The sequence below is a fragment of the Sphingomonas sp. UYAg733 genome, from assembly GCF_054057355.1.
In genome coordinates this window covers 1-53803 of record NZ_JBSRZE010000016.1, presented here as the reverse complement: position 1 = coordinate 53803, position 53803 = coordinate 1, and the positions used below count along the sequence as shown (strand labels likewise).

The 53803-nt window shown below is 63.2% G+C and carries 68 protein-coding genes and 2 riboswitches (1 of these 70 cut by a window edge); of the genes, 15 read left to right on the top strand and 53 right to left on the bottom strand.

The genetic code is table 11. The features are described 5' to 3' along the window. From rpsK to rpsL, 33 genes are all read right to left on the bottom strand, one after another. Positions 1 to 205, bottom strand: partial view of a 30S ribosomal protein S11 gene (rpsK, locus tag ACVWZA_RS18640; protein WP_031395237.1) — the 5' portion only. Its footprint begins 185 nt before the window's first position; 205 of the gene's 390 nt are visible here — the first part of the coding sequence; it begins with the start codon at positions 203 to 205; the stop codon falls past the left edge of the window. Between the two features lie 56 nt (positions 206 to 261). Then, positions 262 to 630 (bottom strand): 30S ribosomal protein S13, encoded by a 369-nt coding sequence (gene rpsM, locus ACVWZA_RS18635; protein ID WP_183108967.1) that lies wholly within the window; start codon positions 628 to 630, stop codon positions 262 to 264. Between the two features lie 155 nt (positions 631 to 785). After that, on the bottom strand, positions 786 to 1019 hold the full coding sequence (locus ACVWZA_RS18630; protein WP_457312853.1) for a hypothetical protein: 234 nt from the start codon (positions 1017 to 1019) through the stop codon (positions 786 to 788). A 99-nt stretch (positions 1020 to 1118) separates the two neighbouring features. After that, positions 1119 to 2465, bottom strand: a complete 1347-nt coding sequence (locus ACVWZA_RS18625) for an ATP-binding protein (protein ID WP_457312852.1) — start codon at positions 2463 to 2465, stop codon at positions 1119 to 1121. Then, the gene (locus tag ACVWZA_RS18620) at positions 2462 to 3154 is read right to left on the bottom strand and encodes a response regulator transcription factor (RefSeq protein WP_457312851.1); all 693 of its coding nucleotides are present in this window, start codon (positions 3152 to 3154) and stop codon (positions 2462 to 2464) included. Before ACVWZA_RS18620 ends, ACVWZA_RS18625 begins: the two co-directional genes overlap by 4 nt. Positions 3155 to 3431: 277 nt before the next feature. Further along, a complete protein-coding gene (locus tag ACVWZA_RS18615) occupies positions 3432 to 3986 on the bottom strand; it encodes an ATPase (RefSeq protein ID WP_457312850.1) in 555 nt (184 codons plus the stop codon). Positions 3987 to 4076: 90 nt separating this feature from the next. Further along, positions 4077 to 4727 carry an adenylate kinase gene (locus ACVWZA_RS18610; protein ID WP_457312849.1) on the bottom strand — a complete coding sequence of 217 codons (651 nt, stop codon included), beginning with the start codon at positions 4725 to 4727 and terminating at the stop codon, positions 4077 to 4079. Positions 4728 to 4760: 33 nt separating this feature from the next. Next, on the bottom strand, positions 4761 to 6107 hold the full coding sequence (secY, locus tag ACVWZA_RS18605) for a preprotein translocase subunit SecY (protein WP_457312848.1): 1347 nt from the start codon (positions 6105 to 6107) through the stop codon (positions 4761 to 4763). A 133-nt stretch (positions 6108 to 6240) separates the two neighbouring features. Beyond that, positions 6241 to 6783 carry a 50S ribosomal protein L15 gene (gene rplO / locus ACVWZA_RS18600; protein WP_457312847.1) on the bottom strand — a complete coding sequence of 181 codons (543 nt, stop codon included), beginning with the start codon at positions 6781 to 6783 and terminating at the stop codon, positions 6241 to 6243. A gap of 126 nt (positions 6784 to 6909) precedes the next feature. Continuing rightward, entirely contained in the window at positions 6910 to 7113 is a 204-nt protein-coding gene (rpmD, locus tag ACVWZA_RS18595) for a 50S ribosomal protein L30 (protein ID WP_457312846.1), read from the bottom strand. Positions 7114 to 7118: 5 nt separating this feature from the next. Then, the gene (gene rpsE, locus ACVWZA_RS18590) at positions 7119 to 7847 is read right to left on the bottom strand and encodes a 30S ribosomal protein S5 (RefSeq protein ID WP_457312845.1); all 729 of its coding nucleotides are present in this window, start codon (positions 7845 to 7847) and stop codon (positions 7119 to 7121) included. 2 nt (positions 7848 to 7849) lie between these two features. After that, positions 7850 to 8209 (bottom strand): 50S ribosomal protein L18, encoded by a 360-nt coding sequence (gene rplR / locus ACVWZA_RS18585; RefSeq protein ID WP_183108974.1) that lies wholly within the window; start codon positions 8207 to 8209, stop codon positions 7850 to 7852. After that, on the bottom strand, positions 8209 to 8742 hold the full coding sequence (gene rplF, locus ACVWZA_RS18580) for a 50S ribosomal protein L6 (protein ID WP_457312844.1): 534 nt from the start codon (positions 8740 to 8742) through the stop codon (positions 8209 to 8211). The genes rplR and rplF overlap by 1 nt, the downstream gene beginning before the upstream one ends. Further along, entirely contained in the window at positions 8742 to 9137 is a 396-nt protein-coding gene (gene rpsH / locus ACVWZA_RS18575; RefSeq protein ID WP_034161656.1) for a 30S ribosomal protein S8, read from the bottom strand. Before rpsH ends, rplF begins: the two co-directional genes overlap by 1 nt. Before the next feature lie 10 nt (positions 9138 to 9147). Further along, entirely contained in the window at positions 9148 to 9453 is a 306-nt protein-coding gene (gene rpsN / locus ACVWZA_RS18570) for a 30S ribosomal protein S14 (RefSeq protein WP_034161655.1), read from the bottom strand. A 1-nt stretch (position 9454) separates the two neighbouring features. Next, positions 9455 to 10027, bottom strand: coding sequence for a 50S ribosomal protein L5 (rplE, locus tag ACVWZA_RS18565; protein WP_457312886.1), 573 nt, complete (start codon positions 10025 to 10027; stop codon positions 9455 to 9457). Between the two features lie 22 nt (positions 10028 to 10049). Beyond that, on the bottom strand, positions 10050 to 10367 hold the full coding sequence (rplX, locus tag ACVWZA_RS18560; RefSeq protein ID WP_457312843.1) for a 50S ribosomal protein L24: 318 nt from the start codon (positions 10365 to 10367) through the stop codon (positions 10050 to 10052). Continuing rightward, the gene (gene rplN, locus ACVWZA_RS18555) at positions 10367 to 10735 is read right to left on the bottom strand and encodes a 50S ribosomal protein L14 (RefSeq protein ID WP_183108978.1); all 369 of its coding nucleotides are present in this window, start codon (positions 10733 to 10735) and stop codon (positions 10367 to 10369) included. The genes rplX and rplN overlap by 1 nt, the downstream gene beginning before the upstream one ends. Positions 10736 to 10801: 66 nt before the next feature. Beyond that, entirely contained in the window at positions 10802 to 11074 is a 273-nt protein-coding gene (gene rpsQ / locus ACVWZA_RS18550) for a 30S ribosomal protein S17 (protein ID WP_034161651.1), read from the bottom strand. Positions 11075 to 11085: 11 nt separating this feature from the next. Beyond that, entirely contained in the window at positions 11086 to 11325 is a 240-nt protein-coding gene (rpmC, locus tag ACVWZA_RS18545; RefSeq protein WP_457312842.1) for a 50S ribosomal protein L29, read from the bottom strand. A gap of 1 nt (position 11326) precedes the next feature. Next, positions 11327 to 11761 carry a 50S ribosomal protein L16 gene (gene rplP / locus ACVWZA_RS18540; RefSeq protein WP_457312841.1) on the bottom strand — a complete coding sequence of 145 codons (435 nt, stop codon included), beginning with the start codon at positions 11759 to 11761 and terminating at the stop codon, positions 11327 to 11329. A 26-nt stretch (positions 11762 to 11787) separates the two neighbouring features. Next, on the bottom strand, positions 11788 to 12483 hold the full coding sequence (rpsC, locus tag ACVWZA_RS18535) for a 30S ribosomal protein S3 (protein WP_457312840.1): 696 nt from the start codon (positions 12481 to 12483) through the stop codon (positions 11788 to 11790). After that, the gene (rplV, locus tag ACVWZA_RS18530) at positions 12483 to 12866 is read right to left on the bottom strand and encodes a 50S ribosomal protein L22 (protein ID WP_457312839.1); all 384 of its coding nucleotides are present in this window, start codon (positions 12864 to 12866) and stop codon (positions 12483 to 12485) included. The genes rpsC and rplV overlap by 1 nt, the downstream gene beginning before the upstream one ends. Next, on the bottom strand, positions 12866 to 13141 hold the full coding sequence (gene rpsS, locus ACVWZA_RS18525; RefSeq protein ID WP_034161646.1) for a 30S ribosomal protein S19: 276 nt from the start codon (positions 13139 to 13141) through the stop codon (positions 12866 to 12868). Before rpsS ends, rplV begins: the two co-directional genes overlap by 1 nt. Before the next feature lies 1 nt (position 13142). Beyond that, entirely contained in the window at positions 13143 to 13997 is an 855-nt protein-coding gene (gene rplB / locus ACVWZA_RS18520; RefSeq protein WP_183108982.1) for a 50S ribosomal protein L2, read from the bottom strand. Continuing rightward, positions 13997 to 14317, bottom strand: coding sequence for a 50S ribosomal protein L23 (locus ACVWZA_RS18515; protein WP_457312838.1), 321 nt, complete (start codon positions 14315 to 14317; stop codon positions 13997 to 13999). The genes rplB and ACVWZA_RS18515 overlap by 1 nt, the downstream gene beginning before the upstream one ends. After that, on the bottom strand, positions 14310 to 14939 hold the full coding sequence (rplD, locus tag ACVWZA_RS18510; RefSeq protein ID WP_457312837.1) for a 50S ribosomal protein L4: 630 nt from the start codon (positions 14937 to 14939) through the stop codon (positions 14310 to 14312). The genes ACVWZA_RS18515 and rplD overlap by 8 nt, the downstream gene beginning before the upstream one ends. 2 nt (positions 14940 to 14941) lie before the next feature. Further along, positions 14942 to 15697, bottom strand: a complete 756-nt coding sequence (rplC, locus tag ACVWZA_RS18505; protein WP_457312836.1) for a 50S ribosomal protein L3 — start codon at positions 15695 to 15697, stop codon at positions 14942 to 14944. Between the two features lie 198 nt (positions 15698 to 15895). Beyond that, the gene (gene rpsJ, locus ACVWZA_RS18500; protein WP_034161642.1) at positions 15896 to 16207 is read right to left on the bottom strand and encodes a 30S ribosomal protein S10; all 312 of its coding nucleotides are present in this window, start codon (positions 16205 to 16207) and stop codon (positions 15896 to 15898) included. Positions 16208 to 16350: 143 nt separating this feature from the next. Then, positions 16351 to 17544, bottom strand: a complete 1194-nt coding sequence (tuf, locus tag ACVWZA_RS18495; RefSeq protein WP_457312835.1) for an elongation factor Tu — start codon at positions 17542 to 17544, stop codon at positions 16351 to 16353. Positions 17545 to 17805: 261 nt separating this feature from the next. Next, positions 17806 to 19881 carry an elongation factor G gene (gene fusA, locus ACVWZA_RS18490; RefSeq protein WP_457312834.1) on the bottom strand — a complete coding sequence of 692 codons (2076 nt, stop codon included), beginning with the start codon at positions 19879 to 19881 and terminating at the stop codon, positions 17806 to 17808. A 98-nt stretch (positions 19882 to 19979) separates the two neighbouring features. After that, the gene (rpsG, locus tag ACVWZA_RS18485) at positions 19980 to 20450 is read right to left on the bottom strand and encodes a 30S ribosomal protein S7 (protein WP_183108987.1); all 471 of its coding nucleotides are present in this window, start codon (positions 20448 to 20450) and stop codon (positions 19980 to 19982) included. A gap of 79 nt (positions 20451 to 20529) precedes the next feature. Beyond that, a complete protein-coding gene (gene rpsL / locus ACVWZA_RS18480; RefSeq protein WP_019516007.1) occupies positions 20530 to 20901 on the bottom strand; it encodes a 30S ribosomal protein S12 in 372 nt (123 codons plus the stop codon). A gap of 345 nt (positions 20902 to 21246) precedes the next feature. Here rpsL and ACVWZA_RS18475 point away from each other — a divergent pair, with 345 nt between their 5' ends. The 3 genes from ACVWZA_RS18475 to trhO all read left to right on the top strand — a co-directional run bounded on the left by ACVWZA_RS18475 (position 21247) and on the right by trhO (position 24262). Continuing rightward, positions 21247 to 21717 carry a hypothetical protein gene (locus tag ACVWZA_RS18475; protein WP_457312833.1) on the top strand — a complete coding sequence of 157 codons (471 nt, stop codon included), beginning with the start codon at positions 21247 to 21249 and terminating at the stop codon, positions 21715 to 21717. A 141-nt stretch (positions 21718 to 21858) separates the two neighbouring features. Further along, on the top strand, positions 21859 to 23319 hold the full coding sequence (gene glpD, locus ACVWZA_RS18470; RefSeq protein WP_457312885.1) for a glycerol-3-phosphate dehydrogenase: 1461 nt from the start codon (positions 21859 to 21861) through the stop codon (positions 23317 to 23319). 10 nt (positions 23320 to 23329) lie between these two features. Continuing rightward, the gene (gene trhO / locus ACVWZA_RS18465) at positions 23330 to 24262 is read left to right on the top strand and encodes an oxygen-dependent tRNA uridine(34) hydroxylase TrhO (protein ID WP_457312832.1); all 933 of its coding nucleotides are present in this window, start codon (positions 23330 to 23332) and stop codon (positions 24260 to 24262) included. Here the strand turns inward: trhO and ACVWZA_RS18460 are convergent. The 3 genes from ACVWZA_RS18460 to ACVWZA_RS18450 all read right to left on the bottom strand — a co-directional run bounded on the left by ACVWZA_RS18460 (position 24259) and on the right by ACVWZA_RS18450 (position 27161). Continuing rightward, positions 24259 to 25239 carry a hypothetical protein gene (locus ACVWZA_RS18460; RefSeq protein ID WP_457312831.1) on the bottom strand — a complete coding sequence of 327 codons (981 nt, stop codon included), beginning with the start codon at positions 25237 to 25239 and terminating at the stop codon, positions 24259 to 24261. The genes trhO and ACVWZA_RS18460 overlap by 4 nt on opposite strands. Before the next feature lie 52 nt (positions 25240 to 25291). Further along, on the bottom strand, positions 25292 to 25531 hold the full coding sequence (locus ACVWZA_RS18455) for a hypothetical protein (RefSeq protein ID WP_457312830.1): 240 nt from the start codon (positions 25529 to 25531) through the stop codon (positions 25292 to 25294). A 94-nt stretch (positions 25532 to 25625) separates the two neighbouring features. Further along, entirely contained in the window at positions 25626 to 27161 is a 1536-nt protein-coding gene (locus ACVWZA_RS18450) for an aminoacyl--tRNA ligase-related protein (RefSeq protein WP_457312828.1), read from the bottom strand. 410 nt (positions 27162 to 27571) lie between these two features. Between ACVWZA_RS18450 and ACVWZA_RS18445 the strand changes: the two genes are divergently transcribed. Continuing rightward, the gene (locus tag ACVWZA_RS18445) at positions 27572 to 28477 is read left to right on the top strand and encodes a DMT family transporter (protein ID WP_457312827.1); all 906 of its coding nucleotides are present in this window, start codon (positions 27572 to 27574) and stop codon (positions 28475 to 28477) included. Positions 28478 to 28492: 15 nt separating this feature from the next. Here the strand turns inward: ACVWZA_RS18445 and ACVWZA_RS18440 are convergent, their stop codons facing one another. The 13 genes from ACVWZA_RS18440 to ACVWZA_RS18380 all read right to left on the bottom strand — a co-directional run bounded on the left by ACVWZA_RS18440 (position 28493) and on the right by ACVWZA_RS18380 (position 40020). After that, positions 28493 to 28891 (bottom strand): DUF1801 domain-containing protein, encoded by a 399-nt coding sequence (locus ACVWZA_RS18440; RefSeq protein ID WP_457312825.1) that lies wholly within the window; start codon positions 28889 to 28891, stop codon positions 28493 to 28495. A gap of 5 nt (positions 28892 to 28896) precedes the next feature. Beyond that, the gene (locus ACVWZA_RS18435) at positions 28897 to 29124 is read right to left on the bottom strand and encodes a hypothetical protein (protein WP_457312824.1); all 228 of its coding nucleotides are present in this window, start codon (positions 29122 to 29124) and stop codon (positions 28897 to 28899) included. A 48-nt stretch (positions 29125 to 29172) separates the two neighbouring features. Further along, positions 29173 to 29583 (bottom strand): SRPBCC family protein, encoded by a 411-nt coding sequence (locus ACVWZA_RS18430; protein WP_457312823.1) that lies wholly within the window; start codon positions 29581 to 29583, stop codon positions 29173 to 29175. Further along, the gene (locus ACVWZA_RS18425; protein WP_457312884.1) at positions 29580 to 29903 is read right to left on the bottom strand and encodes an ArsR/SmtB family transcription factor; all 324 of its coding nucleotides are present in this window, start codon (positions 29901 to 29903) and stop codon (positions 29580 to 29582) included. Before ACVWZA_RS18425 ends, ACVWZA_RS18430 begins: the two co-directional genes overlap by 4 nt. Positions 29904 to 30269: 366 nt before the next feature. Continuing rightward, positions 30270 to 30902, bottom strand: a complete 633-nt coding sequence (locus ACVWZA_RS18420) for a DUF938 domain-containing protein (protein WP_457312822.1) — start codon at positions 30900 to 30902, stop codon at positions 30270 to 30272. A gap of 10 nt (positions 30903 to 30912) precedes the next feature. Continuing rightward, a complete protein-coding gene (locus ACVWZA_RS18415) occupies positions 30913 to 31434 on the bottom strand; it encodes a CcdC protein domain-containing protein (protein WP_457312821.1) in 522 nt (173 codons plus the stop codon). A gap of 65 nt (positions 31435 to 31499) precedes the next feature. Beyond that, the gene (gcvPB, locus tag ACVWZA_RS18410) at positions 31500 to 33083 is read right to left on the bottom strand and encodes an aminomethyl-transferring glycine dehydrogenase subunit GcvPB (protein ID WP_457312820.1); all 1584 of its coding nucleotides are present in this window, start codon (positions 33081 to 33083) and stop codon (positions 31500 to 31502) included. Beyond that, entirely contained in the window at positions 33080 to 34438 is a 1359-nt protein-coding gene (gene gcvPA, locus ACVWZA_RS18405) for an aminomethyl-transferring glycine dehydrogenase subunit GcvPA (protein WP_457312818.1), read from the bottom strand. Before gcvPA ends, gcvPB begins: the two co-directional genes overlap by 4 nt. A 13-nt stretch (positions 34439 to 34451) precedes the next feature. Then, positions 34452 to 34925, bottom strand: coding sequence for a hypothetical protein (locus tag ACVWZA_RS18400; protein WP_457312817.1), 474 nt, complete (start codon positions 34923 to 34925; stop codon positions 34452 to 34454). Between the two features lie 14 nt (positions 34926 to 34939). Further along, positions 34940 to 35311, bottom strand: coding sequence for a glycine cleavage system protein GcvH (gene gcvH / locus ACVWZA_RS18395; protein WP_457312816.1), 372 nt, complete (start codon positions 35309 to 35311; stop codon positions 34940 to 34942). 1 nt (position 35312) lies between these two features. Then, positions 35313 to 36458, bottom strand: a complete 1146-nt coding sequence (gene gcvT / locus ACVWZA_RS18390; protein ID WP_457312815.1) for a glycine cleavage system aminomethyltransferase GcvT — start codon at positions 36456 to 36458, stop codon at positions 35313 to 35315. A gap of 55 nt (positions 36459 to 36513) precedes the next feature. Next, a riboswitch (glycine riboswitch) is annotated at positions 36514 to 36627 on the bottom strand. Next, positions 36628 to 36716: riboswitch (glycine riboswitch) on the bottom strand. Between the two features lie 92 nt (positions 36717 to 36808). Beyond that, entirely contained in the window at positions 36809 to 37741 is a 933-nt protein-coding gene (locus tag ACVWZA_RS18385) for a S1/P1 nuclease (RefSeq protein WP_457312814.1), read from the bottom strand. Between the two features lie 11 nt (positions 37742 to 37752). Beyond that, the gene (locus ACVWZA_RS18380; RefSeq protein WP_457312813.1) at positions 37753 to 40020 is read right to left on the bottom strand and encodes a TonB-dependent receptor plug domain-containing protein; all 2268 of its coding nucleotides are present in this window, start codon (positions 40018 to 40020) and stop codon (positions 37753 to 37755) included. 127 nt (positions 40021 to 40147) lie between these two features. Between ACVWZA_RS18380 and ACVWZA_RS18375 the strand changes: the two genes are divergently transcribed. Beyond that, a complete protein-coding gene (locus ACVWZA_RS18375) occupies positions 40148 to 41080 on the top strand; it encodes a LysR substrate-binding domain-containing protein (protein WP_457312883.1) in 933 nt (310 codons plus the stop codon). Positions 41081 to 41102: 22 nt separating this feature from the next. Here the strand turns inward: ACVWZA_RS18375 and ACVWZA_RS18370 are convergent, their stop codons facing one another. Continuing rightward, positions 41103 to 41756, bottom strand: a complete 654-nt coding sequence (locus ACVWZA_RS18370; RefSeq protein WP_457312812.1) for a hypothetical protein — start codon at positions 41754 to 41756, stop codon at positions 41103 to 41105. A 112-nt stretch (positions 41757 to 41868) separates the two neighbouring features. On the opposite strand from ACVWZA_RS18370, the gene ispH reads away from it, so the two are divergent. Genes ispH through rnhA form a run of 3 tightly spaced genes read left to right on the top strand, consistent with a single transcriptional unit; the run spans position 41869 to position 44244 of the window. Further along, the gene (ispH, locus tag ACVWZA_RS18365; protein ID WP_457312811.1) at positions 41869 to 42825 is read left to right on the top strand and encodes a 4-hydroxy-3-methylbut-2-enyl diphosphate reductase; all 957 of its coding nucleotides are present in this window, start codon (positions 41869 to 41871) and stop codon (positions 42823 to 42825) included. 4 nt (positions 42826 to 42829) lie between these two features. Then, a complete protein-coding gene (gene thrB, locus ACVWZA_RS18360; protein WP_457312810.1) occupies positions 42830 to 43786 on the top strand; it encodes a homoserine kinase in 957 nt (318 codons plus the stop codon). After that, positions 43783 to 44244: a ribonuclease HI gene (gene rnhA / locus ACVWZA_RS18355; RefSeq protein ID WP_457312809.1), complete on the top strand. Its 462-nt coding sequence runs from the start codon at positions 43783 to 43785 to the stop codon at positions 44242 to 44244. The genes thrB and rnhA overlap by 4 nt, the downstream gene beginning before the upstream one ends. Before the next feature lie 3 nt (positions 44245 to 44247). Here the strand turns inward: rnhA and ACVWZA_RS18350 are convergent, their stop codons facing one another. Genes ACVWZA_RS18350 through ACVWZA_RS18340 form a run of 3 tightly spaced genes read right to left on the bottom strand, consistent with a single transcriptional unit; the run spans position 44248 to position 46540 of the window. Then, positions 44248 to 44424 (bottom strand): YegP family protein, encoded by a 177-nt coding sequence (locus ACVWZA_RS18350; RefSeq protein WP_457312808.1) that lies wholly within the window; start codon positions 44422 to 44424, stop codon positions 44248 to 44250. A gap of 48 nt (positions 44425 to 44472) precedes the next feature. After that, positions 44473 to 45567, bottom strand: a complete 1095-nt coding sequence (locus ACVWZA_RS18345) for an NAD(P)/FAD-dependent oxidoreductase (RefSeq protein ID WP_457312807.1) — start codon at positions 45565 to 45567, stop codon at positions 44473 to 44475. Between the two features lie 28 nt (positions 45568 to 45595). Further along, the gene (locus ACVWZA_RS18340; RefSeq protein WP_457312806.1) at positions 45596 to 46540 is read right to left on the bottom strand and encodes an alpha/beta fold hydrolase; all 945 of its coding nucleotides are present in this window, start codon (positions 46538 to 46540) and stop codon (positions 45596 to 45598) included. 48 nt (positions 46541 to 46588) lie between these two features. Between ACVWZA_RS18340 and ACVWZA_RS18335 the strand changes: the two genes are divergently transcribed. The 7 genes from ACVWZA_RS18335 to ACVWZA_RS18305 are packed head-to-tail and all read left to right on the top strand — an operon-like array spanning position 46589 to position 53713. Beyond that, complete coding sequence (locus ACVWZA_RS18335) at positions 46589 to 47062, top strand: A24 family peptidase (RefSeq protein ID WP_457312805.1); 474 nt, start codon at positions 46589 to 46591, stop codon at positions 47060 to 47062. Between the two features lie 51 nt (positions 47063 to 47113). Next, positions 47114 to 48145 carry a Flp pilus assembly protein CpaB gene (gene cpaB / locus ACVWZA_RS18330; protein WP_457312804.1) on the top strand — a complete coding sequence of 344 codons (1032 nt, stop codon included), beginning with the start codon at positions 47114 to 47116 and terminating at the stop codon, positions 48143 to 48145. Position 48146: 1 nt separating this feature from the next. Next, positions 48147 to 49682 (top strand): type II and III secretion system protein family protein, encoded by a 1536-nt coding sequence (locus ACVWZA_RS18325; RefSeq protein ID WP_457312803.1) that lies wholly within the window; start codon positions 48147 to 48149, stop codon positions 49680 to 49682. A 38-nt stretch (positions 49683 to 49720) separates the two neighbouring features. Then, positions 49721 to 50383, top strand: a complete 663-nt coding sequence (locus ACVWZA_RS18320; protein WP_457312802.1) for a CpaD family pilus assembly protein — start codon at positions 49721 to 49723, stop codon at positions 50381 to 50383. 3 nt (positions 50384 to 50386) lie between these two features. Beyond that, positions 50387 to 51667, top strand: coding sequence for a pilus assembly protein CpaE (locus ACVWZA_RS18315; protein ID WP_457312801.1), 1281 nt, complete (start codon positions 50387 to 50389; stop codon positions 51665 to 51667). A gap of 58 nt (positions 51668 to 51725) precedes the next feature. After that, complete coding sequence (locus tag ACVWZA_RS18310) at positions 51726 to 52700, top strand: type II secretion system F family protein (RefSeq protein WP_457312800.1); 975 nt, start codon at positions 51726 to 51728, stop codon at positions 52698 to 52700. A 17-nt stretch (positions 52701 to 52717) separates the two neighbouring features. Continuing rightward, complete coding sequence (locus ACVWZA_RS18305) at positions 52718 to 53713, top strand: type II secretion system F family protein (protein WP_457312799.1); 996 nt, start codon at positions 52718 to 52720, stop codon at positions 53711 to 53713. Positions 53714 to 53803: the final 90 nt, after the last annotated feature.

Below are 53803 nucleotides of genomic sequence, written 5' to 3'. Positions count from 1 at the left end.
CTTCCGCCGCGACCTGCGCCGCGTATGGAGTCGACTTGCGTGAGCCTTTGAAGCCCATCGCGCCGGCCGACGACCACGAAATCGCGTTGCCCTGGGCATCGGTGATCGTGATCATCGTGTTGTTGAAACTTGCATTCACATGGGCGACGCCAGAGGTGATGTTCTTGCGCTCGCGCCGCTTAATGCGCTGAGGTTCGCGTGCCATATCGTATTCCTAACCCTGATAGCTGAGGGAGCGAGCCGCCTCTCGACGGCTCAAGCTCACTTCTTCTTGCCGGCGATCGGCTTGGCCTTGCCCTTGCGGGTGCGCGCATTGGTATGCGTACGCTGACCACGGACCGGAAGGCCCTTACGATGGCGAAGACCGCGATAGCAGGCCAGATCCATCAGGCGCTTGATGTTCATCGCGACTTCGCGACGGAGATCACCCTCAACGGTGTGATCGGCGTCGATCGTCTCGCGAATCTGCAGCACTTCCTGATCGGTCAGGTCCTGGACGCGACGCTCGGAAGCGATGCCCAGCTTTGCGACGATTGCCTTGGCCTTGGTGTTGCCAATGCCGTGGATGTAGGTGAGCGCGATAACAACGCGCTTGTTGGTCGGGATGTTGACCCCGGCGATACGAGCCATGAACTAAATTCTCCTGCTCCACAGGGCGACATGGCAGTCACCCCATCTCATAGCGTTAAACATTCCGAAACGCACGATAGCGGCGAGCGCAGACAAGCGCCGCCGGGACCCGGTGGTTCGGAATAACCGCCAGATAAGCGCGCGCAGGCACGGAGTCAACCAGCCGGTTCCCGCCGGCTACGGATCGACCACCATTTCTTTAGCGCGACTGCGGCCCAGGCGATTTCGACCAACCCGAACGGCCAGGCGCCCAGCAGGACACCATATGCCGATCCCATCGAGCAGCCTGCGGCGAATCCCAGCGTCCACCAATGACTGCCCGCCTCCATCATATAGCAGATGAGTATTGAGGTGACCGCGAACAGGCCGAACAAAGTGAGGGCGTCCATCGCCGGCCCCTGCCCTTTTTTGGCCTGAAGCGCCAGCAGGCGGGCGATGCCTAGCGCAACTCGCTGGTCGACCAAACGGGCATGGCTATGGCATCGAATTCAGGCCGGCAGCACGATCGTCGCGATCAGGCCCGGCGCATTGTCACCAAGCTCCAATCGTCCGCCATGCAACCGCGCGACAGCCTCGACCAGAGTCATGCCGAGCCCCGCGCCGGGTGTCGTGCGCGCGGTATCGAGCCGCCCGAACCGGCGCAGCGCCTGGACGCGATCGGCGGCGGCGATCCCCGGGCCGTGATCCTCGACCTGCAACCTGACTTCGTGCGCGTCGCCGGCCAGGCGAAGCGTGACTGATGCGCCGTTCGCCCCGTGGCGCAGCGCATTGTCGACCAGATTGGTTATCGCTTGCGACATCAACTCACGGTGCAGCGGCAAAGCGGACAGCTTGGCATCGATCGCAACAACGAAACGCAGCCCCGCATCCTCCACCACCGGCGCGTAGAGATCGGCAATCTCCTCAATCAGCGCGGCCGGGTCGACCAGGGTGAAACGATCGCGCGAGATCGATTCGGACCGGCTGATCTCGATCAACGTGGTCAACATGCGCATCACCAGATCGGTCTCGACGATCAGTCCGCCGAGCGCGGCTTCGCGCTGCGCCGGATCGTCCATCAACAATGCGCCCTCGGTCTTGCTGCGCAGCCGGGCGAGCGGCGAGCGCAGATCATGCGCCAGGCTGTCGGTGACGATGCGCAATTCGCCCATCAGCCGTTCGACCTTGTCGAGCATCGCATTGAGCCGGATCGCCAGCCGGTCGAACGCATCGCCGCTGTCGGAGAGCATCACCACACGGCGCGACAGGTCGCCGTCCGCGACACCCTCGATCACGCCGGCGATGCCGTTCAACCGCCGCCCGACATAGCGCGCGATCACCAATCCGCCACCGATGCCCAGCGCCAGCGACAACAGCACGGCAAGCGCCAGCGCGGATTCGAGGTCGCGCTGTTCGCGTTCCCAATCGTCCAGCAACCGTCCACTGATCAGCCGATTGGGGCCGATCGCGCGTACCGCATACCCCGCATCGCGATCCGACCAGGGCGACGTCGTCCCTGCCCGGCCGATCCGGAAGATCGTCGCATCGCCGTTGAGCGTCAGACGATCAGGGCCCGTCCCGCCAATGCGCCGCCCGGATGCGTCGATTACCGCCAGGATCAGCGAATCGTCGCCCGGCGCACGCGCATCCTCGATCGCCTCGTTGAGCGCCTTCATCCCGCCGTTGCGCCATACCGCGACCAATGCGTCGGATTGTTCGATCGTGTCGCGCCGCAGCGTGCCGACCGCGTCGTCATGGATCTGCTGCCAGACGAAACCGACCAGAGCGAGATTGGACACCAATGCCAGCGCGATCGCCAACAGCGCGATGCGCGCGGTGACCGATGGTCCCCTCACCCGTCGGCCGAGAGCCGGTATCCGGCGCCGCGCACCGTGTGCAGGATCGGTGCGGCAAAACCCTCTTCGAGCTTGCGCCGGAGCCGGCCGATATGGACATCGACGACATTCGATCCCGGATCGAAATGATAGTTCCAGATCTTCTCCAGCATCATCGTGCGGGTGACGACCTGCCCGGCATGGCGCGCGAGATATTCGAGCAAGTTGAACTCCCGCGCGCCGAGCAGGATCGGCCGGCCCTGGCGCGACACGCTGCGCGCGAGCAGGTCGATCTCGAGATCGCCGACATTGAGCTTAATCACCTGCTGGTCGGATGCGACCCGGTCGCTCCGCCGCAACAACGCCTCGATCCGCGCATGGAGTTCGGCAAAGGAATAGGGTTTGACCAGATAATCGTCCGCCCCGGCATGCAGCCCATCGATACGGTCGTCGACACTGGCCAGCGCGGACAGGATCAGCGCCGGCGTCTTGATCCCGGCCGCCCGGATCGCCGCGAGCATAGCAAGCCCGTCAAGGCCCGGCATCATGCGATCGGCGATGATGACGTCGAAAATGCCCTCGCTGGCGAGGAACAGGCCGTCGCGGCCGTCATGACATGTCTCGACCGAATAACCGGCCTCGGCCAATCCCTTGGCCAGGTAGCTGGCGGTCGTATGATCGTCTTCAACGACAAGGATCTTGCGGGTCATTGGATCTTGATCATGGGCGAGCGTCCGATGGCTGCTGGCTTGGCTTTAGACGAACGAAATGGGTTTGTACGAACGAACTGGGCCGACGGAAAGCCTCGCTTCCCGTCGGCCCCCGGCACCACCGGGAACATGGTACCGGATCGAGGTATCGCTTTGTGATCGCCGTTCAGGGGAGGACGACAGCATCATGGCGACATCCGCCATATTAATGCGCGGCGGGGGCTTCATCCGATGACACCGGCATGAAAAAAGCGTCATGCGGGGCATTAGGTCGCGTCTATTTTTTCGGATTTGCTTCGGGCTCGGATGCAGCCTCGGCCGCGGACTTCAGGCCGAGCATCTGCACCGCCAGCACCTCGTCGACCTTGGGCGCGAGTGTATCGGCGCCGCCGCGAACATAACCGCCGACGACATATGTCAGGGTGACGCGTGTCGCGTTCGCCCCTTCAGGGTCGAGGCGGAAGGTCAGCGTTCCCGTTACCGCCTCGGCCTGGAGCGGGCCGAGCGCGCCGACCAGCCGGATCATCCGGCCCGGCGCGATATAGACGATCCGGGCATGCTCGACGGACCCCTTGTCCTTCATCCGCTCGCAAAAACATCCAGTTGCCTGCGCATCGAGATAGAGATTGGCCGAATCGTCCGAATAGGTGTGCTCCTTGCTCCACCATTTCTGCGGCGCGCGTAGCGTATCCCAGGTATGCGCGATCGGAACGTCGATGGTAACGACCTGCTTGATCTCGAACCCGGCGGGCGTCGCCTGGACGACATCCGCGCCGGCCGGCACGGCGAGCGGCAGCAGGACCAGGGCGGTGAATAAAGCGAAGCGGTTCATATGGCGGCCCCCGGTGGAACGCCGTATCATATGCGCCCGGGGACGATGCGCAACCTTGCTCGTCCGCACAGCAGGAATGAACGGCGGCGTTTATTTCCCGCCGAGGATCGCCTCGATCGCTTCGCTCACATGATCGATATCGGCCATGCCGTCGACCCGCCGTACCAGGCCCCGCGCGTCATAGATCGGCAGGATCGGCGCGGTCTTGGCGCGGTACTCGGCCATGCGCGTACGCACCGATTCCTCATTATCGTCAGCGCGGCGCTTGAACTCGGTCGAGCCGCACACGTCGCACACGCCCGGCACCTTGGTCTGCTTGAATTTGTCGTGATACCCGGTGCCGCATTTGGCGCAGGTGAAACGGCCGGTGATGCGCTCGACCAGCGCGTCTTCGTCGACCTCGAGCTCGATCACATGGTCAAGCGTGCGACCGTGATTGGCGAGGATATCGTCAAGCGAATGCGCCTGCGCCGCGGTCCGCGGGTAACCGTCGAAGATCGCGCCCTGCCCGGCCGGCATGGTCGAGAGCTTCTCGTCGATCAACGCGGAGACGATGTCGTCGGAAACGAGTTCGCCCGCCGCCATGATCGCGGCGACCTTCAGGCCGACCGGCGTGCCGGCGTCACGCGCAGCACGCAACATGTCACCGGTGGAAAGCTGCACCATGCCGCGATCCGTCATCAAACGGCTCGCTTGCGTGCCCTTCCCCGCCCCCGGGGGCCCGAGCAGGATAATATTCACAGCCGCACTCCCCTAGACTTCACTTCACCCGTCTTAACGGAGGCGTCCGCCCTTCAGCTTAGCCTTTTTGATCAGGTCGCCATATTGATGCGCAAGCAGATGGCTCTGAATCTGCGTCACCGTATCCATCGTTACGTTGACCACGATCAGCAAGCTAGTCCCACCAAGGTAGAACGGGATTGACAGCGCCGACACCAGATATTCCGGCAACAGGCAGATGATCGTCAGATAGGCCGCACCGATCACCGTGATACGCGTCAGCACATAATCGAAATAGGTCTCGGTGTTCTTGCCGGGGCGGATGCCGGGAATGAAGCCGCCATAGCGCTTCAGATTGTCCGCCGTCTCCTCGGGGTTGAACACCACCGCGGTATAGAAGAACGAGAAGAAGATGATCCCCGCACCGTACAGCAGCATGTAGACTGGGCTGCCGTGCTGGAGATACTGGTTGAGCCCGATGACGACATCGCCCCATGCGCTCTCGCCCGCGACGCGCTGACCCGCGAACTGCGAGATCGTCAACGGCATGAGCAGCAGCGACGAGGCGAAGATCGGCGGGATGACGCCGGCGGTGTTGATCTTGAGCGGCAAATGGCTGCGATCGGCCTGCATGCCGCGCTGCGTCTGGCGCTTGGGATATTGGATCAGAATCCGCCGCTGTGCTCGCTCCATGAAACAGATGAACAGCACAAGCAGTACGACCGCAACGACGATGCCGATGAACTTGACCGGATCGAGCGAACCCGAACGGCCGCCTTCGAACAGGTTGACCAGGGTGCGCGGCAGGCTGGCGACGATACCGGCCATGATGATCAGCGACATGCCATTGCCAATGCCGCGGCTGGTGATCTGCTCACCCAGCCACATCAGGAACATGGTGCCGCCGACCAGGCTCAACACCGCTGCCACGCGGAACAGCATTCCGGGATCGACCACGACACTCTGGCTCTCGAAGCCGATCGCGAGGAAATAACCCTGAACTGCGGTCAGGCCGACCGTCCCGTAACGCGTGTATTGGTTGAGCCGCTTGCGCCCGCTCTCGCCATCCTTCTTGATCGCCGCCAGCGTCGGCGACAGCGAAGTCGCGAGCTGCACCACGATCGAGGCGGTGATGTAGGGCATCACGCCAAGCGCGATGATGCTCGCGCGCGACAGCGAGCCGCCGGAAAAGGCGTTGAAGAAATCAAGCACGCCGCCGCTGGTCTTCTGCACCAGCAGGTTGAGCGCGGTCGGGTCGATCCCCGGCAACGGCACATAACTGAGCATCCGGAAAACGATCAGCACGCCGATCGTGAACCACAACCTTTTCTTGAGGTCGGTCGCCTGCGCGAACTTCGACAGGCTGAGGCCTTGGGCCATCTGATCGGCTGCGGATGCCATTATGATTATCGTCCCTGGAACTTAGGGGGGAAACAAAAGCGGCGGGAAACGTTTCACCGCCCCGCCGCTCATATAGTCACGCAAGCGGGCTTGCCTAGCGTCTTCCCCGGCACAACGGCCGGGGACGCCGGGATTATGCCTTGAACGAAGCCTTGTGAGCCTGGCGCTCCTTGTACTTCACGCCCTTCTTGGCGGCGGCCTTTTCGGCTGCCGGTACGACATGGATCACATCGACCTTGCCGCCGGCCTTTTCGACCGCTTCGATCGCGCCCTTCGACGCGCCATGCACCGAGAAGCTCAGCTTGGCCGAGAACTCGCCCTTGCCGAGCAAGCGGACGCCGTCCTTGCCACCGCGCGCCAGGCCGGCGGCCTTCAGGGCAGCGTGGTCGAGCGTCGCACCGTCTTCGATCTTGCCGGCGTCGAGCGCCTTCTGGATCGAACCGAGGTTCACTTCGGCATAATCCTTGGCGAAGATGTTGTTGAAGCCGCGCTTTGGCAGACGCATGTGCAGCGGCATCTGGCCGCCTTCGAACCCTGCGATCGACACGCCTTCACGGCTCGTCTGGCCCTTGATGCCGCGGCCGGCGGTCTTGCCCTTGCCGGAACCGATGCCACGGCCGACCCGCATGCGGGATTTACGGGCGCCTTGATTGTCGCGGAGATCGTTCAATTTCATGTCGTGCACTCGCTTTCGCTTTTGTCGCGCTGGATATCTAAAGCCCCTCCCCTTCTTCGGGGGAGGGGTCGGGGTGGAGTAGTACCGAGCATAACGCCCGGATACGCCGCCCCTACCCTAAGTCGTTCAACCCTCGACCGAGAGCATGTGCGCGACCTTGCGGATCATGCCACGAACTTCGGGCGTGTCCTGCAACTCACGGGTCTTGTGCATCTTGTTGAGGCCAAGACCGATCAGGGTCGCGCGTTGATCGCGCTCACGACGGATCGGCGAGCCGGTCTGCGTGATCTTGATCGTGCCACCTGCGGCAGCTTCTTTTTTCTTCGCCATCTGTCTTACTCCGCGATCGCTGCGGCTTCGGCCTCGGCGGCTTGCGAGCCACCACGGCCGAGCAGGTCGGCGATCTTCTTGCCGCGACGCTGCGCGACCGACTTGGGCGAAACCTGCGAGGTCAGTGCCTCGAAGGTCGCGCGGATCATGTTGTACGGGTTCGATGTACCGATCGACTTGGTCACCACGTCAGCAACGCCGAGCGATTCGAACACGGCGCGCATCGGGCCGCCGGCGATGATGCCGGTACCCTGCGGTGCCGAACGCACCGTGACGAGACCGGCACCGAAGTGACCCTTGCCGTCATGATGCAGCGTACGACCGTCACGCAGCGGAACACGGACCATGGCCTTCTTCGCGGCCGCAGTGGCCTTGGAGATGGCTTCCGGCACTTCGCGTGCCTTGCCGTGACCGAAGCCGACCCGGCCCTTGCCGTCACCGACGACGACCAGTGCCGCGAAGCCGAAGCGCTTGCCGCCCTTGACCGTCTTCGAGACGCGGTTGATGTGAACCAGCTTCTCGATCAGCTCTTCGCCGCCATCGTCGCTGCCGGGACCGCCACGGCCGCGATTGTCGCGTCCGCCACGATTGTCACGACCGCCGCGGTTCTGACCGCCGCCGCCGGGACCGCCACGACCACGGCCGCCACGCGGACCACGACCAGGGGCTTCCTGCGGAACGGCTGCGCCATCGGGCGCTGCAGCTGCTTCCGTCGGGATGATTTCGTCAGCCATTCTTAGAACTCCAATCCGGCTTCACGCGCGGCCTGTGCCAGCGCCTTGACACGACCGTGGAACAGGAAGCCTCCGCGATCGAACACGACCTTGGTCACGCCCGCTGCCTTGGCTGCTTCCGCCACTCGCGTGCCGACCGAGGTCGCCGCGTCGATGTTCGCGCCGGTCGTGCCGCGCACGTCCTTTTCCAGCGTCGATGCCGAAGCGAGCGTGGTGCCTGCCGCGTCGTCGATGATCTGGGCATAGATATGCTTGCCCGAACGATGCACCGACAAACGGGGACGGCCAGCGGCACGACCACGGAGCGCGGTACGGTTGCGAAGACGGCGCTTCGCAAAAAGGGAAAGACCTTTGGTGCTCATTACTTCTTTTTCCCTTCCTTGCGGAAGATGAACTCGCCGTCGTACTTGATGCCCTTGCCCTTGTACGGCTCAGGTTTGCGCCACTGGCGAATTTCGGCGGCCAGCTGGCCGACCTTCTGCTTGTCCGAACCCGATATCTCGATCGTCGTGTTGTCCGGCGTCTTGACCTCGATGCCTTCCGGCACGTTGATGTTGACGTCGTGGCTGTAGCCGAGCTTCAAGTTCAGCGTGCGGCCCGAAGCGGCGGCGCGATAGCCGACGCCGTTGATCAGCAGCTTCTTGGTGAAACCGTCCGACACACCGGTCACAAGGTTCTGGACCAGCGTACGCTGCATGCCCCAGAACGCGCGAGCGCGCTTGGTGTCGTTGGCCGGCTGCACCGAAATGCCGCCGTCCTCCAGCGTGTAGCTGATCTCGTCGCGCAGCGGCATCGCGAGACTGCCCTTGGGGCCCTTCACGCTGAGCTGCTGACCCTCGATCGTCGCGGTGGTACCGCTCGGGATCGTGATCGGCTTTTTACCGATGCGGCTCATCAGAATACCTCCGCAAGCACTTCGCCACCGACATTCTGTTCACGCGCTTCGGCGTCGGACAGAACGCCACGCGGCGTCGAGACGATGGTGATGCCCAGGCCGTTCATCACGCGGGGCAGATCCTGCGAACCCGAATAGACGCGACGGCCAGGCTTGGAGACGCGTGCAACGTGCTTGATCGCGGGCTGACCCTCGAAATACTTAAGCTCGATGCGGATACCCTTTGCAGGGCCCATCTCTTCTTCGGAATATCCGCGGATATAACCTTCGCGCTGAAGCACGTCGAGTACGCGAGCGCGCAGCTTCGACGCCGGCGAAAGGACAGAGTCCTTGCGCGCGCGCTGGCCATTACGGATGCGGGTGAGCATATCACCCAGGGGATCGGTCAATGCCATCTCGTGATCCTTACCAGCTCGACTTCGTAACGCCGGGGATGAGGCCCTTGTTGGCCAGATCGCGCAGCTGAATACGGCAGAGACGGAACTTGCGATAATAAGCGCGCGGGCGCCCGGTGGTTTCGCAACGATTGCGAACGCGGGTCGGGTTACCGTTACGCGGTATCTGCGCCATCTTCAGGCGGGCGATCAAACGCTCGCCATCGTCGAGCGACTTGTCCGCCGCCATCGCCTTCAGCTTCGCATAGGCGGGGGCGTATTTCTTCACCATCCGCTTGCGGCGCTCGTTCTTGTTTACAGAACTGACTTTAGCCATCTTATGCTGCCTTCTTTTCGTCGTCAGCGACTTCGCCAGTAGCTTCCGGCGGGAACGGGAAGCCGAACAGGCGGAGCAGCTCGCGCGCTTCGTCGTCGGTCCGGGCGGTGGTGGTGACGATCACGTCCATGCCGCGCACCTTGTCGATCCGGTCATAATTGATTTCCGGAAACACCAGCTGCTCCTTCAGACCGCAGGCATAGTTGCCGCGTCCATCGAAGCTCTTGGGGTTCAGGCCACGGAAATCGCGAACGCGGGGAAGTGCGATCGTGATGAAGCGGTCGAGAAACTCGTACATGCGCTCACGGCGAAGGGTGACCTTCACGCCGATCGGCATGCCCTCACGCAGCTTGAACTGCGCGATCGACTTCTTGGCCTTGGTGACGACGGGCTTCTGACCTGCGATCAGTTCCATCTCGCCGGCGGCCTGCTCGACCTTCTTCTTGTCCTGCGTCGCTTCGCCAACGCCCATGTTCAGGACGATCTTGTCGAGGCGCGGAACCTCCATCACGTTCTTGTAACCGAACTTCTCGGTCATCGCCTTGATGATCGTGTCATCGTACATCTGCCGCATGCGCGGCTTGGTGTTGGCAGTTTCAGCCACTGATCTTCTCCCCGGTCTTGACGGCCACGCGGACCTTCTTTCCGTCCTGGGTTTCGAACCGGACGCGCGTTGGCTTGCCGTCGGCGGTCACATGCGCGACCTTCGAGACGTGCATCGGCGCTTCCGAACGGACCAGGCCACCCTGCGGGTCGCCCTGGCTCGGCTTGGTGTGACGGATCGCGACATTCACGCCCGACACGATGACCTTGCCGTCACGCGGCATGGCCTGGGTCACTTCACCGGTCTTGCCCTTGTCCTTGCCGGACAGGACGATGACGCGGTCACCCTTCTTGATTTTCGCAGCGGCCATTACAGAACCTCCGGCGCCAGGCTGATGATTTTCATGTGCTTCTTGCCGCGGAGCTCGCGCACCACTGGGCCAAAGATACGGGTGCCGATCGGCTCCTCGTTCTTGTTGACCAGCACGGCTGCGTTACCGTCGAAGCGGATGACCGAGCCATCGGCGCGGCGAATGTCCTTCGCCGTACGCACGATGACGGCACGGTGCACGTCGCCCTTCTTCACGCGGCCACGGGGGGCTGCTTCCTTGACGCTGACGACGATAATGTCGCCTACGCCCGCGGTGCGGCGCTTGGACCCGCCAAGCACCTTGATGCACTGTACCCGCTTCGCACCGCTGTTGTCAGCGACCTCGAGATTGGACTGCATCTGGATCATCGATCCGGTTCCTTCTCACTCTGGGGCCGATTCCGACCGGACCCCGCCTAAAACAATGCCGGCGCGTTACGCGTCGACGTCGACCCGCTCCGGCGTCGCATGGGTGTTAACCCGATCGATCACCTTCCAGGTCTTCAGCTTGGAGATTGGTGCGGTCTCTTCGATCCGCACGGTTTCGCCCTGCTTGAACTCGTTCGCCTCGTCATGGGCGTGGTACTTCTTCGAACGGCGGATGATCTTGCCGTAGAGCGCATGCTTGACCTTGCGCTCCACGTTCACGACCACCGTCTTGTCGCCCTTGTCCGAGACGATCAGTCCCGTCAGCACGCGCTTCGGCATGGTATCGTTCCTTACTTGGCCGCAGCGTCGCGCGAAAGCGCGGGCTGCCCACCGGCGGCGTCAGCCGCCCGGCGATTCTGGAGGGTCTTGATGCGAGCGATGTCGCGACGGACTTCGCGAACCCGGCTCGGCTTTTCGAGCTGGTTGGTCGCGGCCTGGAAACGGAGGTTAAACGCCTCGCGCTTCAGGTTGCCGAGCTCTTCGCCCAGCTGGTCCTCGGTCTTCGCCTTCAAATCGTCGATGCGAGCCATCTTATACAACTCCCAGGTGCGAGGTGTCGCCGAGACGGGCAACGACCTTTACCTTGATCGGCAGCTTCATCGCCGCGCGGCTGAACGCCACCGCCGCAATGTCGCCGGGAACCCCGTCCAGTTCGAACAGGATGCGGCCCGGCTTGACCCGCGCTGCCCAATATTCGGGCGAACCCTTGCCCTTGCCCATACGGACTTCGGCAGGCTTCGACGTGACCGGCACGTCGGGGAAAATCCGGATCCACAAACGCCCCTGGCGCTTGATGTGACGCGTAATCGCGCGGCGAGCCGCCTCGATCTGGCGTGCGGTTATCCGGTCGGGTTCCATTGCCTTCAGGCCATAGGAGCCGAAGTTCAGCGTGGTGCCGCCCTTCGCATCGCCATGGATCCGGCCCTTGAACTGCTTGCGGAACTTGGTTTTCTTCGGTTGCAACATATCAAATGTTCCTTAGCGCGACGCGTTCATCGAGCCGGGCGCACGCCGGAGGTTTGAGCCTCCATCATGATCCGGTCGGTCGCCATCGGGTCATGGCCGAGGATTTCGCCCTTGAAGATCCACACCTTCACACCGCACACGCCATAGGCGGTATGTGCAGTCGCTTCGGCGTAATCGACATTCGCGCGCAATGTGTGCAGCGGAACGCGACCTTCACGATACCATTCCGAGCGAGCGATTTCAGCGCCGCCGAGACGGCCACCGCAATTGATCCGGATGCCTTCGGCGCCAAGACGCATCGCCGACTGAACCGCACGCTTCATGGCGCGGCGGAAAGCGATACGACGCTCGAGCTGATCGGCGATACCCTGTGCGACGAGCTTCGAATCGACTTCCGGCTTGCGGATTTCGACGATGTTCAACGACACGTCGGAGGTGGTCATCTTGCCGAGCGTGCGGCGCAGCTTTTCGATGTCCGCGCCCTTCTTACCGATGATCACGCCGGGACGTGCAGCGAAGATGGACACGCGGCACAGTTTGGCCGGACGCTCGATCACCACCTTGGAGATCGCGGCCTGGGGCAGCGTCTTCATGATATAGGCACGCATCTTGAGGTCTTCGAGGAGCAGGCGGCCATAATCGGCGCCCTCCGCGTACCAACGGCTGTCCCAGGTGCGGTTGATCTGAAGCCGAAGCCCGATCGGATTGCTTTTCTGACCCATTAGGCTTCTTCTTCTTGCTGTTCGCGAACGACGATGCGCAGGCGGCTGAAGGGCTTCAGAATGCGCGTCGACTTGCCGCGACCGCGCGTGGCGAACCGCTTCATGACGATCGACTTGCCGACGCTCGCTTCCGATACGACCAGCGCATCGACATCGAGGTTGTGGTTGTTTTCCGCATTGGCGATCGCCGAAGCGAGCACCTTGCGGGCATCAACCGCCATCGCGCGGCTCGAGAAAGCAAGGATGTTCATCGCATCGCCGACCGACTTGTTGCGGATCAGCGCAGCGACGAGGCCGAGCTTCTGAGCCGAACCGCGGATCTGCGTACCGACCGAGAGAGCTTCCTTCTCACCGACCTTGCGGGGGAATTTCGGCTTCGACATCAGCGCTTGCCCTTCTTGTCGGCGGCGTGGCCGGGGAAGTAACGCGTCGGCGCGAACTCGCCGAGCTTCATCCCAACCATGTCCTCGTTGACCGAGACCGGCACGAACTTGCGACCGTTATAAACGGTGAAGGTCAGGCCGACGAACTGCGGCAGGATCGTCGAGCGGCGCGACCAGGTCTTGATCGGTGCCCGCGCATTGGTTTCCTGCGCGGTCTCTGCCTTCTTGAGCAGGTGAAGGTCCACAAACGGACCCTTCCAGACTGAGCGAGCCATGTTAGCCCTTCCTCTTTGTCGAGTGACGCGAACGGATGATCATCTTATCCGTCGACTTGTTGTGACGGGTGCGCGCACCCTTGGTCGGCTTGCCCCATGGCGTAACCGGATGACGGCCACCCGAGGTCCGGCCTTCACCACCACCATGCGGATGGTCGACCGGGTTCTTGGCGACGCCGCGGGTCAGCGGGCGGATGCCCTTCCAACGGTTGCGACCAGCCTTGGCGAGGTTGGTGTTGCCATTGTCCGGGTTGGACACCGCACCGACGGTCGCCATGCAGTTTGAATGGATATAGCGCTGCTCGCCTGAATTGAGGCGAACCATCACCATGCCCTTGTCGCGGCCGACGACCTGCACGTACGTGCCCGCCGAACGCGCGATCTGGCCACCCTTGCCCGGCTTCATCTCGACATTGTGGACGATCGTGCCGACCGGCATCTGGCCCAGTTCCATCGCGTTGCCCGGCTTTACGTCGGTCTTCTTCGCAGCGATGATCTTGTCACCGACAGCGAGGCGTTGCGGCGCGATGATGTACGCGACGTTGGGCTTGCCCTCTTCCGTGTCACCATAATTGATCAGCGCGATGAACGCGGTGCGATTGGGATCATATTCGATCCGCTCGACCGTGCCTTCGACTTCCCACAAGCGCCGCTTGAAATCGATGATACGATAACGCTGCTTGTGACCGCCGGCGATACCGCGCGAGGTGACGTGACCCTTGTTGTTACGACCACCGGTCTTGCGCTTGCCTTCGGTCAGCGCCTTGACGGGGCCGCCCTTATGCAAGGCCGAACGATCGACCAGGATCAGACCACGCCGTGCCGGGCTGGTCGGATTATAATGTTTGAGTGCCATTACGAACTGACCCCCTGGGTGACGTCAATCGACTGACCGTCGGCCAGCGTGACGATCGCCTTCTTCACATCGGATTTGGTGTAGGGCACGCCCTTCCACTTCTTGGTCTTGCCCTTCTGGACGATCGTGTTGACCCCCAGAACCTTGACCGAGAAGAGCGCCTCGACGGCAGCCTTGATCTCGGGCTTGGTGGCGTCGTTGGCGACGCGGAACACGACGGCGTTATGCTCGCTGAGCAAGGTCGCCTTCTCGGTGATGTGCGGCGCAACGATCACGTCGTAATGACGCAGATCGATGTCGGCCTTTTGCTTCTTAGCCATTGAAGCGCGCCTCCAGCTTTTCGACGGCAGCGCGGGTCAGGACCAGCGTGTCGTGCTTCAGGATGTCGTAAACGTTGGCGCCGGCGGCCGGCATCACGTTGATCGTGTGCAAATTGCCCGCGGCGAGCGCGAAGCTGTTGTCGACCATGTCGCCGTCGATGACGAGGGCGGTCTTGCCGAGGCCGAGCTTGGCCCAATCCGCGATCAGCGTCTTGGTCTTGCTCTCCGCAACCGCCAGGCTGTCCATGACCACCAGCGAACCCGCCTGAGCGTGGGTCGACAGCGCCATCTTCAGGCCGAGCGCGCGAATCTTCTTGTTGAGCGACGGATTGAAGTCACGGACGCGGGCGCCGTGAGCCTTACCACCACCAACGAAGATCGGCGCGCGGCGATCGCCGTGACGAGCCGTACCGCCGCCCTTCTGGCGACCGAACTTCTTGCCCGTGCGGGCGACATCGGCACGCTCACGAGTGCCGCGCGCGGTAGCACGACGCTTTTCGAGCTGCCAGGTAACGACGCGGTGCAGGATGTCGGCGCGCGGATCGAGGCCGAAGACCTCATCGTTGAGCTCGATGTCCGAAGCTTTCGCCTTGGCGTCGAAGGACTGAATCTTGACCTTCATGTTCAGCCCTCCTGGCCTTCGGTCGCTTCCACGGCCTGGACGTCCTCAGCGGGCGTCTCGGCAGGAGCGGCATTGCTGTTCGCGGCGGCCTTCAGGCCGGCCGGGTACGGCGCATCGGCGTGACGCGCGACCTTGACCGAGTCCTTGACGAGCAACCAGCCACCCTTCGAGCCGGGCACCGAGCCCTTGACGAAGATCAGGCCGCGCTCGACGTCGGTCGATACGATTTCGAGATTTTGCTGGGTGCGGTTCTTGTCGCCCATGTGACCGGCCATCTTCTTGTTCTTGAAGACCTTGCCCGGATCCTGGCGCTGACCGGTCGAACCGAGCGAACGGTGCGAGACGGAGACGCCGTGGGTGGCGCGCAAACCGCCGAAGCCCCAGCGCTTCATGCCGCCCTGGAAACCCTTACCCTGGGTCACGCCCTGGATGTCGACGATCTGGCCGGCAACATAATGGTCAGCCGAAATCTCGGCGCCCACTTCGAGCACGGCGTCATCGGACACACGGAATTCTGCAAGCTTCGCCTTGGGCTCGACTTCGGCCTTGCCGAAGTGGCCGCGCTGCGGCTTGGAAACGTTTTTCGCTTTGGCAACGCCGGCGCCCAGCTGGACGGCAACATACCCATCACGATCGGCCTCGCGAACGGCCACAACCTGGTTGCCCTCAAGTGCAAGGACGGTGACGGGCACATGGCGCCCATCATCCTTGAACAAGCGGGTCATCCCCATTTTCTTCGCGATCACGCCTGTGCGCATGATCATGCTCCTTATTACAGAGGCACGCCGGAACGATTTCCGACGTGCGTGTCAGCCCAGCAATTTTGTACGTGCCCCGTCCCGGGCTGGTGTTCCCGTTAGGGAACGTGACGGGGGACGCAGACCCGAGCAAGCTCGGCGGTATCCCTTATCAGGTGCCGCCGAAGCGGAACCGAATCTCGTGTGGAGAAGCGGCCTTTAGGCCAGCTTGATCTCCACGTCTACACCCGCAGCAAGATCGAGCTTCATCAGCGCGTCCACCGTCTGCGGGGTCGGCTGAACGATGTCCAGCATCCGCTTGTAAGTGCGAACCTCGAACTGCTCACGCGACTTCTTGTCGATGTGCGGTCCGCGGTTGACCGTGAACTTCTCGATACGCGTCGGCAAAGGGATAGGACCGCGAATAAGGGCGCCGGTGCGGCGCGCCGTGTCGGCGATGTCGCCGGTCGCCTGATCGAGCACTCGATGGTCGAATGCCTTCAGACGAATACGGATATTCTGCGTTTCCATTTAGTCCCTACCGATGCGAAAGAGCGGGCTGCCTTACGACAACTCTTTGATTGTTCACACTTTTGCCACCTGAATGGCAAAGCAACTCAATAAAATAGCAACCGCCCGACTCCCCTGGGGAATCGGGCGGAGGCGCGTCTATATTACTTCGAGATGCCGCTGACAATACCCGAACCGACGGTCCGGCCACCTTCACGGATCGTGAAGCGCTGACCAACGTCCATCGCGATCGGCGCAATGAGCTTGACGCCCAGTGCGATGTTGTCGCCCGGCATGACCATCTCGGTACCCTCAGGCAGCTCGACGGTGCCGGTCACGTCCGTCGTACGGAAGTAGAACTGCGGACGATAGTTGGCGAAGAATGGCGTGTGACGGCCACCCTCGTCCTTCGACAGCACATACACTTCCGACTGGAAGTCGGTGTGCGGCTTGATCGAGCCCGGCTTGCAGAGAACCTGGCCACGCTCGACTTCGTCGCGTGCAACACCACGGATCAGTGCGCCGACATTGTCGCCAGCCTGGCCCTGGTCGAGCAGCTTGCGGAACATTTCGACGCCGGTGACGACGGTCTTGCGGACTTCCGGGTGGATGCCGACGATCTCGACTTCCTCGCCGACCTTGACGATGCCGGTCTCGACGCGACCGGTGACGACCGTGCCACGACCCGAGATCGAGAACACGTCCTCGATCGGCATCATGAACGGCTTGTCGAGCGGACGCTCTGGCTGCGGCAGATAGGTGTCGACCGCTTCCATCAGCTTGAGCACGGCGTCATGGCCGATCTCGGGCTGCTTGTCGTCGAGCGCACACACCGCCGAGCCACGAATGACGGGGATGTTGTCGCCGTCGAAATCATACTTCGAGAGCAGTTCGCGGATTTCCATCTCGACGAGTTCGAGGATTTCCTCGTCATCGACCAGATCGACCTTGTTCATGAACACGACCATCGTCGGCACGCCGACCTGACGCGCGAGCAGGATGTGCTCGCGAGTCTGCGGCATCGGGCCGTCGGTGGCCGACACGACCAGGATCGCGCCATCCATCTGGGCAGCACCGGTGATCATGTTCTTCACATAATCGGCGTGGCCCGGGCAATCGACGTGCGCATAGTGACGTGCGGTCGTCTCATACTCGACGTGTGCGGTCGAGATGGTGATGCCGCGCTCGCGCTCTTCCGGCGCCTTGTCGATGTTTGCGTAGCTGGTGAAGGTCGCACCGCCGGTTTCAGCGAGCACCTTGGTGATCGCAGCCGTCAGCGACGTCTTGCCATGATCGACATGGCCGATCGTGCCGATGTTGAGATGCGGCTTGGTCCGCTCAAACTTTGCTTTCGCCATTTTTCCTACCTTCTAGAATCAGATTCGCGGCCTTCTGGGCGCCACGCGAACGCGGCCCCTTAACGACCTATTTCAAGTTACGCCAGCCCTAGCGCTCAGAGCCCGTTTGGAAACGCGTCAAAGCGCGTTTCGGCTGTGCCGGCCCGCTCCCCCTCCCGGCCACCCATTCAGGATATGCTGTGGGTGGCCGGGAGGGGGAGCGGGCCGGCACCGTCTGCAAAATTCGCTTTTCCGCGAATTTTCAAACAGACCCCCGGTGCGTCAGGCCAATTTCGCCTTCACTTCTTCGGCAACATTCGCCGGCACTTCGTCATAATGCGAGAACTGCATCGAGTACTGCGCCCGGCCCTGACTGAACGAGCGGAGCTGGTTCACATAGCCGAACATGTTCGCCAATGGCACGATCGCCTCCACCGCAGTCGCGTTACCGCGGCTGTCGGTGCCCTGAATCTGGCCACGACGGCTGTTCAGATCGCCGATCACGTCGCCGAGATAATCCTCCGGCGTCACGACCTCGACCTTCATGATCGGCTCGAGCAGCTTGATGCCGGCTTTCTGGGCCGCTTCCCGCATCGCGCCACGCGCGCAGATTTCGAATGCCAGCGCCGACGAATCGACGTCATGATATTTACCGTCGATCAGCTGCACTTCGAAATCGATGATCGGGAAGCCGATCAGCGATCCGGTTTCAGCCGTTTCGCGCATGCCCTTCTCGACCGAAGGGATATATTCCTTCGGGACGTTGCCGCCCTTGATCTGGTCGGAGAAGACGAAGCCCGAACCGCGCTCGCCGGGAATGACCTTGATCTTGATCTCGGCGAACTGACCCGAACCACCCGACTGCTTCTTGTGGGTGTAGGACATCTCGATCGGCTTCGCGAGATATTCGCGATACGCCACCTGCGGCGCGCCGACATTCGCTTCGACCTTGAACTCGCGCTTCATGCGATCGACCAGGATTTCGAGATGGAGCTCGCCCATGCCCTTGATAATGGTCTGGCCGCTCTCGATGTCCGAGGTCACGCGGAACGAAGGATCTTCGCGCGCGAGACGGTTGAGCGCGATGCCCATCTTTTCCTGGTCGGCCTTGGTCTTCGGCTCCACCGCGACCTCGATGACGGGGTCCGGGAATTCCATCCGCTCAAGGATAATCGGCGCATTGATGGCGCACAGCGTGTCACCGGTCGTGGTGTCCTTGAGGCCCGCCAGAGCGACGATATCGCCGGCATAGGCCACCTGGATGTCCTCGCGGTCATTGGCATGCATGAGCAGCATGCGGCCAACCTTTTCCTTCTTGTCCTTGACCGAGTTCATCACTTGCGATGCGGTCTCGAGCTTGCCCGAATAGATGCGGGCGAAGGTCAGCGTGCCGACAAACGGATCGTTCATGATCTTGAACGCCAGTGCCGAGAACGGTGCATCGTCTTCCGGCGGGCGCGATTCGGCGCTCACACCGTCGAGCTTCAGCCCTTCGACGTCCTTGATGTCCAGCGGCGACGGCAGATAGTCGACCACGCCGTCGAGCAGGGGCTGCACGCCCTTGTTCTTGAACGCGGAGCCGCACAGCACGGGCACGAACGAGAAGTTCAGCGTGCCCTTGCGGATCAGCGCCTTGAGCTCAGCGGTGGTCGGCTCGGTGCCTTCCAGATACGCTTCCATCAAATCGTCGTCCTGCTCGACCGCCATCTCGATCAGCTCGGAACGAGCGGTCGCGGCCTCGTCGGCCAGGTCGGCGGGGATGTCGCGATATTCGAACTTCGCACCCAGCGACTCTTCGAGCCAGATGATCGCACGGTTCTCGACCAGGTCGACCAAGCCCTTGAAGTCACCTTCCAGGCCGATCGGCAGATACAGCACGGCCGGACGCGCGCCCAGACGATCCTTGATCATCTGCACGCACATCTTGAAATTCGCGCCGGTGCGGTCGAGCTTGTTGATGAAGCACATGCGCGGCACGTGATACTTCTCGGCCTGACGCCACACGGTCTCGGACTGCGGCTCAACGCCGGCAACGCCGTCGAAGCATGCAACCGCGCCGTCGAGCACGCGCAGCGAACGCTCGACTTCGATCGTAAAGTCGACGTGCCCCGGGGTGTCGATGATGTTGATGCGGTGATCGTTCCAGAAGCACGTCGTTGCAGCCGACGTGATCGTGATCCCGCGCTCCTGCTCCTGCTCCATCCAATCCATCGTCGCGGTGCCTTCATGCACTTCGCCGATCTTGTAGGACTTGCCGGTGTAATAAAGGATGCGCTCGGTGGTCGTCGTCTTGCCGGCATCGATATGAGCCATGATGCCGATATTGCGATACATCGAGAGCGGATGGCTGCGGGCCATGATCGGTTCCTTGGGATGTGGAGAAGCCGGGGCTCACGCCCCGGCCTGTCCGATATAGGTAGTCGATGTTACCGGAAAAAGACCGGTAACCGCCGCTGTTACCAGCGGTAGTGGCTGAACGCGCGGTTGGCTTCGGCCATGCGATGCGTGTCTTCACGCTTCTTGACCGCGTTGCCGCGATTGTTCGCCGCATCCATCAGCTCGCCCGACAGCCGTGCGGCCATCGTGTGCTCGCTGCGGGCGCGGGCCGCATTGATCAGCCAGCGGATCGCCAGTGCCTGGGCGCGCTCGGGGCGCACTTCGACCGGGACCTGATAGGTCGCACCACCGACGCGGCGGCTGCGGACTTCGATGCCCGGCTTCACATTGGCGAGCGCGTCATGGAACACGCTGAGCGGGTCCTTCTTCGCGCGCTGCTCGACGGTCTCGAACGCTCCATAGACGATCAGTTCCGCGACGGACTTCTTGCCGTCGAGCATGACCGAATTCATGAACTTCGAGAGAACCTCATCACCATATTTGGGATCAGGCAGGATGATACGCTTTTCTGGGCGACGACGACGTGCCATTTCAATTTCCTTCTAAACTTCAGCCTTGGTGATCGGACGAACCTGACGCCGACTTGCATCGGTTGGTTGGCCGACCGGCTTACTTCGGACGCTTGGCGCCGTACTTGGAACGCGACTGGCGGCGATCCTTCACGCCCTGTGTGTCGAGCACACCGCGCAGCACATGGTAGCGAACGCCGGGAAGATCGCGAACGCGACCGCCACGGATCAGCACGACCGAATGCTCCTGCAGGTTATGGCCTTCACCCGGGATATAGCTGATGACTTCGCGCTGATTGGTCAGGCGGACCTTGGCAACCTTGCGCAGGGCCGAGTTCGGCTTCTTCGGGGTGGTGGTGTAGACACGGGTGCAAACGCCGCGCTTCTGCGGGTTCTGCTCCATTGCAGGGACCTTCGACTTGGCCTTCTGCGGATCGCGGCCCTTGCGGACCAGCTGGTTAATCGTCGGCATTGAAGCCTTCACCTTTCAAATGGTTACTTTGCTGGAGCCGAAGCGCCCCACCGGTTAAAGAATCCGGGAATACAAATAAGGACCATCGGAAAGGCATATCGCCTTCCTTGGCCCTGGAATGCATCCAGCAATGTTCAAGCAGCCCAAGGGGAACGGGTCCTCTGGGGCAGCGGCGCCTATACAGGCCGACTCGGTGGTGGTCAATGGCGTGACGGCGCAGATTGTTCGCGCCACTCGCCATCCCTGCCAAAGCGGCAATCCCGTTTCCACCGCATCGCTATCGCCTCAGTTCCGATGGATAGTGGATTGCCCGTTGTTATGGCAGGGTCGAACAGGCAGGTTCGCATGATGAACATCGTTCAACTGACGGCCATGGCGGGCATGCTCATCTTAACTGCATGCAGTCCACAGTCTCCTGCGCCTCCGAGGGTTGCTACAAATTCGACTCTTGGCGTCAACGAGCCAGGCTGCGCCCTGCCGACCAAGCAATGGACGAAAGTGGCTGGCATCTCTTCGCGTTCGATCGGCATGGGCGACAAGAACGTCATAGAATTGGATATCGACAATCACCTGTCGTGGAACGAGGCTCCGATAAACCAATCTACTTTTGAAACATATGTGAGTGCGGTTGCGACGATAGAGCCGCGGCCGCTTACGGTGCTTCGCACGGATCGCCGCATTGGCTGCGATAGGCTGCGAAATGCAATCTCGGTCATCAACGCCGCGATCCAGTGTCGCCCGGCCCTCTGCCGGCTCGAATTGACCTCGCTATCGCATGATCCGGAGCGGTCGCCGGAAATGTTTATGGAATTATGAGCGAGCACTTAAGAGCTCAATCCCCGACTACTCTGAATCCGCCATGCTTCAGCGCAGCGCGGAGTTTAAGCGCAAGTGCGGCGCGGCATCTTATACTTTCGCGGGGATGACGGGCAGTTGGAGGCCCGCTACATGACAACGATGACATACGATCTGCTCATCATCGGCGGCGGCATCAATGGCTGCGCGATCGCGCGCGAGGCGGCGCTGCTCGGGCAGCAAGTACTGCTCGTCGAACGCGACGATCTCGCCGCCCATACCTCGTCCGCTTCGACCAAGCTGATCCATGGCGGTCTGCGCTATCTCGAATATTACGATTTCAAGCTGGTCGCCGAAGCGCTTCGCGAGCGCGAGCGGCTGGTCAAGGCCGCGCCGCACATCATCCGCCCGATGCGCTTCGTCCTGCCGCAGGAAAACTCGCTGCGGCCGTGGTGGCTGATCCGGCTCGGCCTGTACCTTTACGATTTCCTCGGCGGCAAGATGTCCCTGCCCCGCTCGCGCGGCCTGCGCCGGGGCGACGCCGCCTATGTTTCGCCGTTGAAGGGCGGCGATCGCGGCTTCGTCTATTCCGACGCGTTCGTCGACGATTCGCGGCTGACCATGTTCAACGCGATGGATGCGGCGAACAATGGCGCCGACATCGCTGTAGGGACTGCGGTGGAATCGGCCCGGCGCGAGGGCGATCTGTGGTACGCCAGGCTATCCGACGGCCGCACCATCATGGCCCGCGCACTGGTCAACGCCGCCGGCCCCTGGGTCCATCAGATGCTCGGCAAGCTCGGCGTCAACGCGAAGTCCGACGTACGCCTGGTCAAGGGCAGCCATATCGTCGTGCCTCGCCTGTACGATGGCGACCATGCCTATATGCTGCAGCAGCCCGACCGCCGCATCGTCTTCGCCATCCCTTATCAGGACGGCTTCACCGAGATCGGCACCACCGACATCCCGGTCGAACAACCCGAGGACGCGGTGATCTCGGCCGACGAGATCGCCTATCTGTGCGACGCGGTGAACCGGCATTTCATCGCCCAGATCGCCCCTGCCGACGTCACCTCGACCTGGTCGGGCGTCCGCCCGCTCTATGACGACGGCGCGAGCGAGGCCAAGGCGGTGACCCGCGACTATGTGCTGGAACTCGACACCACAGGCCCAACCCTGCTCTCGGTGTTCGGCGGCAAGATCACCACCGCCCGGCATCTCGCAGAGGAAGCCCTGGAGAAGCTGGCCGATCCGCTCGGTTTCGAATCGCGCCATGTCACGCGCGACCGACTGTTCCCAGGTGCCGGGGCCCAAGGCTGGGAGCCATTGCTGGCAAGCGTCAGCAAGCGCTGGCCGTTCCTTGGCGAGGCGCGGTCGGCGCGGATGAGCCATGCCTATGGCGAACTGCTCGGCGAGATGCTCGCCCATGTTGCCGACGAAGCGGGCATGGGTGCCGATCTCGGCGCCGGCCTGACCGAAATCGAGGCGCGCTGGATGCACGACCGCGAATGGGCGCGCACGCCGCAGGACGCGTTGATGCGGCGCAGCAAGATCGGCCTGCGCCTGTCGTCCGACCAACGCAGCCGATTCGAACAATGGTGGACGGGCGCCTTCCCGGGCTAATGACGCGCAGATGATTCGCGTCGCCGCCCTTTACCGCTTTGCCCGCTTCGCCGATCCGGCAGCCTTGCGCGACCCTTTGCTCGCCGCCTGCACCGCCGGCGGCGTCCGGGGCACGCTGCTGCTCGCGCATGAGGGCATCAACGGCACCATCGCCGGCTCGACCGAGGCGGTCGAAACGGTCCTCGCCCATATCCGCACCCTGCCCGGCTGCGCCGACCTCGAGGTCAAGGACAGCTGGGCCGAGACCATGCCCTTCCATCGCACCAAGGTCCGCCTCAAGCGCGAGATCGTGACGATGGGTCAGCCCAATATCGATCCGCTCGAAGATGTCGGCCAATATGTGAAACCGGCCGACTGGAACGCGCTGATCGACCAGCCCGACACGATCGTGATCGACACGCGCAACGATTACGAGGTCGCGATCGGCAGCTTCGCCGGCGCGATCGATCCCGGCACGCACAGCTTCAGCGAATTCCCCGACTGGTTCCGCGCCAATCGCGACGCGCTGCTCGGCGGTGCCGAGAAACCCAGGGTCGCGATGTTCTGCACTGGCGGTATCCGCTGCGAAAAAGCCACCGCCTTCATCAAGGCGGAAGGGCTCGACGATGTTTACCATCTCGACGGCGGCATCTTGAAATATCTCGAGGAAGTGCCCGCCGCCGAAAGCCGCTGGGAGGGCGAATGCTTCGTCTTCGATCAGCGCGTCGCGGTCACTCATGGGCTTGAAGGGGGTACGCACAGCCTGTGCCATGGCTGCCGCATGCCAGTCAGCCCCGAGGACCGGCTGTCACCGCTTTATGTCGAAGGCGTCAGTTGCCCCGCCTGCCACGACACGCGCGACGCGGAACAACGCGCGGGTTATGCCGAGCGGCACCGGCAGGCCTTACTAGCGCACACACGCGGCGAAGCTCATGTCGGCGCGGTCCAGTCACCCAAACCCTAACGCGACGCGAGCCGTTTCAAATCGATATCCGGCACATCGCCACATCGATCCATCATCGCATCGATCATATGCACCAGGCGCGAACGCGCGGCGGCGATACCGCCCGGGCTCGATCCAAGATCGCGCGTCTCGAAATTGATATAGCGCAGACCATGCTGCGCCGCGTAATTCGACAGCGATCCGTCGCTCTTCACGACGCGTTCGAACACCACGTTGAAATCGGCTTTGACCAATCGGTCGCCACACCATGCCGATTGTCCGCCCGCGCCCGGCAGATAGGGAATCAGCGCGAGGCTGTCGTCATCGTCGAACGGCCAGCGCCGCGCGAGCGACGGACTCGGCTGGAAACGCGCATTGCACAGACGGATCGAAATCTCGCCCGATCCGCCACCCGTCGCCTTGCCGCAGCCCGCCAGGCCTGCATCGAACCCCGGTGCGTTGGTATGAAGCGCGACGATCAGGCGCGGCTTCGGCCTGAGATCGGCCAACACATGGCCGGCATAGAGCGGCAACGAGTCGCGGAAATTGCGGTTGGGATCGATCGGCGGTGCGCCTGCTGTGTCGAGATTGAAGCGCGCGCTATAGCTGCCGTCGACCGGTCCGGTATCAACCACCATCGCCACCCCGCCCCATGACCGCACCGCATCGAGCGCGGCGGAAAATGTCGCATTCTCGTTGTCGTGGGTGACGACCCACAATGGCCCGTCCGGCCGCGCGACATTGGCGATGCGCCATAACCGCCAGGTCGTCGCGCCTTCGCTAAACACCGCGCGGCTGGCCGACAAGCCGGCCCATACGGCGGGATCGCGGTGACGGGCGAAGTCATCGTCGATGACGGTCAATGGATCGACCGGCTCGAATCCGGGCGAGGCGAGCGGCGGCGCGACACCGGCAAGCAGCGCGGCCATGCCGATCACGATCGCAACGACGCGGCACCGTCCATTTGGCCTGAAGACCCGATCGTCAAGGAATCGCATTGACCATTTCTACGGTGAATCCGCCGACCGGCAATCCCGCAAATTCACCCGCTCAGTCGGCGTTGGAGTGACCGCCCATTCCACCATCGGCCGGATTGAACAAAGCCTGATTGGTGGGGTCGCCCCGTGCCGCACCGGCGAACGCGGTTGCGATCCAGCCGCGCTCGAAATCCTTCGCCATCGGCGTCGCGCAATGCTTGCACTGCGATACGAACACGTCGCCGTCGAACGCCGCAAGCCGTCCGTCACGCTCGTGCTTGCCGAGCAGGCATTTCGCCTTGTTCCAAAGCATGATCCGCGTCCCTTCAGTCAGGGGCTAGCAGCAACGCCGATCAGATGATTGGAAGAAAATGGAGAACCTGACAATTCCTCTGGTCCGTATTGGTTCAATAAGCGCGGCCGACCAATACCCGTTCGACCGCCGCGTTCCCTGTAAACACGCAGGTCCCGTCGGCCGCCGCCGCATCAGTCGGCACGTTGCGCACGGTCAGCTTAAGCGCTTTCAACCGCTCGACCACCTTGTCCAGCGCCGCGCCGCCCGGCTTCGACCATTGCACCTCGACCCAGCCGGGATTCTTCACGCCATCGGCAAAGGCGCGTTCGATACCGGCGAAATCGGTCACGTCCCGCGCAATGTTCGCCTCCAGGCGTCCCTTCGCCTCGACATGGAGTGCGCGCTGCATGTCTTCCAATATCCCCTGCGCGTCGGTGGTGAAATCATCCCGCCCAATGACAATACTGTTGAGCTTGCCGTCATTGCGATACAGCCGGTCGCGACAGATCATCGAGACATTGCCGCCGGCCATATCGCGTCCACCGACCTCGAGAATGACCGGCGCCCCCTTCTTGACCCAGCCCCAGCGCTTGGTCGCCGCCTTGGCCGGCTTGAGATCGAGCAACGCACGCACCGGCTCGCCCAACGCCGACAGTCGGGCAAGGTCCGCCTGCAATGCCTTGCAATAGTCGATGAGCGCGGCATCCTCGTCGGTATCGCGCAGCATCGGCACGATCACCACCTGCCACGGTGCGATGCGCGGCGGCACACGCAATCCGTCATCGTCGCCGTGAACCATGATCACGCCACCAATCATCCGCGTCGACACGCCCCAGCTGGTCGTATGGGCAAATTCCAGCTCGCCGCCGGCATTCTGGAACCTGATATTCTGCGCGTGCGCAAAATTGGTGCCGAGGAAATGGCTGGTGCCGGCCTGGAGCGCCTTGCCGTCCTGCATCATCGCCTCGATCGAATAGGTCGCGACCGCGCCGGGGAAACGCTCATTCTCCGGCTTCTCGCCCGCGACGACGGGAAGTGCGAGGCACTCCTCGGCAAAGCTTCGATAGACCTCGAGCATCTTCAGCGTTTCTTCTTGCGCCTCCACGGCGCTGGCATGGGCGGTGTGCCCTTCCTGCCAGAGAAATTCGCTGGTGCGCAGGAACATGCGCGTGCGCATTTCCCAGCGCACGACGTTAGCCCATTGGTTGATCAGTACCGGCAAGTCGCGCCACGACTGGATCCAGCGCGCGAAGGCGACGCCGATCACGGTTTCCGATGTCGGCCGTACGACCAACGGCTCTTCCAGCTTGGCGGCGGGGTCGGGCATCAGGCCGCCCTTTCCGTCCGGGATCAGCCGGTGATGCGTGACCACCGCCATTTCCTTGGCAAAGCCTTCGACATGCTCGGCCTCCTTCTCGAAATAGGACAGCGGGATGAACAGCGGAAAATAGCAATTCTCATGGCCGGTGGCCTTGATCCGGTCGTCGAGCAGCCGCTGGATCCGTTCCCAGATGCCATAGCCCCATGGCCGGATGACCATGCAGCCGCGCACGCCCGATTCCTCGGCGAGATCGGCTTCCGAAATGACGGCCTGGTACCAGGCGGAAAAATCCGCCTCGCGGGTGACGGGGAGTGCGTGCTTGATCATGGGAAGGCCGGATAGCGGGATCGGATCGCGCCGTCACCCCGGGGTCCACGGGTTTTCGCAGCGGGGTTATCCGCAGCTGCGGGAATTATTGCGGGAAAACGCTTTTTCGGGGGTTCTGCGGGAAGCTGCGGGAAAAACTGCGGGAAAATCGGTGCAACGGCACGGGAATTTCGTGGGGGCGCTGCGGGAATATCGGGAATTGCTGGGACGGAAATCATGACTTGCTCGTTTCAAATGGTTTGTCGAATGAGTTTTCACCCGTGACGCACCTATGCCGGAGAGCAGGCATGACGACGTCGGCGAGCGGGTTGAATCGCGCCGAGCAGGCGGAAAAGCCGATAGCGCGGGGTTGTTCAGCGGCGACCGCTTCCTCATAGCCGCAGCGACAAGAGATTGCGGAAAGGAGAAGGATGGCCGAGACCAACGATCGCATCCTGCCCGCGATCGCGATGCGTCTCATGTCGGTCGCCTTGTTCGCCAGCATGAACGCGGTGATCAAGCTTGCCGAAGAGCGTGGCGCCACGCTCGGCGAAATCCTGTTCTTTCGGCAATTCGGCGCGTCGATCCTGCTGACCGCGATCATCGCCACCGGACCGGGACTGAAGTCGGTCGCGACGCGGCGCCTGCCGGCGCATCTCGCGCGCGCGGTGCTGGGGCTCAGCGCGATGGCCTGCACCTTCAGCGCGATCCTGATGCTCCCGCTCGCCGAATCGACCACGCTGGGCTTCACCATGCCGATCTTCGCCACCATCCTAGGCGCACTGATCCTGCGCGAACCGACCGGCTGGCATCGCTGGGTGGCGGTCGCGGTCGGCTTTGCCGGCGTGCTGATCGTCGCGCAGCCGGGCAGCGGGCATTTCCCCATCTGGGGTGCGATCAGCGGACTGACCGCGGCGCTCCTCACCGCCAGCGTCTCGATCCTGCTGCGCCAGATCTCACGGACCGAAGGCACAATGACCACGGTATTCTGGTTTTCCACGCTGTCGCTGGTTCCGCTCGGCATCGTCTATGCATTCGTCATGCAACCGCATGCGCCGGTCACCTGGCTGCTGCTGATCGGCATCGGCCTGATCGGCGGCACAGCGCAGCTTGCCATGACCTCGGCACTGCGGCTCGGTCCGGTTTCGGTCGTGGTGCCGATGGATTATTCGTCGCTGCTCTGGGCGACCGCCTATGGCTGGCTGATCTTCGGCGTGCTGCCGAGCACCTGGACCTGGATCGGTGCGCCGGTGATCATCGCCAGCGGCCTGTATATCGTGTGGCGTGAACATGTCCGCCGCACGCAACTGACCCTGGAAACCGTACCGCAAATCTAGGCGGACCCAATTCGATCAGCGTCGCGCGCCCGCAACGTTCAGCGTCACGGCTGCGCGGACAAGCGCCTTCAACGCTTCCTCGTCGATCTCATCGCCCTCGTGGAAGTCGATCGCGCGCCTGGTGTTGCCGTCGAGGCTGGAGTTCAAAAGGCGCGACGGATCATCGAGCGCGGCCCCCTTGGCAAAGGTCATCTTGACGGCGGCCTTGTAGGTCTCGCCGGTGCAGACCATTCCGTCATGATACCAGACCGGAACCCCTCTCCATTTCCACTCCTCGACCATCTCCGGATCGGCTTGCTTGATCAGGCCGCGAAGCCGGGCAAGCATCTCGCCGCGCCAGTCGCCAAGCTCGCCGATCCGCTTGTCGATCATCGCCGATGGCGACCTTTCTTCCGGGGCCTCGCTTTTGCTCATCGCGTTCACTCCACTGCGCCGACGCGTCGCCCGCTGCGCCACCTGGCGACATAGGGCAGCGCGAACATGTACAGACCGCTGAACAAGAGCAAGAATAGCGGCAGCAGCGGCGAGTAGGTTATCCAGAGGGGAGGTTCCCCCCATGCCCGAGCGACGAAATTGGCGATGACGGTCAGCGTAAAGGCGATGGACAGCCAGCGGTGAAACTGCCGAATCCAGTTGTTCCAGGTCAATGGGACCTCCTCTTCGAAAACATGGCTTTGCATTTGTACGAGCGGACCTCAGTCTATCCCCACCAGGGTCAGTTCCAGCTTTGTCAGGAACTGCTTCCACCCCAGCTTGGCGCCCTGATAGGCCTGTTCCTGATCCGACCGGAAACCTGCCTGCTCCATACGCAGATGGGTTCCCTCGCTCGTCGGGGTGAGCGTCCAGGTGACGACACTTTCGAGACCATAGGCATCCCAGGTGTAAGACAGCGTCTTGTTCGCCTCGACCTCCAGGACCTTGCAGTCGACAGCTCCCCATTCCGCGCGAAAGTTGAAACGGTGATCCGTGACGGGCGCGAAGTCGCTCTTCATCAGCCACTCCTCGATCAGGTGCGGCTGAGTGAGCGCGCGCCAGATCTTTTCCGGCGGATAAGCAATCGCACGTTCGACAATAACAGAGCGGGTTTCGGTCGTAATATTGGTCATTGGTCCATCCTTTTCAGCAAGTCTTCGAGATGGTCGAACCGGCTTTGCCAGAATCCGGCCATCTGGCTCGTCCAGTCGATCAGCGGGGAAAGCGCGTCGAGCTGCGCGCTGTAATGGGTCTGCCGTCCCGCATGACGGTCGCGCACCAGCCCGGCCTGTTTCAGGATCCCGAGATGCTTGGACACGGCCGGTTGGGAGACCCCCGCCCGAGCCGTCAGCGCGCCGACCGTCTGCTCCCCGTCGCGGCACAGCCGCTCGAAAATAGCCAGGCGCGTCGGGTCGGCAAGGGTCCTGAAGAGCGTGGCATGAATATTGGGCATCTGCAATTGATAACTCTCCAGCTATGGATTAACCCATAACCATAGAGATATATGTGAGTCAAGCCGGGTATCATGCATTTTGAAGGCCGGGATTAAACACCTAGGCCAGATGGCTTTTGATTAATCTCCACCGTCATTCCCGCGAAAGCGGGAATCCCGCTTCTTCTTCTAGCTGCGGGGCAAGGCAGCGGGATCCCCGCTTCCGCGAGGATGACGGAAGAGATGACTTAACGTCATCTGGCTCTAAGCACCTGGCCATACGTCAGGCCCCAAGCGCCTTGAGCCGGTGAGCTCAGATTTAGCATATCTCGTCGGTTATGAATCTGCGTGGACAAAAGGCCTAGAACGGACAACCGCCCCGGCAGCTCAGCTGCGGTGAAACATCAGGGTCAGATTGTTGGCGGGCATCTCGGCGATCCGCTCCAGGATCAATCCCTGTTCCCGAGCGGCGGCGATGACGTCCTCGACTCGCCGCAACCCCCAGCGCGGATCGCGGCTCCTCAGCGAATCGTCGAACGCCTCGTTGCTCGGCGCGGTCGAATATCCGTCGCGGCGATACGGGCCGTACAGGATCAGCGGTCCGCCTTCGGAGAGAAGCCGCCCTGCCCCGGCCAGCAAGCCGAGCGTCGCTTCCCAAGGGCTGATATGGACCATGTTGACGCACAGGATCGCATCGGCGCGATCGATCGGCCAGTCGCGCGCGGCGGCGTCGAGATCAAGCGGCGGACGAACATTGGCCAGTCCGTCGCACCATGCCGCGATCGAGGTCCGTCCCCCGATATCGGGATCGCTCGGCTGCCAGTCCAGATCGGCAAAGACCCCGGCGAGATAAGCGCAGTGTTCGCCCGATCCGCTTGCGATCTCCAGTACCAACCCCGCCGTCGGCAGGATATCGCGCAACAGGGTTGCGATCGCTTCGCGGTTGCGCAGCGTCGCCGGCGCATGCTTGCGCACCTCCAGCCCCGCTTCGGTCACGACCCAGGGCGTCGGACCGGTCATCGTTTCCGACTCAAACCGCTCGCGCCGCGTCGAGCAGCCGCCGGGCGCGCAGGTACATCTCCACCCGCTGAGTCGCCAACAGGCCAAGCGCCATCGCAATCAGGATGTCGGTCACCATCAGCGTATCGAGGTGCGTCGATGAACCGGTCCTTTGCGCGATTTCCCGGATGCCGAAGCGCACCACGATCAGCGCGACGATGAACAGGATCGCCGCGGGCGACGGTTGATGGTTGAGCGCGTGCGTTTCCGGATCGACGCTGATCCGCATCATCCGACCGCGCTGCCACCCCAATGCCGCGCCGAGAACCAGCGCGGCGGCGCAATAGAGCCAGGTCATTCCGACCGGCGGATTCTGGCTCAGAACGAAAATCGCCAGCAGCGAATAGATCGCCGGCAGCACCCAGAGCCGCTCCAGCTTGAGCGGCCTTGCGCGACTCATCCGGCGGATGCGGAAGAACAATATGATCGCGATGACCACACCGCTTATCGCATAGGTGATGAGCTGATTTGGTTGGACCGCCTGAACCTGCATCTCGCCCTCGCGCCTGACCCTTTAACCGCCCTTCGCGCAACGCGGGCCGGACCGCAACGGCAATCCTACTCCGCCGCTTGCGCCAGTTCGGGGTCCTTCCACACCAGCACCGGCTTGCGCGCCGCCAGCGTCTCGTCGAGCCGGCTGCGCGGTGCGAAGTGCGGTGCCGATTTCAGTGCGACATCGCCAGCCTTGGCGCGTTCCGCGACCGAGCGCAGCGCACCGATGAACTGATCGAGCGCCGCCTTGCTCTCGGTCTCGGTCGGTTCGACCAGCATCGCGCCGTGCACGACGAGCGGGAAGTACATCGTCATCGGATGATAACCCTCATCGATCAGGCCCTTGGCGATGTCGATGGTCGAGAAGCCTTCGGCCAGGTTCGAATCCGAGAACAAGGCCTCATGCATGCACGGCCCCGACGCCCCGAACGGCGCATCCAATGTCGAGTCGAGCGAACGCAGGATGTAATTGGCGTTGAGCACCGCATCCTCGGCGACCTGGCGCAGGCCATCGGCACCGTGGCTGAGGATATAAGTCAGCGCACGGGTGAACATGCCCATCTGACCCTGGAACGCGACCATCCGGCCGAAGCTATGGACATGATGTTCATCGGCGTTTTCCTCCTCGACCAGACGGAAGCCCTCCGCAGTCTGTTCGACGAAAGGCAGCGGCGCATAAGGACTGAGCGCTTCGGAGAACACCACCGGCCCCGAGCCCGGCCCGCCGCCGCCATGCGGGGTGGAGAAGGTCTTGTGCAAATTGATGTGCATCGCATCGATGCCGAGGTCGCCCGGACGGACGCGCCCGACGATCGCGTTGAAGTTCGCGCCATCGCAATAGACCAGCCCGCCGGCCGCATGCACTGCGTCGGAGATCGCGCGCATGTCGCGCTCGAACAGGCCGCAGGTATTCGGGTTGGTGATCATCACGCCCGCGACATCCGGCCCGAGCCGCGCGGTCAGCGCGGCCAGGTCGACCCGGCCTTCGGCGGTCGCGGGGATATCCTCGACCGCATAGCCGGCAAAGGCGGCGGTCGCCGGGTTGGTGCCATGCGCGCTTTCCGGCACCAATATGGTCTTGCGATGCCCTTCACCGCGCGCTTCGAGCGCGGCGCGGATCGCGAGGATGCCGCACAATTCGCCATGCGCGCCCGCCTTGGGGCTCATCGCGACCGAATGCATGCCGGTCAGCGTGACCAGCCAGTGCGCAAGCTGGTGGATCACCTCGAGCGCGCCTTGCACCGTATCGACCGGCGCGAGCGGATGGACGTCGGCGAACCCGGGCAGCCGCGCCATCTTCTCGTTGAGGCGCGGATTGTGCTTCATCGTGCACGATCCGAGCGGGAACAGGCCGAGGTCGATCGCGTAGTTCTGGCGCGACAGGCGGGTGTAATGGCGTACCGCCTCCGGTTCCGACAGGCCGGGTAAGCCGATTGGCCTTGCGCGGCCAAGACTGCCGAGCCGCGACGGCGCCTCGACCGGCGCGGCGACGTCCACGCCCGTGGTTTCGGTCGAGCCAATCTCGAAGATCAGCACCTCTTCAAGCATAAGGGCCCTATTCCCGGTAAAGGTGTTGCCGGTAAAGGTCGGTGCGGTCGAATTACCCGGTTCGGGCGTGGTCGGGCGCCAGCCGCTTGCGTTGATCGTCATGCCAGCACCTCCTGCAGCGCGGTCGCCAGCGCCTCGACATCCTCGACCGTCGTCGTCTCGGTCACCGCAACGATCAGCCCATTGGCCAGCCCCGCCTCGTCGGGATAGAGCCGTCCAAGCGACACTCCGGCCAGGATACCGCGCTCTGCCAGGGTCCGGACGACCGGCCGCGCTTCCTGCGGCAGCCTGATGGTGAATTCATTGAAGAAGGCGGGTGTGACCAGCTCGACCCCCTGCACTTGCGCCAGGCGGTCCGCCGCCGCCGATGCGCCGGCATGGTTGGTCTCTGCCAGCGCGCGCAGCCCCGCTTCACCGAGCAGGGTCATGTGGATCGAGAAGGCCAACGCGCACAGGCCGGAGTTGGTGCAGATGTTCGACGTCGCCTTTTCGCGGCGAATATGTTGCTCGCGCGTCGACAGGGTCAGCACGAAACCGCGCCGGCCATCGGCATCGAGCGTCTCGCCACACAGCCGTCCCGGCATTTGCCGGACGTATTTTTCCTTGCAGCCGAACAGCCCGACATAGGGACCGCCGAACTGCAGCCCGACGCCGATTGACTGGCCTTCGCCGACGACGATGTCGGCATCCATCTCGCCCGGCGACTTGATCGCGCCGAGCGCGACCGGCTCGGTCACCACCGCGATCAGCAGCGCCTTCTTCGCATGGCAGGCATCGGCCAGCGCCGACAGGTCGGCGATGCGACCGAGAATGTCGGGATACTGCACCACGACGCATGAGGTATCGCCGTCGATCGACGCGATCAGCCGGTCGATATCGGTCTCCGCGGTCAGGGTCGGCGCCGAGGTGTCGAGCACATCGCCGGTGAACTTCGCCATCGTCTTCGCAACCGCGACGTAATGCGGATGCAAGCCGGAGGAGAGCAGCGCCTTGCCGCGCTTGGTGATGCGCCGCGCCATGCTGATCGCTTCCCAGCACGCCGTCGATCCGTCGTACATAGACGCATTGGCGACATCGGTGCCGAGTAGCCGCGCGACCTGAGTCTGGAACTCGAACAGCATCTGCAGCGTGCCCTGCGCGATCTCCGGCTGGTACGGCGTATAGGCGGTGAGGAACTCGCCGCGCTGGATCAAATGATCGACCGAGGCCGGCACATGATGCTTGTACGCGCCGCAACCAAGGAAGAACGGTCCGTCACCGGCGGCGACATTCTTGCGCGCAAGCGCGGTCATATGGCGCTCGACCGAAAGTTCGCTGGCATGAAGCGGCAGGCCGCGAATCGGGCCGTCGAGCTGGGCGACGCCGGGGACATCGACGAACAGCTCATCGATCGAGGCGGCGCCGATGACGGAAAGCATCGCCGCGCGGTCGGTGTCGGTCAGGGGCAGGTAGCGCATCGGCACCTTCTCATTAAGTGTTAGCAGGGGCGCCTTCGGACAAGGTCCAGGCGCGAATGTCGGTGGGACTGATCCCGGGCGAGCGGTCCGTGCCGCCGAGGCCAGTGCAACTGTCCTTGGCCATACGTCCGGTGATGATGACGTAGCTGTGCTGAAGCGGCGCGGCTTTCCGGTCGAATGCCTCGTTCCCGCCTATGCCGACAGGCCACATCGCGTTTACCGCCGACCACACTTCTCGCTCTTCTCGCCCGGTCTCACGCTTTGTCTGTATCGCATGCATGTGTTGCCACGCAGCGGTAAAGTCACGCCACGCCTTCTTGTCGGCGAACAATTGGCAGTCGTATCCCGCGCATTTGCCGAGATATCCCGATGCCCGGACTGCTTTGCCCTTGAAGGAATCGCATTGCGCAAGGATTTGAGCGGCCCCGGACAAAGCCGTCGAATCACTGCACGAAGAGAGCCACAGCGATGCGGTAGCGGCACCCAAGGCGAGCGCCCGGATCAAAGCTTCGCGACAAACGCCGCGTAAGCCGTCTCGTCCATCAAGCTCTCGAGCTCGCTCGGGTCCGACAGCGTGATCTTGTAGAACCAGCCGTCACCTTCGGGATCCTCGTTGACCAGGCCGGGCGTGTCGGCGAGGTCGTCATTGCCCTCGATCACGGTGCCGCTGGCCGGCGAGTAGATATCCGACGCCGCCTTGACCGATTCGACCACCGCGGCCTCATCGCCCTTGGTCAGTTCCTTGCCCTCTTCGGGCACATCGACGAACACGATGTCGCCGAGCTGGCCCTGCGCATAGTCGCTGATCCCGACGGTGCCCACATCACCATCGACGTCGATCCATTCATGGTCTTCGGTAAAGTAACGGCTCATCTCACTTGCCTCCTGCTCGGACGTAGCGGTGGGGAATAAACGGCATCGCGGTGACGGTCGCTTGATGGACCTTGCCGCGCTGCGCTAACTGAATAACAGTGCCGGGCACCGCCATCGACAGCGGAACGTACGCCATCGCGATCGGTGCCCCGACACTTGGTGCGAAACCGCCGCTGGTGACGCGACCGACTTCGGATCCCTCGGGATCGACCACCGCCGCGCCTTCGCGCACCGGCTGGCGCCCCTCGATCATCAAACCGACGCGCTTCTGGATCGCCCCTTGCTCGCGCTCCATCAGGATGCGCTCGGCACCGGGGAAACCACCTTCTTCGCGGCGACGCTTGGAGATCGCAAAGCCCAGATCGGCGGCGGTCGGCGTCGTCTCGGGATCGAGGTCATGGCCGTAAAGCGGCAGGCCAGCCTCGAGCCGCAGCGAATCGCGCGCGCCAAGGCCGATCGGCTTGACCTCGGCGTGCGCGCACAGCGCGTCGGCGAACGCGACCGCGGAGTCGCCGGGCAGCGAAATCTCGAACCCATCCTCGCCGGTATAACCCGAGCGGCTGATCCCGAGCGGCATACCGTCCCATTCGAACGGCGCGGCCTGCATGAAAACGAGCGCCTCGACCCCCGGCACCAGCCGCGCCAGCACATCGACCGCCTTGGGGCCTTGCAGCGCGAGCAACGCCGCGTCCTCGTTATAGTTGATCGTGATATCGTCGGGCAGATGATCGAGCAGGTGAGCGATATCGTCCTGCTTCACCGCGCCATTGACGACGAGATAGAGGTGATCCCCGGCATTGGTGACCATCAGGTCGTCGAGAATACCGCCATTGTCCGCAAGCAGCAGCGAATAGCGCATCCGCCCCGGCGCAAGCGCGGAGATGTCACCCGGCACCAGCGCCTCGAGCGCCTTGGCGACATCATCACCGATCAGCTGCAGCTGCCCCATATGGGATACGTCGAACAGCCCGGCACTTTCGCGCACCCACAGGTGCTCGGCCATGATGCCTTCATACTGGACGGGCATATGATAACCGGCGAACTCGACCATCCGGCCGCCGCGCGCGCGGTGCCACGCGTCAAGCGGCAGGGTCTGGATTTCGATTTCAGGGCCGTCCTGGCCCGGGCTGTCGTTCTGGTCGCTCATGCCGGTCTCCGTCGAAGGTGCGACGCACGGACGCGCGCCACAGCGCTGCCGTTCGCCACCCCCTCTGTCACGGAACCTGAGAGCTTTGACCATCCCGCCTGACGGCGGCACGGCTTACCCCTTCGGTGGGCCGGACGAATGCCGCCCGGCCGCTTTCCAGAGTGTCGATTCGGCCCGCGCGGTCCCGTTTGCCTGAGAGATTCCGGGGCGGTTGCTCCTTCGGCGGCCTATGGAAAGGCTCTCTCCCGCGCGTGCCCATGCCGGTTGCCCGACATCGACGAATTCCGTGTGACGCGGTGCAGTAACCGAGTCAACGAGTCTTCGACGCTTCTTGTGCAAACGATACCGGCCTAACGAGGGCGCGTGGCGAACACGTCACTCAAGATATCCGCGAGGCGATAGCCCGCCAGCGTGACGCGTTGCTCCGCCGCTTCCGTTACCGCCTGGGCGTAGTCCGGCGCTGCCGATACGGCGGTCGCCGCCGAGCTGGCCCGCGGCGCATCGGCGCGATAGGCCAGGGCAGTGGAGAGGTCATAGCTTTCCGCGAGCCAGGTTTCGCTCGCATCGCTCGCCGTAACGGGCCGCGACAATGCGGTGGCAAACCGACCGCGCGGAAAGCGTGCCTCCAGATCGCGCGCCCGGGCGAACGCCGCCGAGGCGGAGCCATCACGGCTGACCGAATCATCCCAATACCAGTGAAGCGAAACCGGCTGACCGGTAAGCTGATCACGAACAAACACCTTGGCCCCGCCTTCATCACCGTTCGGCCAGTTCGGGGCGACACGCTCGGCGCTGTGCAGCGGCTGATGGAAATCGGCCACGATGTGCAGGATCCAGCATAACGCAATCGCGCGATCGGCGGCGGGGGCGTGTGCATCGCGCGCGACCGAAAGGTTGAGCGCCAACGCTTCCATGCCTGACCCTCGCGATGCGGTGGAGCCGATACCCGCTTTCGATGCCGTCATAGCGCGCAGCCGGTAGTGCCAGGTTGGATGATCGTTGGGGCCGCCGCGCACATCGTCGGGCCAGCGCGCCATTTCCAGGAACAGGCGACGATCACGCTCCGCCCCTTCGGCCCGATCGATCGCCACCTGAAACGGACCGGGATCGGGGTGAGCGGCAAGCAGCCGCAGCATCCCCGCAACGACCGCCGGGTCGTCGCGCATCAGTTCGTCATAGGCGATGGCCGCGGCAACCATATGCCCCGGCCGCGACCAGGCATTGGCAGGAGCGGACTGCGCAATGATCGCGATAACCATCAGCGATGCGAATATTGGTCTCATCACGGCCCCTCTCAGAAGTTCAGGGTTGCGCGGGCGAAGAATTCGCGGCCGTTGGTGCCGATCGCGCCGGCTTCAGGATATAACAGCCCCCCGCCCTGGGTCAGCGCCCGCTCCTTGGTCTTGTCGGGATAGGCATCGGTCAGGTTCAGGATGCCGATGCCGAACCGGAGGCGATCGGCGACCTTGAACTCAGCGGTGATGTCGATCGATGTCACCGCGCCATAGGTCTGCGGCGTCAGCACCGAAGTGGTGGTGAACGCGCCGAACCGCACCACATCGGCAGTCAGGCCGAAATCGCCGGCGTCGATTCGCGCGGCAAGGGTCAGTTTCTCGTCGGGCTGGGCAACGGTGAGCAGTTGCAGAGCCGGCCCACCCAGGAGCGGCAGCGAAGGAATCACCCGATTGAGCGCCAGCCGATCCACACTGGTTTCGACATGGGTATAGCTGGCGGTCAGGTTGGCACGGATGCCGCCGAAGCGTCGGGTCCAGTCGGCGGTTATCTCGAAGCCTTCGGTGGTGGTATCGAGCGCGTTGGTGAAAAAGCGTGCCTGCGACGCGTTGGTGATCCCCGCGGCATTCAGGATGGCGGTGACCGCCGCACCGCTCAACGTCTCGCTGAGCGCGATGCGGTCGTCGATCGCGATGCGGAAGACATCGGCGGACAGGACAAAACCCTTGAAGGGCGTGAGCACCAGCCCGCCGCTCAAATTACGCGATCGTTCCTCGCGCAATGGCGTTGCGCCGAGCGCAACCGCAACGGGATCGGAGACCGCGAACGTGCCGATATTGACCAGGACGCCACCACTCGACTGGCTGGTGACGGTACTGAAATATTGCTGCTGCAACGATGGCGCACGAAACCCGGTGGACGCAGTCGCCCGGATCGCGATCATGTCGACCGGCTTGTAGAAAAAGCTCAGCTTACCGGTCGTCGCATCGCCGAAATCGCTATAGCGTTCGTGGCGCACCGCAGCGCCCAGATTCATGCCCTTGATCGGACTCAGGTCGAGATCGGCGTAAAAGCTCCAGGCGTGGCGGCTTTCATCGACCGGAATGGGCGGATTGTAACCGGGAAATCCCTGGGCACCCGCGCCGGTATAAGACCCCGGCTCGCCGCGGCGCAGCTTGAACGTCTCGTAGCGATGCTCAGCGCCCGCTGCCAGATTCAGACCGGCGGCGAAGTTGATCTTCCGGCTGATGTCCAGGTTCGCCACGTTCTGAAAATAGCGCGCGCCACCACCGGCAAAGCTGCGCGGGCTTGCCGTGCCAAGCGAGGTGTTGACCGTGTCGAACACTCCGAACGTGGCGTCGCTGAGGCCAACCGTATCGCTGAGATCGAAGCGCCACGCGCCCAGATCGCCCGAAACGCCGACCGAACCGCCCGCATCGTCAAGATCCACGCGAACATGCGGTACAAACCCTTGCGGATAAAAGGAAGGAGCGACCGTCGGCGCGCGATATTGTGCCGGGCTGGTCGAACGGCGATGGTCGTAGATGCCCTGCGCATAGAGTTCGACCGCGCCGATCGGCAGGCGGAAGCTGCCGGCCAGGTTCAGGTCGATCGACCTGGGGTCGCCCTGTTCGCTGGTGATGCGACCAAAACGACTGTCCACACCCGCGCGGTTGGTCGCACTGCGGTCACGCAGTTCGGCGGTAAGGTTTAGCGACCCGCCCACTCCGATCGCAAAGCCATGGTTCAGCGCGGCGACCAGGGTCCGGCCATCACCCCGCCCGGTGATACCCGATTGAACGCTGGCGAAACCGCCCTTGGCTGACGAGCGCAGCGTGATGTTGATCACGCCGGCAATCGCGTCCGAACCATATTGCGCGGCGGCTCCATCGCGCAGGATCTCGACCCGCTCGATTGCCGATACCGGAATCGCGCCAAGATCGACCGGCACCGATCCGCGCCCGACGACATTGTTGAAATTGAGCACCGACGACAAATGCCATCGTTTGCCGTTTACCAGCACCAGCACCTGATCGGGCGCCAGCCCACGCAGTGTCGCGGCGCGGGTATTGGCACCCGACGGGCCGGTCGCGGTCCGCGGATAGTTGAACGACGGCGCCAGATATTGGAGCGTGCGATTGAGGTCGGTCAGGCCCCGCGCCTGAAGATCGTCGCCGTCGAACACATCGATCGGCGACGGCGATTCCTCGACCAGCCGGCCGGGTGCGCGACTGCCGACGACGAGAATGTCGGCACCTTCCGTTTCCTGGGCAAAGGCCGGTGTCGCCATCGACACGGTGAGCAGAAGAGTGGCGAGTGTTGAACGCATGATCGATCCCCCGAATTTACGGGCGGTCCATAAGCGCGGGGCGACCGGCACCGGTATCGCGTAAAGCCGCACACTGCGTTGCGTGGGACGCAATGGAACCGTCACGCGGCGATGTTATGTGATCTTCATGCTGCGCCAGATGCCCCCATTGGAAGCCGTCGAAGCCTTCCTTGCCGCGGCCCGGTCGCGCAGCTTCCGCGCAGCCGCCGCATCGCTCGCGCTCAGTCCCTCGGCATTTTCGCGGCGTATCCAGCTGCTCGAGCGCTTCGCCGGCCGACAATTGTTCCAGCGCTCCGGTGCGGCGACCTTCCTCAGTACGGATGGGGAACGGTATCTGGCGGATGTCGGTCCCGCGATCGAGGCAATCCTGCAGGCGACGAATTCGCTACGCCAGCTCGATGGCGATCGCGCGATCCGCATGGCCACCTCGCATTCGATGGCGGCGGAATGGCTGATGCCGCGGCTTCCGAAGCTCTTGTCGGAAACCCGTATCAAGCTCGAACTGACCGTATCGCGAGACCCGGAACGCTTGCGTTCGCACCTTGTGGACGTGGCGTTATGGGGTGGCCCAACCCCTGACAAAGCAGCCTTGGTCGATGTCATCGCGGATCTGGACGCGGTTCCTGTTACTGCGCCACGGCTGTTCGACGGCGCTTCGCCGCCCCGTACGCTCGCCGATCTTGCGGACCAGCCCTTGATCGAAGTTCGGACGAACGCCGGGCTCTGGCGACATTGGCTGCGCAAGGCCGGCTATCGCGGCCCGGCACCAGCGGTCGCGGCGCGATACGATACCAATCAACTCAAGAACGAAGCGGCGGCGTCCGGCCTCGGCGTCGCTCTTGCAACCCCGATGGTCGCAGAGCGCTTTCTGGCCGATCGACGACTGGTCGCCTTCACCCATATGCGGCGGCCCACCGACCATTCCTATTGCCTGCACTATGCCAGCAATGACGTACGGTCGCGGATCGGCGTTCAGGCCCTGCTGGACTGGCTCAGGACCGAAGCGCGTGCTTCACTCAGGCGATACGACCACTGGTACGAAGCGGAGACATGTTCCTGAGCGATCGGCGCCGCGCGCGCCTTTAGCGCGTGGCGTTATATTTCAACTGATCGTCGGTCAGCTGGAAGCCGACCAGCGCCTCGAACGTCGCACGCTGCACCGCCTGGCGAATTTCTGGGGAGGTCAACGGATCGACCGCGGCATCGCTGTCGCCGGCCTTGCGCTTCTGCGTCAGTTTCTGCTTCACGTCGTCGGGAAGCGTCGCGGCGCTGCGCGCGATGATCGTGCTCGCCTGGCCGCTGGCCGAGGCGCGGGTCTGACCAGCATCGAAATGCACGTTGACGCGCCCGATCCGCTTGGCGACGACCGCGCTGCCACCGCGCACCACGGTGATGAAATAGGGCAAGGCGACGTCGCGTGCGGCATCCGCGCGGACGCGGCTGGCGCGGATGTCGAAGGTCACGTTGGTGACGATGTCATTGGTCGCATCGGCGCAGGTCGATCGCACATTGGTCATCGACGCGGTCACGTCGATTGCCGACGCATCGCGGCTCGCCGGCGGATCGAACATTGTGATGTCGCCGGTCGCGGCGGGAACGCCGACCGTCGGGCAGGCCGAACGGATCGCGGTAATGCCGACGCCGCCGTTCAGGTCGATCTCGCCCTTGCTGGCGCAGCCGCCGACAAGCAGCATCGCGATGACGGGAAGGACGATTTTCGGGGCTGTCACGGGCATACGCACCTTATCACAAGGAAGGGGCCATGGCGCTTGCACACCGGCCCCGAAACTTCAATCACCATAGGAACCGGCTTTCGCAGGCGCAAGCAATCGCGTAGAGCCGCGGGACATGAGCATCCCGGAAAAGCCCGCCCTCCAATTACTGATCGCGGCCCCGCGCGGATTTTGCGCCGGCGTCGATCGCGCGATCCGAATCGTCGAACTGGCGATCGAGAAGCATGGCGCGCCGGTCTATGTCCGACACGAGATCGTCCATAACAAATACGTCGTCGATTCATTGAAGGCCAAGGGCGCGGTGTTCGTCGAGGAACTCGACAGCGTGCCCGAAGGCGTGCCGGTGGTCTTTTCCGCGCACGGCGTACCCAAATCGGTCCCGGCGGCGGCGCAGGATCGCGGCCTGACCTATCTCGACGCGACTTGCCCGCTGGTGTCAAAGGTCCATCGTCAGGCCGAACGCCTCGTCGCGGCCGGGCGGCATATCGTGTTTATCGGCCATCTCGGCCATCCCGAGGTGATCGGCACCTTCGGCCAGGTGCCGGAAGGCGCGATGACCCTGATCGAGGATGTCGCCGATGCGGAGGCATTCACGCCGGCCGACCCGACCAACATCGCCTTCCTTACTCAAACCACTTTGTCGGTCGACGACACCGCCGATGTCGTCGCGACCCTGCAGCGCCGCTTTCCCGCGATCCAGGCGCCACGCCCCGACGATATCTGCTACGCCACGTCGAACCGGCAGACCGCGGTCAAATCGATCGCGTCAATGTGCGACGCGATGCTGGTGATCGGTGCGCCAAATTCGTCGAACTCGGTCCGGCTGGTCGAGGTCGCGGTGCGCGAGGGCACGCCGGCCCAGCTGATTCAGCGCGCCGCCGATCTCGATTTCGATTTCCTGACCGGCGTCAGGACGCTCGGCATCACGGCGGGCGCCTCCGCGCCGGAAATACTGGTCCGCGAACTGGTCGATCGGCTGAGCGAGCGGTTCGAGGTCAGCGAGCGCGAAGTCGAGACCAACCGGGAAACGGTGTCGTTCAAGCTGCCCCGCGGCCTCGAAGCCGCGGCCTGAACCCTTGGCCGTTTATACTCATGTGTCGGCCGAAGCGCTGGCCGCCTTCCTTGCGCGCTACGACCATGGCGAACTGGTTTCGGCCAAGGGCATCGCGGAGGGCGTCGAGAACAGCAATTACATGGTCGACACGACCAAAGGCCGCTTCATCCTGACGCTTTATGAAAAGCGGGTGGATCTGGGCGACTTGCCCTTTTTCTTCGCGATGCTGGATCATCTCGCCGAACGCGGCAATCCGGTCCCGCGCGCGCTGCCCGACCGTGCCGGCGTGGCGATCCAGCAACTCGAAGGCCGCTCCGCCTGTCTGATCGAATTCCTGCCCGGCGTATCGGTCTCGCATCCGACGATCGCGCAAGCCTTCGCGACCGGCGCCGCGATGGGCCATATGCACGAGTCGCTGACCGATTTCACCGGCGAGCGCCCCAATAGCCTCGGCCCGGAAGGCTGGTCGGCGTTGCTGGCGCGATGCGGGCGCGATCTCGACGCGATCCAGCCGGGTCTGTTCGACCGCGTCAGCGGCGCGCTGGCGACAGTGCTGGCGGCATGGCCATATAACTTGCCACGCGGGGTGATCCATGCCGATCTGTTCCCCGACAATGTCCTGATGCTCGGCGACCGGGTCGGCGGCCTGATCGATTTCTATTTCGCCTGCACCGACATCCGCGCGTGGGATCTGGCGGTGACGCACAGCGCCTGGTCGTTCGACGCGAGCGGCGACACCGTCGATCGCGCGGTCGGCGCGGCATTGGTCGAGGGTTATGTCTCGCGCTTCCCGCTGAGTGACGCCGAGCGCGCGGCGCTGCCCGTTCTGGCGCGCGGCGCATGCATCCGCTTCCTGCTCACCCGCGCCTGGGACTGGCTCAACACGCCGGCCGACGCACTGGTCACGCGCAAGGATCCGCTGGCCTATCTGCGCCGCCTCAACACGTATGATCAAATGGGCGAGACCCTTTTTCAATGACCGAACCCGATCCTGAATTCACGCGAGTAGAGATCGCCACCGATGGCGCGTGCAAGGGCAATCCCGGCCCGGGCGGCTGGGGTGCGCTGATCCGCGCCGGCGGCAAGGAAAAGGGATTGTCCGGCGGCGAAAAGCTGACCACCAACAACCGGATGGAACTGACCGCCGCGATCGAGGGGCTGAACGCGCTGAAGCGGCCATGCCTGGTCACGCTATCGACCGACAGTCGTTATGTGATGGATGGGCTGACCAAATGGATCAAGGGATGGCAGCGCAACGGCTGGAAGACCGCCGACAAGAAGCCGGTCAAGAATGCCGATCTATGGCAGGCGCTGCTCGACGCCGCCAAGCCGCACCGCATCGAATGGAAATGGGTGAAGGGCCATGCCGGCCACCCCGACAATGAGCGGGCTGACCGGCTGGCAAGCGACGCCGCCGACGCCGCGCGCAAATACTAAGCTTCAGCTATTGTCTTCGGTCGGTGCGCCGGGGCCATTTTTCTTGATCGAGTCGATCGCATTCTCGGCGGATGCCTTGCTCGAATAGCCTTCGGTCGAGAACATCGTTTCGCTGTTGTATTTGAAGCGAACACGGAACTCGCCAGCCTTGTCCTTATAGATCTCGAACTTGTGCGCCATGGTCATCCTCCGTCGTTGGACTGCGCCAGACTAAGCCGGTAAATCCGGTTACGCCAGCGGTCTGAAGCGACCGGGCGCGTACACCGCAGGGTCGATCGCGGCCGCTCCCGAACCGGGTGTGCGACCAAGCAACAGCGCAGCTGCGAGCGCCGCGGCAGCGGGCGCGGTCTGGATACCGAAACCCCCTTGCCCCGCGCACCAGAAAAAGCCCGCCAGGACGGAATCGAAGCCATAAACCGGCAACCGGTCGGGCGCGAAGCTGCGCAGTCCCGCCCATTTATGCTCGACCGCGACCACCGGCCAGTCGACGACCTGCTCGAACCGGTCGATCGCGATCGCCACGTCGATCTCCTCGGGCGCGACATCGCCCGGCGCGACCGGCGTCTCGTCATGCGGACTGAGCCAAAGCCGCCCCTCGCCCTCGGGTTTGAAATAGAAACGCCCGGCGATGTCGGCGACCATCGGCATGTCGGAGGGAATCACGGCGTCGGTGCGCAATTGCACCATGGTGCGGCGATTCGGCTGCAGCCCGATCGGTGCCGCCCCGGCGATGGCGGCGACCCGATCAGCCCAGGCGCCGGCGGCATTGACCAGCAAGGTCGCGGCGATGTCCTGCCCGCCCGCGTCGATGCGCCAGCCATCCATCGCCCGCGCCGCGCCGCGCAAGGGTGCCGACAGCTTCAGCACAGCGCCCGAACGTCGCGTTTCGGCGAGATAATGGGCATGCAGTGCGGCGACATCGATATAGGCGCTGCTCGCCTCCAGCACGCCGAGCGTCCAATCCGCCCGGATACCGGGTATCACCGTCGCCGGATCCATCGCCGACAGTGCCACGCCGGTGCCGTCGAACTCGGCGAGAAAAGCATCGATCGCCGCATGGTCGGCAGCGCGACCGATATGGAGCGACCCAAGCGGCGCGAGGAAACCGCCCGCTTGCAGCGCCGGTCCAGACGCGGTGGTCAGCGGCTGCACGCCGGGCCCGCCATAGGTTTCGGACCAGAAGGCCGCCGATCGCCCGGTCGAATGATAACCGGGCTGATCCTCGGCCTCGACCAGCACCACCGACGCATGCGGCGCAACCGCGGCCGCAAGGCTCGCGCCCGCAATACCCGCACCGACGATCGCGATATCGTATCGTTCCACCGTTATCCGCCCACCGTTACCAACCTGGTCAGGCCTGAGCGCGCGACGCGAGGAAGATGTCGATCTCACCGATCGCGCGATTGCGCACGGCATCGGCCTCACGCAGCACCTCATGCGCCGATTCTCTGCCGAATCGCACGACCCGGGCATCGGGCAGCCGGGCCGCGACCTGCAGCGCAGCCTTGGGATTCACCAGCTTGTCGGCTTCCGCGACGATCAGCAGTGTCGGTACGGTCATCGTCTTGAGCCGGGGATCGTCGCGTTGGCGCCGGGTCGATTCGAACGCTTGCATCACCCAGCGCCAACTCGGCGGACCGAGCAGCAATTCGGGTTTGGTCGCCTGCCAGAATATCTCGTCGTCATAACGATCGCGATCATGCGTCAACAATGCCTGCCGCGTCACGGTCGTCGCGGGGCGTTCATTGACCTTCCACGCCGCCCGCGCCGAATTGCCCGCCCCGCCCAGCATCCTGGCCATTCGCTCACCGAGCGAGGCACCGAGCGGGCTGTGCAGGCCGAGCATCGGCGCAATCAGCACTGCCGCATCCGGTTTCGCCATACCCTCGGTCATCGCGCGCAACACCAGATGGCCGCCCATCGAATGCCCCATCAGCACTTTCGGACCAACGGCATCCTGCTGCCATTCCCTCCAGAAAGCGGCGAAGTCGGCGACATAGGTGTTGAAATTCTCGATATGGCCGACATGGGCATCGGGCGAGGTGCGGCCCGATCCGGCTTGTCCGCGCCAGTCGAGCGAAGTGATCGACCAGCCCTGTGCGTGCCAGTGCGCGAAAACTTCGAGATATTTCTCGAAAATATCGCCGCGTCCGCCCTCGAACAAAATGCTGCCGCGCCTTGCCGAGCCCTCGGCCGGCCAGTCGAAACGGCGGAAATCCCAGCCATCCGGCCCACGCCATCGGCCGATCCTGGCGTCGGCTGGAATCGCACGACGAAACATTTCTGGTGAATCCATCGGTGATCGTTACTTTTTGGAAAGCCATGCCGTCTAGGGAATTCCCTGATGGGTTGGGGAAATCCGATTGCTTTGATGCTCGGCGCGCTTGCGCTGGTTCTCGTTTTGGCGGGGATTGAAGACGCGCGCCATCGTGAGATCGCCAATTGGAAGAACGCCGCCATCGCCCTGCTCGCGCCGCTCTGGTGGTGGGCGAACGGGCTGGCGCTATGGCCGGATATGGCGATCCAGCTTGGCCTGGCGCTCGGCGTCTTCGCTTTTTTCTGCGCCGCGTTCAACTTTGGCTGGATGGGTGGCGGCGACGTCAAGATGATCGGAGCGCTTGCGTTGTGGTTCCCGTTTGTACCGCTGGTCGAGATGTTGATCGTCATGTCGCTGCTTGGCGGGGCGCTGACCTTGATCATGATGATCGAGAAATATTTCCGCAAAAACAAGGGTGTTATCGAGATTCCCTATGGCGTGGCGATTGCGATCGCTGCGCTCATTTCGATACGCGAACCGATTTTTAACCAGTTTCTGTGAGTGCTTAACGCCGGATCAACCTGATCCGCGCTCGAAAAGGTCCGAAGCGTTATGGATACCCGTAAGATCGTCCTGCTGTTAGGTGCGCTGGTTGTCGCGGCAATCACCGCGTTCATGGCGCGCAGCCTGATTATGGGCAGCCCCGCGCCTCAAGCCGGTGCAACCACGGTCGCCGCACCGATCGATGGTCCCGAAGTGCTCGTCGCGACTCGCGCCTTGCCGGTCGGGACGATCCTCGATGCCACCGCGCTGAAGTTTCAGCCCTGGCCCAAGGAACTGGTCGAGAACGCCTATTACATCAAGGCCCAGACCGACCTGAAGGCGCTGCAAGGCACTGTCGTGCGCAACGCGATCACCGCGGGGCAGCCGATCACCCAGGGTGCGCTGGTCAAGCCCGGCGATCGCGGTTTCCTGGCAGCAGCACTCGGCCCCGGCATGCGCGCCGTGACAATTCCGATCTCGGTCCAGACCGGCGTCGCCGGCTTCGTGTTCCCGGGCGACCGCATCGACCTGATCCTGACTCAGACCGTTCCCGGCGGCGGCGATGGCCCGCCCCTCAAGGCGTCCGAGACGATCATGCGCAACCTGCGCGTGCTCGCCACCGATCAGCGTACCGACAACACGACTGGTGAAGACGGCAAGACACAGGTCAAGACCTTTTCCAACGTAACGATCGAGGCGACGCCGAAGATCGCCGAGCAGATCGCGGTCGCGCAGACGCTTGGCGCACTGTCGCTGTCGCTGCGCTCGATCGCCGACAACAATTCCGAACTCGAACAGGCGATCGCCAGCGGGGACATCAAGGTGCCCGAAACCGACGATCCCAAGGCCGAGAAGGCGATGATGCTGAAGCTCGCGAGCCAGCCGACAACCGGCAACACGACCTACGCCGTCGGTGCGGACGTGTCGCGCTTTCAGCGTCGCACCGTGCCGGGCAAGGCCTCTGAAGTCAGCATGATGCAGGGTGTCTCTGCTGCGCCAACGGGGGGAAGTTATCCGGGTGCCGCGGTGGCGGTGGGTCCGATGGTGCGCGTCGCACGCGGCAATGCGGTGACCGAAGTTCCGGTCGGGGGGAAGAAGTAACATGCGTATCGCGCTCACACCGATCGGCTGGCCGCTGGCCGCCGCACTTGTCGCGGCAGCCATTGGCGGCGCCCCGGCACCCGCTCCGGCCCAGTCGGCCTCCGCCTCACCCGTGCTGCAGGTCAACACTGGCCGCGGTCGCCTGATCACGCTTGCCCGGCCGATGAGCGATGTGTTCGTCGCCAGCGACTCGATCGCCGACGTACAGATCCGCTCCGCCACGCAGATCTATGTGTTCGGCAAGGCACAGGGCGAAACGACGATCTCCGCCACCAACAAGGCGGGCGCGGTGGTCTATTCCGCCACGGTGCGCGTCGGCAATAATTTCGACTCGATCCAGCAGATGCTGAATCTCGCAATGCCCGAAGCGCATATCGTGGCGACACCGATGAACGGCCTGATTCTGCTGACCGGAATCGTTGCCGCGCCGGCAGATGGCGCGGAAGCCGAGCGGCTGGTCCAGGCTTATGTCGGTGATACAACCAAGGTGCTCAGCCGCCTCAGGACCGCGACGCCGCTGCAGGTCAACCTGCAGGTCAAGTTCGCCGAGGTCAGCCGCAGCTTCGTCAAGAATATCGGCGTGCGCCTGCGCACCAATAATTGCGTGCCGTCATGCTCGGGAACGGGCTTTCTGGGTGGCGCTGGAAACCCGGGGACGATCGAGATTAACCCCACTACCGGCCGGAAGACATTCACGCTGCAGGAGGGTGTGGAGCGTTCGACGCTGGGCTTGTTCGGTCGCGCGCTCGGCACCGACTTCTTGGCCGCACTCGACCTTGGTGAAACGATTGGTCAGGTTTCGACGCTCGCAAATCCTAATCTGACCGCGCTGTCGGGCGAAACCGGCACTTTCCTGGCGGGTGGTGAAATTCCCATTCCGGTCAGTCAGGGCCTTGGTGCGGTGTCGGTCGAATTCAAGCAATATGGCATCAGCCTTTCCTATACGCCGACGGTGCTGTCCGATGGCCGCATCTCGCTGCGCGTCAGGCCCGAAGTGTCGCAGCTGTCGGCGCAGGGAGCCGTGCAGATATCCGGCACGACGATCCCCGCCTTCACCACAAGGCGCGCCGAGACGACGGTCGAACTTGGTTCGGGTCAGAGTTTCATGATCGCCGGCCTGTTGGAGAACGACCATCAGAATACGATCGAAAAGACCCCTGGGCTTGGCGACGTGCCGGTACTCGGTGCGCTGTTTCGTTCGAATGGCTTCAAACGCAACGAGACCGAACTGGTGATCGTCATCACTCCTTATCTGGTCAAGCCGGTCAACGCGAACGACATCGTGCTGCCGACCGACGGCTATAAGGCGCCGACCGATCTTGGCCGAGTCTTCCTGGGCGAGCTTGGCGGTGGCGTCACCGGCGGCGACCGACCCAAGCCGAGCATGGCACCACCCGCGACAGCGGTTCCGGCGTTCGGAGCGTCCGCGCCCGTCCTACCGGCCCCCAAGGCCGAAGAACGTCGCGAGGAAAAGGCGCCGCCACCCGCAAAACCCAAAAAGGGCGCGGTCGCCGCTCCCGGTTTCAGCATCAATTGACCCTGCGACACAGTGACGGGCCCATAAGGGAAAGAACCATGTTGAAGCGTAGCATCCTGATCGCCACGACGCTGGCCCCTGCTCTACTATTGGGGGCGTGCAGTACCGGCACGAAGAATCGCGGACTGGAATCGGTGCATCAGCCGGTCGTCAGCCGCACCGATTTCGTGTTCGATCTGAACACCAGCGGCAACACCCTGGCCCCGGGCGAAGCACAACGTCTCGGTGGATGGATGCAGTCGTTGCGGCTCGGTTATGGCGACCGCGTCGCGATCGACGACCCTAACCCCAATGGTGCCAATCCCTATGCCAACGGCATCCGCGACGACGTCCAGTCGCAAATCGCCCGCTATGGCCTGCTCCTGTCCGACGAGGCGCCGATCACCGGTGCGCCGGTGCAACCCGGCATGGTCCGTGTGGTGGTCAGCCGAATGAAGGCGATCGTCCCCGGATGCCCGGACTTCAGCCGTGTCAGCCAGCCCGAATTCGAAAGCAACACATCGTCCAACCAGGGCTGCGGCGTCAATTCGAACCTTGCCGCGATGACCGCCAATCCAGGCGACCTGGTACGCGGTCAACCCGGCGCCGATGTCACCGATCCGGCAACGGCAACCAAGGCGATCAACGCGTTCCGCAAGGCGACACCAAGCGGCGCCGGCGGTACCACTGCCGGCAATGCCGGCAAGCCCGGGAGCAATTAAGCCATGAACGCACCCTTCAATCCCGGTCGCGTCGGGCACCGCGAACCCTTTGTTGCCTATGTCTGCGACGAGACGACGGCGGAATCGATCCGCCCGGTCGTCGCCGAAATGGGCTGGGCGCCGGAAAAGGTGAACAAGGGCGGCCTGCGCAATGCGGTCCAGTCGCTGTCGGTCTCGGCCAGTCCGCAGATCCTGTTCGTCGATCTGTCCGAATCGGGCGATCCGCTTAACGACATCAACGCGCTTGCCGAAGTGTGCGAGCCCGGCACGGTCGTGATCGCCGCCGGTCAGGTCAATGACGTGCGCCTGTACCGCGACCTGGTGGTCAGCGGTATCCAGGATTACCTGCTCAAGCCGCTCAGCCCGGATATGCTGCGGGAGGCCTTCACTCATGCCCAGGCACTGCTCAACGCGCCCAAGGCCGTCGATGCATCGGTCGAACGGCCGCATTGCTCGACCGCGGTGATCGGCGCGCGCGGCGGTGTCGGCGCTTCGACCATCGCGACCTCGGTCGCCTGGGTGTTGAGCGAGAAGGGTAAGCGTAACACCGCCTTGCTCGATCTCGACGTGCATTTCGGTACCGGAGCGCTGACCCTCGACCTCGAACCAGGCCGAGGCCTGACCGACGCGATCGAAAACCCGAGCCGGATCGATGGCCTGTTCATCGAACGCGCGATGGTAAAATCAAGCGACACGCTGTCCGTGCTGTCGGCCGAAGCGCCGATCAGTTCGCCAGTGCTGACCGACGGTGCCGCCTTCTACCAGCTGCAGGAGGAAATGCGTTCGGCGTTCGAATGCACCGTGGTCGACCTGCCCCGTGGCATGCTGGTGTTGCATCCGCACCTGATCACCGACGTCCAGATCGCGGTCGTGGTGACTGAGCTGACGCTTGCCGCGGCGCGCGATTCGATTCGCATTCTGTCCTGGCTGAAGTCGAACGCGCCGCACACCCAGGTGTTCGTGGTTGCCAACCGCGTCCATGCCAACGCGCAGCTTGAGATCAGCCGTAAGGATTTCGAGGGCTCGATCGAGCGCAAGATCGATTTCATGATCGCGTTCGACCAGAAGGTCGCGGCGCAGTCGGCCAAGCTCGGCAAGCCGATGGCGGAGGCCGGCAAGGGCTCCAAGACTGTCATGCCGATCGTGGAACTCGCGATGAAGCTGATGGGTGCGGGCGACGCGGCCGCCGAGGCGTCGCCGGCGAAGAAGCCGGCCGCCAAGGGCACGTCGCTGATGGGCAAATTCGGCGACTTCAAATCGATGATGCCGAAACGCAAAAAATAAACCGGTTCGAACCGGTCGATTGACCGGATCGTAACCAAGCGGAGCGCTTGATACCACAATGGAACTGACGCCATTGATCATGCTGGGCGGGGGCGCATTCGTCGTCCTGCTGCTTATCGCCTTCGCCTTTGCCGGCCCCTCGGCGGAGCGTGCACAGGCACGCCGGTTGTCGACCGTCCGCGCTCGTCATAATGCCTCGGCCAATGCCGCGGTCGAGGCACAGATGCGCCGCATCACCGCCAGCCGCGGTACCAAGATGGACGGTTATGCGATGCGCTTCCTGCCGCGCCCCGCCGTCCTGAAAAAACGCCTGGCTATGACCGGAAAATCGTGGACCGTTGGCCGATATGGCATGGCCACCGTCGGCATCTTCGTCGTGGTCACCGCATTGCTGGCATTCCAGGGCCTGCCCTTCGCGCTCGCGCTGCTGCTCGGCGTGGTGCTTGGCGCGGGCATTCCTCACATGGCCGTTGGTTTCTTCATCAAACGACGCATCGCCAAATTCACGTCCAAATTCCCCGACGCGATCGAGCTGCTGGTGCGTGGTTTGCGCTCCGGCCTGCCGATCACCGAGACGATCGGCGTCGTGGGTCATGAGATCGACGGGCCGGTCGGCGAGGAATTCCGCACCGTATCGGACAAGATGAAGATCGGCCGCACCATGGATGCCGCCCTTCAGGACACGGCGGATCGCCTTGGCACACCCGAATTCCAGTTCTTCGTCATCACCATCGCGATCCAGCGCGAGACCGGCGGCAACCTTGCCGAAACCCTCGCCAACCTCGCCAATGTGCTGCGCATGCGCGGGCAGATGAAGCTCAAGATCAAGGCGATGTCGTCAGAATCCAAGGCGTCGGCCTATATCATCGGATCGCTGCCGTTCATCGTGTTCGGCATGATCTGGATGATCAACGGCAGCTATATGCAGACGTTCTTCACTGACCAGCGGCTGATGGTCGCCGGCGGCGGTGGTATGCTGTGGATGGCGATGGGCGCCTTCATCATGGCCAAGATGATCAATTTCGAGATCTAGGGAAGCATAAGAGCATCATGGGCGACACGGCTGGACCGACGATCCTTGGGGTCAATGTGATGATGGTGGCGACAATGCTCGCCGGCGTTGCCGCATTCGCCGTGCTTCTCGCAATCTATGCCGCGACCACGGTGCGCGACCCGATGATCAAGCGCGTCAAGGCGCTGAACGAACGCCGCGAACAGTTGAAGGCGGGCATCACCGCATCGACCAAGCGCCGCGCCAAGCTGGTCACCAAGAACCACACCACCGACCGCATCAAATCGATCCTGTCATCACTGCAGGTGCTGCAGGAAAGCCAGGTCAAGGCCGCCCAGATCAAGCTGATGCAGGCCGGTATCCGGTCGAAAGAATATGCCGTCGCGGTCATTTTCGGCCGTCTCGTCCTGCCGATCGTGTTCGGCGGGCTGATGCTCTACGTCGTTTATGGCACGGAGATGTTTTCGGATTACAGCGCGATAAAGCGCTACGGCATCGTCGCGGGTGCGTTTATCCTGAGCTACAAGGCGCCGGATATATTCCTGAAGAACAAGATCACCAAGCGTTCCAATGCGATCCGCAAGGGCCTGCCGGATGCGCTCGATCTGCTGGTGATCTGTGCCGAAGCGGGACTCACCGTCGATGCCGCGTTCCACCGCGTGGCGCGCGAACTGGGCCGCGCCTATCCCGAGCTGGGCGACGAATTCACGCTCACCGCGATCGAACTCGGCTTCCTCAACGAACGCCGCCAAGCGTTCGAGAACCTGGCCATGCGGGTCAAGCTCGATGCCGTCAAAGGCGTGGTGACGACCATGGTACAGACCGAGAAGTACGGCACGCCGCTGGCGTCCGCACTGCGCGTGCTGTCGGCCGAGTTCCGCAACGAACGTATGATGCGCGCCGAGGAAAAGGCCGCGCGCCTGCCCGCGATCATGACTGTGCCGTTGATCCTGTTCATCCTGCCAACCCTGTTCGTCGTCATCCTGGGGCCCGCCGCCTGCTCCATCTCGGATGCGTTCAAGGGCGGCATCTAGTGGATTGATCGGAACGAAGGAGTCCGTTTTAGGATTCCCATGGCGGCTGCGGCATGCGACGTTGCGACATGCGCACTGGTATCACGATTG

Bases quoted from the DNA above. Each gene is read 5' to 3' on its own strand.
- rpsM (WP_183108967.1), bottom strand. From the start codon at position 630: ATGGCTCGTATCGCCGGGGTCAACATCCCGACCAACAAGCGCGTTGTT.
- ACVWZA_RS18630 (WP_457312853.1), bottom strand. From the start codon at position 1,019: ATGGACGCCCTCACTTTGTTCGGCCTGTTCGCGGTCACCTCAATACTC.
- ACVWZA_RS18620 (WP_457312851.1), bottom strand. From the start codon at position 3,154: ATGACCCGCAAGATCCTTGTCGTTGAAGACGATCATACGACCGCCAGC.
- ACVWZA_RS18615 (WP_457312850.1), bottom strand. From the start codon at position 3,986: ATGAACCGCTTCGCTTTATTCACCGCCCTGGTCCTGCTGCCGCTCGCC.
- secY (WP_457312848.1), bottom strand. From the start codon at position 6,107: ATGGCATCCGCAGCCGATCAGATGGCCCAAGGCCTCAGCCTGTCGAAG.
- rplO (WP_457312847.1), bottom strand. From the start codon at position 6,783: ATGAAATTGAACGATCTCCGCGACAATCAAGGCGCCCGTAAATCCCGC.
- rpmD (WP_457312846.1), bottom strand. From the start codon at position 7,113: ATGGCGAAGAAAAAAGAAGCTGCCGCAGGTGGCACGATCAAGATCACG.
- rpsE (WP_457312845.1), bottom strand. From the start codon at position 7,847: ATGGCTGACGAAATCATCCCGACGGAAGCAGCTGCAGCGCCCGATGGC.
- rplR (WP_183108974.1), bottom strand. From the start codon at position 8,209: ATGAGCACCAAAGGTCTTTCCCTTTTTGCGAAGCGCCGTCTTCGCAAC.
- rplF (WP_457312844.1), bottom strand. From the start codon at position 8,742: ATGAGCCGCATCGGTAAAAAGCCGATCACGATCCCGAGCGGTACCACC.
- rpsH (WP_034161656.1), bottom strand. From the start codon at position 9,137: ATGGCATTGACCGATCCCCTGGGTGATATGCTCACCCGCATCCGTAAT.
- rpsN (WP_034161655.1), bottom strand. From the start codon at position 9,453: ATGGCTAAAGTCAGTTCTGTAAACAAGAACGAGCGCCGCAAGCGGATG.
- rplE (WP_457312886.1), bottom strand. From the start codon at position 10,027: ATGCGGCAGATGTACGATGACACGATCATCAAGGCGATGACCGAGAAG.
- rplX (WP_457312843.1), bottom strand. From the start codon at position 10,367: ATGGCCGCTGCGAAAATCAAGAAGGGTGACCGCGTCATCGTCCTGTCC.
- rplN (WP_183108978.1), bottom strand. From the start codon at position 10,735: ATGATCCAGATGCAGTCCAATCTCGAGGTCGCTGACAACAGCGGTGCG.
- rpsQ (WP_034161651.1), bottom strand. From the start codon at position 11,074: ATGCCGAAGCGCGTGCTGACGGGACTGATCGTCTCGGACAAGGGCGAC.
- rpmC (WP_457312842.1), bottom strand. From the start codon at position 11,325: ATGGCTCGCATCGACGATTTGAAGGCGAAGACCGAGGACCAGCTGGGC.
- rplP (WP_457312841.1), bottom strand. From the start codon at position 11,761: ATGTTGCAACCGAAGAAAACCAAGTTCCGCAAGCAGTTCAAGGGCCGG.
- rpsC (WP_457312840.1), bottom strand. From the start codon at position 12,483: ATGGGTCAGAAAAGCAATCCGATCGGGCTTCGGCTTCAGATCAACCGC.
- rplV (WP_457312839.1), bottom strand. From the start codon at position 12,866: ATGTCGAAGCCGAAATTCCCCCGCAAGGTCGGTGAGAAGGAAGCTCTC.
- rpsS (WP_034161646.1), bottom strand. From the start codon at position 13,141: ATGGCTCGCTCAGTCTGGAAGGGTCCGTTTGTGGACCTTCACCTGCTC.
- rplB (WP_183108982.1), bottom strand. From the start codon at position 13,997: ATGGCACTCAAACATTATAATCCGACCAGCCCGGCACGGCGTGGTCTG.
- ACVWZA_RS18515 (WP_457312838.1), bottom strand. From the start codon at position 14,317: ATGGCTAAGAAGCAAAAGGCCGACATCGATCTGCGTCATTACGACGTG.
- rplD (WP_457312837.1), bottom strand. From the start codon at position 14,939: ATGAAGGTCAAGATTCAGTCCTTCGACGCCAAGGCGAAAGCTTCGGAC.
- rplC (WP_457312836.1), bottom strand. From the start codon at position 15,697: ATGCGCACAGGCGTGATCGCGAAGAAAATGGGGATGACCCGCTTGTTC.
- rpsJ (WP_034161642.1), bottom strand. From the start codon at position 16,207: ATGGAAACGCAGAATATCCGTATTCGTCTGAAGGCATTCGACCATCGA.
- tuf (WP_457312835.1), bottom strand. From the start codon at position 17,544: ATGGCGAAAGCAAAGTTTGAGCGGACCAAGCCGCATCTCAACATCGGC.
- fusA (WP_457312834.1), bottom strand. From the start codon at position 19,881: ATGGCCCGCAGCCATCCGCTCTCGATGTATCGCAATATCGGCATCATG.
- rpsG (WP_183108987.1), bottom strand. From the start codon at position 20,450: ATGGCACGTCGTCGTCGCCCAGAAAAGCGTATCATCCTGCCTGATCCC.
- rpsL (WP_019516007.1), bottom strand. From the start codon at position 20,901: ATGCCGACGATTAACCAGCTGGTCCGCAAGGGCCGCGATCCGCAGAAG.
- ACVWZA_RS18475 (WP_457312833.1), top strand. From the start codon at position 21,247: ATGATGAACATCGTTCAACTGACGGCCATGGCGGGCATGCTCATCTTA.
- glpD (WP_457312885.1), top strand. From the start codon at position 21,859: ATGACATACGATCTGCTCATCATCGGCGGCGGCATCAATGGCTGCGCG.
- trhO (WP_457312832.1), top strand. From the start codon at position 23,330: ATGATTCGCGTCGCCGCCCTTTACCGCTTTGCCCGCTTCGCCGATCCG.
- ACVWZA_RS18460 (WP_457312831.1), bottom strand. From the start codon at position 25,239: ATGCGATTCCTTGACGATCGGGTCTTCAGGCCAAATGGACGGTGCCGC.
- ACVWZA_RS18455 (WP_457312830.1), bottom strand. From the start codon at position 25,531: ATGCTTTGGAACAAGGCGAAATGCCTGCTCGGCAAGCACGAGCGTGAC.
- ACVWZA_RS18450 (WP_457312828.1), bottom strand. From the start codon at position 27,161: ATGATCAAGCACGCACTCCCCGTCACCCGCGAGGCGGATTTTTCCGCC.
- ACVWZA_RS18445 (WP_457312827.1), top strand. From the start codon at position 27,572: ATGGCCGAGACCAACGATCGCATCCTGCCCGCGATCGCGATGCGTCTC.
- ACVWZA_RS18440 (WP_457312825.1), bottom strand. From the start codon at position 28,891: ATGAGCAAAAGCGAGGCCCCGGAAGAAAGGTCGCCATCGGCGATGATC.
- ACVWZA_RS18430 (WP_457312823.1), bottom strand. From the start codon at position 29,583: ATGACCAATATTACGACCGAAACCCGCTCTGTTATTGTCGAACGTGCG.
- ACVWZA_RS18425 (WP_457312884.1), bottom strand. From the start codon at position 29,903: ATGCCCAATATTCATGCCACGCTCTTCAGGACCCTTGCCGACCCGACG.
- ACVWZA_RS18420 (WP_457312822.1), bottom strand. From the start codon at position 30,902: ATGACCGGTCCGACGCCCTGGGTCGTGACCGAAGCGGGGCTGGAGGTG.
- ACVWZA_RS18415 (WP_457312821.1), bottom strand. From the start codon at position 31,434: ATGCAGGTTCAGGCGGTCCAACCAAATCAGCTCATCACCTATGCGATA.
- gcvPB (WP_457312820.1), bottom strand. From the start codon at position 33,083: ATGACGATCAACGCAAGCGGCTGGCGCCCGACCACGCCCGAACCGGGT.
- gcvPA (WP_457312818.1), bottom strand. From the start codon at position 34,438: ATGCGCTACCTGCCCCTGACCGACACCGACCGCGCGGCGATGCTTTCC.
- gcvH (WP_457312816.1), bottom strand. From the start codon at position 35,311: ATGAGCCGTTACTTTACCGAAGACCATGAATGGATCGACGTCGATGGT.
- gcvT (WP_457312815.1), bottom strand. From the start codon at position 36,458: ATGAGCGACCAGAACGACAGCCCGGGCCAGGACGGCCCTGAAATCGAA.
- ACVWZA_RS18385 (WP_457312814.1), bottom strand. From the start codon at position 37,741: ATGAGACCAATATTCGCATCGCTGATGGTTATCGCGATCATTGCGCAG.
- ACVWZA_RS18380 (WP_457312813.1), bottom strand. From the start codon at position 40,020: ATGCGTTCAACACTCGCCACTCTTCTGCTCACCGTGTCGATGGCGACA.
- ACVWZA_RS18375 (WP_457312883.1), top strand. From the start codon at position 40,148: ATGCTGCGCCAGATGCCCCCATTGGAAGCCGTCGAAGCCTTCCTTGCC.
- ACVWZA_RS18370 (WP_457312812.1), bottom strand. From the start codon at position 41,756: ATGCCCGTGACAGCCCCGAAAATCGTCCTTCCCGTCATCGCGATGCTG.
- ispH (WP_457312811.1), top strand. From the start codon at position 41,869: ATGAGCATCCCGGAAAAGCCCGCCCTCCAATTACTGATCGCGGCCCCG.
- rnhA (WP_457312809.1), top strand. From the start codon at position 43,783: ATGACCGAACCCGATCCTGAATTCACGCGAGTAGAGATCGCCACCGAT.
- ACVWZA_RS18350 (WP_457312808.1), bottom strand. From the start codon at position 44,424: ATGGCGCACAAGTTCGAGATCTATAAGGACAAGGCTGGCGAGTTCCGT.
- ACVWZA_RS18340 (WP_457312806.1), bottom strand. From the start codon at position 46,540: ATGGATTCACCAGAAATGTTTCGTCGTGCGATTCCAGCCGACGCCAGG.
- ACVWZA_RS18335 (WP_457312805.1), top strand. From the start codon at position 46,589: ATGGGTTGGGGAAATCCGATTGCTTTGATGCTCGGCGCGCTTGCGCTG.
- cpaB (WP_457312804.1), top strand. From the start codon at position 47,114: ATGGATACCCGTAAGATCGTCCTGCTGTTAGGTGCGCTGGTTGTCGCG.
- ACVWZA_RS18325 (WP_457312803.1), top strand. From the start codon at position 48,147: ATGCGTATCGCGCTCACACCGATCGGCTGGCCGCTGGCCGCCGCACTT.
- ACVWZA_RS18320 (WP_457312802.1), top strand. From the start codon at position 49,721: ATGTTGAAGCGTAGCATCCTGATCGCCACGACGCTGGCCCCTGCTCTA.
- ACVWZA_RS18315 (WP_457312801.1), top strand. From the start codon at position 50,387: ATGAACGCACCCTTCAATCCCGGTCGCGTCGGGCACCGCGAACCCTTT.
- ACVWZA_RS18310 (WP_457312800.1), top strand. From the start codon at position 51,726: ATGGAACTGACGCCATTGATCATGCTGGGCGGGGGCGCATTCGTCGTC.
- ACVWZA_RS18305 (WP_457312799.1), top strand. From the start codon at position 52,718: ATGGGCGACACGGCTGGACCGACGATCCTTGGGGTCAATGTGATGATG.